This is a genomic window from Modestobacter muralis (assembly GCF_010682105.1).
Taxonomy (GTDB): domain Bacteria; phylum Actinomycetota; class Actinomycetes; order Mycobacteriales; family Geodermatophilaceae; genus Modestobacter; species Modestobacter muralis.
This window is the reverse complement of sequence record NZ_JAAGWH010000055.1, coordinates 56,664-112,733: the sequence shown is the minus strand read 5'-3', so window position 1 is coordinate 112,733 and position 56,070 is coordinate 56,664. Positions and strand designations below refer to the sequence as shown.

Annotated in this window: 57 protein-coding genes (2 of these 57 running past the window's edge); 37 read left to right on the top strand and 20 right to left on the bottom strand. The window is 75.1% G+C overall.

All coding sequences use genetic code 11. From position 1 onward, the window contains the following. The 11 genes from carB to GCU67_RS18625 all read left to right on the top strand — a co-directional run. Positions 1-1,591, top strand: partial view of a carbamoyl-phosphate synthase large subunit gene (carB, locus tag GCU67_RS18675; RefSeq protein WP_163612853.1) — the final stretch only. 1,721 nt of this gene lie to the left of the window's left edge; only the last 1,591 of its 3,312 coding nucleotides appear in the window; the start codon falls outside the window, past its left edge; it ends in the stop codon at positions 1,589-1,591. Next, positions 1,588-2,979, top strand: coding sequence for a beta/alpha barrel domain-containing protein (locus tag GCU67_RS18670; RefSeq protein ID WP_338105149.1), 1,392 nt, complete (start codon positions 1,588-1,590; stop codon positions 2,977-2,979). Before carB ends, GCU67_RS18670 begins: the two co-directional genes overlap by 4 nt. Beyond that, complete coding sequence (pyrF, locus tag GCU67_RS18665; protein ID WP_163612852.1) at positions 2,976-3,851, top strand: orotidine-5'-phosphate decarboxylase; 876 nt, start codon at positions 2,976-2,978, stop codon at positions 3,849-3,851. The genes GCU67_RS18670 and pyrF overlap by 4 nt, the downstream gene beginning before the upstream one ends. Beyond that, on the top strand, positions 3,848-4,459 hold the full coding sequence (locus GCU67_RS18660) for a hypothetical protein (RefSeq protein ID WP_163612851.1): 612 nt from the start codon (positions 3,848-3,850) through the stop codon (positions 4,457-4,459). Before pyrF ends, GCU67_RS18660 begins: the two co-directional genes overlap by 4 nt. Continuing rightward, positions 4,456-4,923: a hypothetical protein gene (locus GCU67_RS18655; protein ID WP_163612850.1), complete on the top strand. Its 468-nt coding sequence runs from the start codon at positions 4,456-4,458 to the stop codon at positions 4,921-4,923. Before GCU67_RS18660 ends, GCU67_RS18655 begins: the two co-directional genes overlap by 4 nt. 228 nt (positions 4,924-5,151) lie before the next feature. Further along, entirely contained in the window at positions 5,152-5,508 is a 357-nt protein-coding gene (mihF, locus tag GCU67_RS18650) for an integration host factor, actinobacterial type (RefSeq protein WP_163612849.1), read from the top strand. 46 nt (positions 5,509-5,554) lie between these two features. After that, complete coding sequence (gene gmk, locus GCU67_RS18645) at positions 5,555-6,133, top strand: guanylate kinase (RefSeq protein ID WP_163612848.1); 579 nt, start codon at positions 5,555-5,557, stop codon at positions 6,131-6,133. A gap of 83 nt (positions 6,134-6,216) precedes the next feature. Further along, positions 6,217-6,480 (top strand): DNA-directed RNA polymerase subunit omega, encoded by a 264-nt coding sequence (gene rpoZ, locus GCU67_RS18640; RefSeq protein ID WP_014741310.1) that lies wholly within the window; start codon positions 6,217-6,219, stop codon positions 6,478-6,480. A 133-nt stretch (positions 6,481-6,613) separates the two neighbouring features. Then, complete coding sequence (gene coaBC / locus GCU67_RS18635) at positions 6,614-7,834, top strand: bifunctional phosphopantothenoylcysteine decarboxylase/phosphopantothenate--cysteine ligase CoaBC (RefSeq protein WP_163612847.1); 1,221 nt, start codon at positions 6,614-6,616, stop codon at positions 7,832-7,834. A 127-nt stretch (positions 7,835-7,961) separates the two neighbouring features. After that, positions 7,962-9,185 carry a methionine adenosyltransferase gene (metK, locus tag GCU67_RS18630; RefSeq protein ID WP_163612846.1) on the top strand — a complete coding sequence of 408 codons (1,224 nt, stop codon included), beginning with the start codon at positions 7,962-7,964 and terminating at the stop codon, positions 9,183-9,185. A 4-nt stretch (positions 9,186-9,189) separates the two neighbouring features. Further along, a complete protein-coding gene (locus tag GCU67_RS18625) occupies positions 9,190-11,184 on the top strand; it encodes a primosomal protein N' (protein WP_163612870.1) in 1,995 nt (664 codons plus the stop codon). An 18-nt stretch (positions 11,185-11,202) separates the two neighbouring features. Here GCU67_RS18625 and GCU67_RS18620 read toward each other — a convergent pair whose 3' ends face one another. Further along, a complete protein-coding gene (locus GCU67_RS18620) occupies positions 11,203-11,700 on the bottom strand; it encodes a hypothetical protein (protein ID WP_163612845.1) in 498 nt (165 codons plus the stop codon). A gap of 62 nt (positions 11,701-11,762) precedes the next feature. On the opposite strand from GCU67_RS18620, the gene def reads away from it, so the two are divergent. The 3 genes from def to GCU67_RS18605 are packed head-to-tail and all read left to right on the top strand — an operon-like array spanning position 11,763 to position 14,670. Further along, positions 11,763-12,320, top strand: a complete 558-nt coding sequence (gene def, locus GCU67_RS18615; RefSeq protein ID WP_163612844.1) for a peptide deformylase — start codon at positions 11,763-11,765, stop codon at positions 12,318-12,320. Then, positions 12,245-13,258 carry a methionyl-tRNA formyltransferase gene (gene fmt / locus GCU67_RS18610; RefSeq protein WP_338105148.1) on the top strand — a complete coding sequence of 338 codons (1,014 nt, stop codon included), beginning with the start codon at positions 12,245-12,247 and terminating at the stop codon, positions 13,256-13,258. The genes def and fmt overlap by 76 nt, the downstream gene beginning before the upstream one ends. Beyond that, positions 13,255-14,670: an RsmB/NOP family class I SAM-dependent RNA methyltransferase gene (locus GCU67_RS18605; protein WP_163612843.1), complete on the top strand. Its 1,416-nt coding sequence runs from the start codon at positions 13,255-13,257 to the stop codon at positions 14,668-14,670. Before fmt ends, GCU67_RS18605 begins: the two co-directional genes overlap by 4 nt. 97 nt (positions 14,671-14,767) lie before the next feature. Here the strand turns inward: GCU67_RS18605 and GCU67_RS18600 are convergent, their stop codons facing one another. Further along, positions 14,768-15,424 (bottom strand): cyclase family protein, encoded by a 657-nt coding sequence (locus GCU67_RS18600; RefSeq protein WP_163612842.1) that lies wholly within the window; start codon positions 15,422-15,424, stop codon positions 14,768-14,770. A 75-nt stretch (positions 15,425-15,499) separates the two neighbouring features. Between GCU67_RS18600 and GCU67_RS18595 the strand changes: the two genes are divergently transcribed. Next, positions 15,500-15,892, top strand: coding sequence for a VOC family protein (locus GCU67_RS18595; RefSeq protein ID WP_163612841.1), 393 nt, complete (start codon positions 15,500-15,502; stop codon positions 15,890-15,892). 63 nt (positions 15,893-15,955) lie between these two features. On the opposite strand, the gene GCU67_RS22560 is transcribed toward GCU67_RS18595, so the two are convergent. Further along, positions 15,956-17,440 (bottom strand): S8 family serine peptidase, encoded by a 1,485-nt coding sequence (locus tag GCU67_RS22560; RefSeq protein ID WP_163612840.1) that lies wholly within the window; start codon positions 17,438-17,440, stop codon positions 15,956-15,958. A gap of 282 nt (positions 17,441-17,722) precedes the next feature. Between GCU67_RS22560 and rpe the strand changes: the two genes are divergently transcribed. From rpe to GCU67_RS18550, 8 genes are all read left to right on the top strand, one after another. Further along, complete coding sequence (gene rpe, locus GCU67_RS18585) at positions 17,723-18,397, top strand: ribulose-phosphate 3-epimerase (protein ID WP_338105147.1); 675 nt, start codon at positions 17,723-17,725, stop codon at positions 18,395-18,397. 10 nt (positions 18,398-18,407) lie between these two features. Beyond that, the gene (gene ribD, locus GCU67_RS18580; RefSeq protein ID WP_163612839.1) at positions 18,408-19,460 is read left to right on the top strand and encodes a bifunctional diaminohydroxyphosphoribosylaminopyrimidine deaminase/5-amino-6-(5-phosphoribosylamino)uracil reductase RibD; all 1,053 of its coding nucleotides are present in this window, start codon (positions 18,408-18,410) and stop codon (positions 19,458-19,460) included. A 1-nt stretch (position 19,461) separates the two neighbouring features. Next, entirely contained in the window at positions 19,462-20,079 is a 618-nt protein-coding gene (locus GCU67_RS18575) for a riboflavin synthase (RefSeq protein WP_163612838.1), read from the top strand. Then, positions 20,076-21,356 (top strand): bifunctional 3,4-dihydroxy-2-butanone-4-phosphate synthase/GTP cyclohydrolase II, encoded by a 1,281-nt coding sequence (locus GCU67_RS18570; protein WP_163612837.1) that lies wholly within the window; start codon positions 20,076-20,078, stop codon positions 21,354-21,356. Before GCU67_RS18575 ends, GCU67_RS18570 begins: the two co-directional genes overlap by 4 nt. A 64-nt stretch (positions 21,357-21,420) precedes the next feature. Next, on the top strand, positions 21,421-21,930 hold the full coding sequence (gene ribH / locus GCU67_RS18565) for a 6,7-dimethyl-8-ribityllumazine synthase (protein ID WP_163612836.1): 510 nt from the start codon (positions 21,421-21,423) through the stop codon (positions 21,928-21,930). Further along, a complete protein-coding gene (locus GCU67_RS18560) occupies positions 21,927-22,190 on the top strand; it encodes a phosphoribosyl-ATP diphosphatase (protein WP_163612835.1) in 264 nt (87 codons plus the stop codon). The genes ribH and GCU67_RS18560 overlap by 4 nt, the downstream gene beginning before the upstream one ends. An 89-nt stretch (positions 22,191-22,279) precedes the next feature. Beyond that, positions 22,280-23,146, top strand: a complete 867-nt coding sequence (gene hisG / locus GCU67_RS18555) for an ATP phosphoribosyltransferase (protein ID WP_163612834.1) — start codon at positions 22,280-22,282, stop codon at positions 23,144-23,146. A 99-nt stretch (positions 23,147-23,245) separates the two neighbouring features. Continuing rightward, positions 23,246-23,692, top strand: coding sequence for an SSI family serine proteinase inhibitor (locus GCU67_RS18550; RefSeq protein ID WP_211661666.1), 447 nt, complete (start codon positions 23,246-23,248; stop codon positions 23,690-23,692). A gap of 21 nt (positions 23,693-23,713) precedes the next feature. Here the strand turns inward: GCU67_RS18550 and GCU67_RS18545 are convergent, their stop codons facing one another. After that, on the bottom strand, positions 23,714-24,769 hold the full coding sequence (locus tag GCU67_RS18545; RefSeq protein WP_163612833.1) for an oxamate carbamoyltransferase subunit AllH family protein: 1,056 nt from the start codon (positions 24,767-24,769) through the stop codon (positions 23,714-23,716). Between the two features lie 351 nt (positions 24,770-25,120). Between GCU67_RS18545 and GCU67_RS18540 the strand changes: the two genes are divergently transcribed. Next, the gene (locus GCU67_RS18540) at positions 25,121-26,995 is read left to right on the top strand and encodes a PucR family transcriptional regulator (RefSeq protein ID WP_338105146.1); all 1,875 of its coding nucleotides are present in this window, start codon (positions 25,121-25,123) and stop codon (positions 26,993-26,995) included. A gap of 27 nt (positions 26,996-27,022) precedes the next feature. Here the strand turns inward: GCU67_RS18540 and GCU67_RS18535 are convergent, their stop codons facing one another. Further along, the gene (locus tag GCU67_RS18535; protein ID WP_211661665.1) at positions 27,023-27,421 is read right to left on the bottom strand and encodes an SRPBCC family protein; all 399 of its coding nucleotides are present in this window, start codon (positions 27,419-27,421) and stop codon (positions 27,023-27,025) included. Positions 27,422-27,458: 37 nt separating this feature from the next. Continuing rightward, the gene (locus tag GCU67_RS18530; protein WP_163612830.1) at positions 27,459-28,184 is read right to left on the bottom strand and encodes a TetR family transcriptional regulator; all 726 of its coding nucleotides are present in this window, start codon (positions 28,182-28,184) and stop codon (positions 27,459-27,461) included. Between the two features lie 87 nt (positions 28,185-28,271). Between GCU67_RS18530 and GCU67_RS18525 the strand changes: the two genes are divergently transcribed. Both GCU67_RS18525 and GCU67_RS18520 read left to right on the top strand, forming a co-directional pair. Further along, on the top strand, positions 28,272-29,126 hold the full coding sequence (locus GCU67_RS18525) for an SDR family oxidoreductase (protein WP_163612829.1): 855 nt from the start codon (positions 28,272-28,274) through the stop codon (positions 29,124-29,126). Between the two features lie 105 nt (positions 29,127-29,231). After that, positions 29,232-30,137: an EamA family transporter gene (locus tag GCU67_RS18520; protein WP_163612828.1), complete on the top strand. Its 906-nt coding sequence runs from the start codon at positions 29,232-29,234 to the stop codon at positions 30,135-30,137. Between the two features lie 4 nt (positions 30,138-30,141). On the opposite strand, the gene GCU67_RS18515 is transcribed toward GCU67_RS18520, so the two are convergent. Next, positions 30,142-30,480, bottom strand: coding sequence for an ArsR/SmtB family transcription factor (locus GCU67_RS18515; RefSeq protein WP_338105145.1), 339 nt, complete (start codon positions 30,478-30,480; stop codon positions 30,142-30,144). 97 nt (positions 30,481-30,577) lie between these two features. Between GCU67_RS18515 and arsM the strand changes: the two genes are divergently transcribed. From arsM to GCU67_RS18495, 4 genes are read left to right on the top strand one after another with little or no spacing between them, the layout of a single operon-like run. Then, the gene (gene arsM, locus GCU67_RS18510; RefSeq protein ID WP_163612826.1) at positions 30,578-31,339 is read left to right on the top strand and encodes an arsenite methyltransferase; all 762 of its coding nucleotides are present in this window, start codon (positions 30,578-30,580) and stop codon (positions 31,337-31,339) included. Beyond that, a complete protein-coding gene (arsB, locus tag GCU67_RS18505) occupies positions 31,336-32,448 on the top strand; it encodes an ACR3 family arsenite efflux transporter (RefSeq protein WP_163612825.1) in 1,113 nt (370 codons plus the stop codon). Before arsM ends, arsB begins: the two co-directional genes overlap by 4 nt. Beyond that, complete coding sequence (locus tag GCU67_RS18500; protein WP_163612824.1) at positions 32,445-32,849, top strand: arsenate reductase/protein-tyrosine-phosphatase family protein; 405 nt, start codon at positions 32,445-32,447, stop codon at positions 32,847-32,849. The genes arsB and GCU67_RS18500 overlap by 4 nt, the downstream gene beginning before the upstream one ends. Continuing rightward, positions 32,846-33,406 carry a GNAT family N-acetyltransferase gene (locus tag GCU67_RS18495; protein WP_163612823.1) on the top strand — a complete coding sequence of 187 codons (561 nt, stop codon included), beginning with the start codon at positions 32,846-32,848 and terminating at the stop codon, positions 33,404-33,406. Before GCU67_RS18500 ends, GCU67_RS18495 begins: the two co-directional genes overlap by 4 nt. A gap of 315 nt (positions 33,407-33,721) precedes the next feature. Here GCU67_RS18495 and GCU67_RS18490 read toward each other — a convergent pair whose 3' ends face one another. Then, positions 33,722-34,486, bottom strand: coding sequence for a DUF998 domain-containing protein (locus tag GCU67_RS18490; protein ID WP_338105144.1), 765 nt, complete (start codon positions 34,484-34,486; stop codon positions 33,722-33,724). Between the two features lie 98 nt (positions 34,487-34,584). On the opposite strand from GCU67_RS18490, the gene GCU67_RS18485 reads away from it, so the two are divergent. Next, positions 34,585-34,917, top strand: coding sequence for a YnfA family protein (locus tag GCU67_RS18485; RefSeq protein ID WP_338105143.1), 333 nt, complete (start codon positions 34,585-34,587; stop codon positions 34,915-34,917). 1 nt (position 34,918) lies between these two features. Here the strand turns inward: GCU67_RS18485 and GCU67_RS18480 are convergent, their stop codons facing one another. Beyond that, the gene (locus tag GCU67_RS18480) at positions 34,919-35,329 is read right to left on the bottom strand and encodes a hypothetical protein (protein ID WP_163612820.1); all 411 of its coding nucleotides are present in this window, start codon (positions 35,327-35,329) and stop codon (positions 34,919-34,921) included. A gap of 370 nt (positions 35,330-35,699) precedes the next feature. Here GCU67_RS18480 and GCU67_RS18475 point away from each other — a divergent pair, with 370 nt between their 5' ends. Together GCU67_RS18475 and GCU67_RS18470 are read left to right on the top strand one after the other, a co-directional pair. After that, positions 35,700-36,941 (top strand): Mur ligase family protein, encoded by a 1,242-nt coding sequence (locus GCU67_RS18475; protein WP_338105142.1) that lies wholly within the window; start codon positions 35,700-35,702, stop codon positions 36,939-36,941. Between the two features lie 59 nt (positions 36,942-37,000). Beyond that, complete coding sequence (locus GCU67_RS18470) at positions 37,001-38,212, top strand: MFS transporter (protein ID WP_163612819.1); 1,212 nt, start codon at positions 37,001-37,003, stop codon at positions 38,210-38,212. Positions 38,213-38,272: 60 nt separating this feature from the next. Here GCU67_RS18470 and GCU67_RS18465 read toward each other — a convergent pair whose 3' ends face one another. The 4 genes from GCU67_RS18465 to GCU67_RS18450 all read right to left on the bottom strand — a co-directional run bounded on the left by GCU67_RS18465 (position 38,273) and on the right by GCU67_RS18450 (position 41,849). Continuing rightward, on the bottom strand, positions 38,273-38,476 hold the full coding sequence (locus tag GCU67_RS18465; RefSeq protein WP_163612818.1) for a hypothetical protein: 204 nt from the start codon (positions 38,474-38,476) through the stop codon (positions 38,273-38,275). 195 nt (positions 38,477-38,671) lie between these two features. Beyond that, positions 38,672-40,279, bottom strand: a complete 1,608-nt coding sequence (locus GCU67_RS18460; protein WP_163612817.1) for a methyl-accepting chemotaxis protein — start codon at positions 40,277-40,279, stop codon at positions 38,672-38,674. A gap of 191 nt (positions 40,280-40,470) precedes the next feature. Continuing rightward, the gene (locus GCU67_RS18455; RefSeq protein ID WP_338105141.1) at positions 40,471-40,818 is read right to left on the bottom strand and encodes a hypothetical protein; all 348 of its coding nucleotides are present in this window, start codon (positions 40,816-40,818) and stop codon (positions 40,471-40,473) included. Between the two features lie 47 nt (positions 40,819-40,865). Then, a complete protein-coding gene (locus GCU67_RS18450; RefSeq protein ID WP_163612816.1) occupies positions 40,866-41,849 on the bottom strand; it encodes a helix-turn-helix domain-containing protein in 984 nt (327 codons plus the stop codon). 250 nt (positions 41,850-42,099) lie between these two features. Here GCU67_RS18450 and GCU67_RS18445 point away from each other — a divergent pair, with 250 nt between their 5' ends. Then, on the top strand, positions 42,100-42,924 hold the full coding sequence (locus GCU67_RS18445) for an alpha/beta fold hydrolase (protein WP_163612815.1): 825 nt from the start codon (positions 42,100-42,102) through the stop codon (positions 42,922-42,924). Between the two features lie 66 nt (positions 42,925-42,990). Here the strand turns inward: GCU67_RS18445 and malQ are convergent, their stop codons facing one another. The 7 genes from malQ to GCU67_RS18410 all read right to left on the bottom strand — a co-directional run bounded on the left by malQ (position 42,991) and on the right by GCU67_RS18410 (position 52,645). After that, positions 42,991-44,904, bottom strand: coding sequence for a 4-alpha-glucanotransferase (malQ, locus tag GCU67_RS18440; protein WP_338105140.1), 1,914 nt, complete (start codon positions 44,902-44,904; stop codon positions 42,991-42,993). Positions 44,905-44,961: 57 nt separating this feature from the next. Next, positions 44,962-46,170 carry an MFS transporter gene (locus tag GCU67_RS22555; RefSeq protein ID WP_163612814.1) on the bottom strand — a complete coding sequence of 403 codons (1,209 nt, stop codon included), beginning with the start codon at positions 46,168-46,170 and terminating at the stop codon, positions 44,962-44,964. Beyond that, entirely contained in the window at positions 46,167-46,751 is a 585-nt protein-coding gene (locus tag GCU67_RS18430; protein ID WP_211661664.1) for a TetR/AcrR family transcriptional regulator, read from the bottom strand. Before GCU67_RS18430 ends, GCU67_RS22555 begins: the two co-directional genes overlap by 4 nt. After that, entirely contained in the window at positions 46,748-47,314 is a 567-nt protein-coding gene (locus tag GCU67_RS18425; protein ID WP_163612813.1) for a sugar O-acetyltransferase, read from the bottom strand. Before GCU67_RS18425 ends, GCU67_RS18430 begins: the two co-directional genes overlap by 4 nt. Positions 47,315-47,442: 128 nt before the next feature. After that, a complete protein-coding gene (gene hrpB, locus GCU67_RS18420) occupies positions 47,443-49,911 on the bottom strand; it encodes an ATP-dependent helicase HrpB (protein ID WP_163612812.1) in 2,469 nt (822 codons plus the stop codon). Positions 49,912-50,085: 174 nt separating this feature from the next. After that, the gene (locus GCU67_RS18415) at positions 50,086-51,771 is read right to left on the bottom strand and encodes a ribonuclease J (protein WP_163612811.1); all 1,686 of its coding nucleotides are present in this window, start codon (positions 51,769-51,771) and stop codon (positions 50,086-50,088) included. Between the two features lie 148 nt (positions 51,772-51,919). Then, positions 51,920-52,645 (bottom strand): ANTAR domain-containing protein, encoded by a 726-nt coding sequence (locus GCU67_RS18410; protein ID WP_163612810.1) that lies wholly within the window; start codon positions 52,643-52,645, stop codon positions 51,920-51,922. A 304-nt stretch (positions 52,646-52,949) separates the two neighbouring features. On the opposite strand from GCU67_RS18410, the gene GCU67_RS18405 reads away from it, so the two are divergent. The 3 genes from GCU67_RS18405 to GCU67_RS18395 form a co-directional block, all read left to right on the top strand. Continuing rightward, on the top strand, positions 52,950-53,999 hold the full coding sequence (locus tag GCU67_RS18405; RefSeq protein WP_163612809.1) for a TIGR03885 family FMN-dependent LLM class oxidoreductase: 1,050 nt from the start codon (positions 52,950-52,952) through the stop codon (positions 53,997-53,999). A gap of 49 nt (positions 54,000-54,048) precedes the next feature. After that, entirely contained in the window at positions 54,049-55,728 is a 1,680-nt protein-coding gene (locus GCU67_RS18400) for an alpha-amylase family protein (protein WP_163612808.1), read from the top strand. Between the two features lie 166 nt (positions 55,729-55,894). Then, positions 55,895-56,070: the start of a hypothetical protein gene (locus GCU67_RS18395; protein ID WP_163612807.1), read on the top strand. It continues 520 nt past the right edge of the window; the window shows 176 of its 696 coding nt (coding positions 1-176); the start codon lies at positions 55,895-55,897; the stop codon falls past the right edge of the window.

Below are 56,070 nucleotides of genomic sequence, written 5' to 3'. Positions count from 1 at the left end.
CGACTACTCCTGCGTGCACGCCGTCATGGCGCTGCAGGACGCCGGCTACGAGGCGGTGATGGTCAACTGCAACCCCGAGACCGTCTCCACCGACTACGACACGGCCGACCGGCTGTACTTCGAGCCGCTGACGTTCGAGGACGTGCTGGAGGTCGTCGAGGCCGAGCGCGCCGCCGGTCCGGTCGCCGGGGTCATCTGCACCCTCGGCGGGCAGACGCCGCTGGCGCTGGCGCAGCGCCTGAAGGACGCCGGCGTCCCGGTGCTGGGCACCTCGCCGGAGGCCATCGACGCCGCCGAGGACCGCGGGGAGTTCTCCCGGGTGCTGTCCGACACCGGGCTGCTCGCGCCCAAGCACGGCATGGCCACCACGTTCGCCCAGGCGCAGGAGATCGCCGCCACCATCGGCTACCCGGTGCTGGTGCGCCCCTCCTACGTGCTCGGCGGGCGCGGCATGGAGATCGTCTACGACGACGCCACGCTGGAGTCCTACATCCGCAAGGCCACCGACGTCAGCACCGACCACCCGGTGCTGGTCGACCGGTTCCTCGAGGACGCCATCGAGATCGACGTCGACGCCCTCTACGACGGCACCGACCTGTACCTGGGCGGGGTCATGGAGCACATCGAGGAGGCCGGCATCCACTCCGGCGACTCCGCGTGCGCGCTGCCCCCGATCACCCTGGGCGGGGCGGACCTGCTGAACATCCGCGCCGCCACCGAGGCCCTCGCCGCCCGGATCGGCGTCCGTGGGCTGATGAACGTGCAGTACGCGCTCAAGGACGACGTCCTCTACGTCCTGGAGGCCAACCCGCGGGCCAGCCGCACGGTGCCGTTCGTGTCCAAGGCGACCGCCGTCCAGCTGGCCAAGGCCGCGGCCCGGATCGCAGTGGGGGAGACGATCGCCTCGCTGCGCACCGCTGGCGTGCTCCCGCTGACCGGCGACGGCACCGACCTGCCCGTCGACGGGCCGATCTCGGTGAAGGAGGCCGTGCTGCCCTTCCACCGCTTCCGCACCGTCGAGGGCCAGGGCGTCGACACGATCCTGGGCCCGGAGATGAAGTCCACCGGTGAGGTGATGGGCATCGACGCGGAGTTCGGCACCGCGTTCGCCAAGTCCCAGGCCGCCGCCTACGGCGACCTGCCGACCTCGGGCACCGTGTTCGTGTCGCTGGCCAACCGGGACAAGCGGTCGGCGATCTTCCCGGTCAAGCGGCTGGCCGACCTGGGCTTCCGGGTGCTGGCCACCGTCGGCACCGCGCAGGTGCTGCGCCGCAACGGCGTGGCCTGCGAGGTCGTCGGCAAGTTCTCCGACGGCCCGGGCAACTGCGTGGAGCGGATCCAGTCCGGCGAGGTCGACCTGGTGGTCAACACCCCGTTCGGGACGCCGGGCAACGGCGGCCCGCGACTGGACGGCTACGAGATCCGCGCGGCCGCCGTCGGCATGGGCATCCCCTGCATCACCACCGTGCAGGGCATGGCGGCCACCGTGCAGGGCGTGGAGGCGCTGCGCCGCGGCGACCTGGGCGTGCGCAGCCTGCAGGAGCTGCACCAGGTGCTGGCCGACGCGCAGGCCGCCAAGGCGCTGGGGTGACCGATCCCTCCCGCGCGGGGGCAGAAGTGGCCACTCCTGCCCCCGGGGGGCCGGACGACGTCGTCGTGGCCGAGCTGCAGCGCGAGCTGGGCTCCGTCGGGCTGACCGGCTCCGTGCTCCGCGGCCTGGCTGCCGCCGCGGTCGCCCGGCTGGACGGCGCGGCCCACGCGGCCGCGCCGTCCTGGGCGACCGACGTGACCACCCGGCTCGACCAGGGCGGGCTGGACGCCGGCGACCTGCCCTCGCTGGTGCGGCTGCTGGCCACCACGGGTCAGCACCGGCTGCTGGCCCGCACCGGCGTGCGCTTCCCGGCCTACGCGCTGACCGACGACGTGGCCGGCGCGCGCGTCGGCCCGCCCGGTCCCCGGCTGCCGGTCCGCCCGCGGGCCGCCGGCAGCTGGGAGGTGCTCGGCCGCCGCCTCGGTTTCCCGATCGGGGTGCCGGCCTGCCCGATGACCGGCACCGCGGCGTGGGTGCAGTACCTGGCCGGCAACGGCTTCGACCTGCTGACCTACAAGACCGTCCGCAGCCGGGAGCACGCCGCCAACCCGTTCCCCAACTGGGCGTTCGTGCCCGGGGTGCGGGAGCCGTTCGGTCCCGGGGCGCCGCCGGTGGTCACCTCCGAGCCCTCGGACTGGGTGACCCCCGGCGACCCGGCGGTCACCAGCACCAACTCCTTCGGCGTCCCCTCGCCCGACCCGGCGGTGTGGACCGAGGACGTCGCCGCCGCCGTCCGCTGCCTGGCCGACGACCAGCTGCTGCTGGTCAGCGTCCTCGGTGAGGACGACGACGACGGGCCGGCGCAGCTGCAGGCCATCGCCGACGACTTCGCCCGCACCGCGCGGCTGGCCGAGGCCGCCGGCGCCCCGGTCGTGGAGCTGAACCTGAGCTGCCCGAACACGCTGGGCTCCGGCGGCGGTGTGCGGCCGCCGATCTGTCTGGACCCCGAGCTGACCACCGCGATCGTCGAGACCACCCGACGGGCGCTGTCGTCCAGCACGGGCCTGGTCGCCAAGCTCTCCTGGCTCGACGGCCCGGCCCTGGCCGGTCTGCTGCCGCGGATCGCGCCGCACCTGGACGGGGTGGCCGCCATCAACACCGTGCAGTGCGCGGTGCAGCGCGCCGACGGCACGCCCACCTTCCCCGGCCGCCCGCTGGCCGGGGTGTCCGGCCGCGCGGTGCGCGACCTGGCGCTGGAGTTCACCGCCCGGCTGCTGGAGCTGCGCGCGGCCGGCGGCCACCGCTTCGACGTCCTGGCGATGGGCGGGGTCACCGACCCGGCCAGTGCTGCGGCGCTGCTGGAGCTGGGCGCCGCCGGGGTGCAGAGCGCCACCGGCGCCTGGGCCGACCCCTACCTCGCCCGGGCCTGCGTCGAGGAGCTGGCATGACCACCCCCTTCGGCACCCGGCTGGCCGACGCCGTCGCCGCCCGTGGCCCGCTGTGCGTGGGCCTCGACCCGCACCGCGAGCTGCTGCTGGAGTGGGGCCTCACCGACGACGTCGACGGGCTGCGCCGGTTCACCGACCTGGTGGTCGAGGCCCTGGCAGGGCACGTCGCGGTCCTCAAGCCCCAGCTGGCCTTCTACGAACGGCACGGGTCGCGGGGCATGGCCGTGCTCGAGGACGCCGTCGCGTGGGCTCGGGCGGCCGGTGCGCTGGTGCTGCTGGACGCCAAGCGCGGTGACATCGGCTCGACCATGGCCGGCTACGCCGACTACCTGCGCCCGGGGCACCCGCTCGCCGTCGACGCGCTCACCGTGAGCCCCTATCTCGGACCGGACTCGCTGGAGCCTGCCCGCCGGACCGCCGAGCAGTGCGGCGGCGGGCTGTTCGTGCTCGCCCGCACCTCCAACCCGGACGCCGCGACCTTCCAGTCCGCGCTGGTGGGGGAGCGCAGCGTGGCCCAGACCGTGGTCGACACCGTCGGCCGGTGGAACGCCCCCGGCCGGCTGGTGGGGGACCCCGCATCCGACCCGGCCTCCTTCGCCGACCAGCAGGGCAGGTGGGGGGCGTTCACCGGCTCGCACGGCGTCGTCGTCGGCGCCACGCTGGCCGAGCTGGACGTCGACCTGTCCGGACTGCGCGGGCCCGTGCTCGCTCCGGGGCTCGGTGCGCAGGGCGGCTCGGTGGCCGACCTGCGCCGGCTGTTCGGCGACCGGGCCGTCGTCCCGTCGGTCTCCCGGGACGTGCTGCGGGCCGGGGCGGACGTCGCCGCCCTGCGCGCGGCCGCCGACCGGTGGACGGCCGAGCTCACCGCATGAGCCGCGCGGCGCGGTGGCCGGCCCCGGTCCTCGGGGCGCTGCTGTGCGCCGTCGGCGTCGGCGTGTTCTGGTGGACCAACGCCTCCTCGCCCGGGGTGGACGGCGGCTGGTTCGCCTACGTCCCGGTCGGGGAGGCCCCGCCGCAGCCCGACGGTGCCTACCAGAGCGAGCTGTCGATCGCCTTCGACGACGCTCCCTGGTCGGTGCTGTGGACCACCGGGCACCTGGTGGGCCTCGGGCTGGCGCTCGCCGGGCTGCTGGTGCTCAGCGGCTGGGGTGGCCGGCTGCTGGGCCGTCGTGCCGCCGGGCCCGCCCGGGTGGCGTGGGCGCTGGGCGCGGCGGGGGCGCTGCTCGTCGTCGGCGTCGTGCTCGCCCTCACCGCGGGCCCGGAGCCGGTGGTGACCTACTCGGGCTCCTACGAGCCGCTGGCGTGTCCTGACGCCACCGGCTGCGCCGCGGGCGGGACGCCGCTGCAGCTCGGCGCCGGCCAGCTCGTCGGGCTGGCGGCGGCGGCCCTCGGGTCGGCCGCGCTGGCCGCGGTGTGCGGCTGGGTGCTCGGGCGGGACCAGCGGACCGCCGTCCCGCCGCGACGTCTCGGCCCCGGGTGACCGGGGTGGTGGCCGGACGGCGGGTGGTGGCCTGGTCGGCCGTGGTGGCCGGTGCGCTGCTGGCCGTGCCGGGCCTCGTGCTGGTCTCGCGCCCACCCGCCGCCGTCCCGGAGCTCGTGTTCCTGTCGACCGAGCAGTACGACCAGCTCGTCACGGCGGGCTGGCTCGCCGACGCCGGCCGGGTCCTCATCGCCCTGGGCGCCCTGCTGGTCGCGGGGGCCGTCCCCTGGTTCCGGGGCCGCCCGCCGCGGGACCGGCGGGTGGGGGGCGCGGCCCTCGGGGCGGGCGCCGGCTTGGCCGTCCTCGGGGCCGCCCTGCTGGGTGCGTCCCGTGCGGCCGGGCGGGCCGTCGAGGGCGTCGTCCCAGCTCCCCTGACCGGGCCGGGGCAGTGGGCCGGGCTGGTCCTCGTGCTGGCCGGTGGCGCCCTGCTGGGCGCCGGTGTCCAGCGGGTGGCCGGGCGGTGACCGGCGCGCTGACCAGGGGTGACGGGACGGTCACCGGACCGATCGGTCCGCCGCGCGTCCGGTGAAGCACACCGTCCTGTCCGGATGCGCACGGGGTCCAGCGTGACCAGCCGGTTCAGGGTGACTAGGTTGGCGCCCAGGCTCAACAGCAGGGCCGCCTGCAGGCTGACCCAGACCTCGAACACCCCGCCGGTCGCAGCGCCGGCACGAACACGATTGGGTTGCTCCGTGCCCCTTCCCGAGTTGTCCCCCGAACAGCGCGCCGCCGCCCTGGAGAAGGCCGCCGCGGCCCGCAAGGCCCGCGCCGAGCTCCGCGAGAAGCTCAAGGCCAAGGGCACCACGGTCGGTGACGTCCTCAAGCAGGGCGAGACCGACGAGGTCATCGGCAAGATGCGCGTCTCCGCCGTCCTGGAGTCCCTCCCGGGCGTCGGCAAGGCGCGCGCCGCCAAGATCATGGAGCGGCTGGAGATCTCCCCGACCCGCCGCGTGCGTGGTCTGGGCGCCAACCAGCGCAAGGCGCTGGAGGCCGAGTTCGCCGGCGAGCAGGTCCAGCCCGACCAGATCCCGGCCGAGGGCGCACTCTGAGCGGACCCCGCGGTGGCCTCCGGCCGCCCCGGACCGAGGACGACGAGTGGCTGACCTGAACCGTGCGCGGCTGACCGTGCTCTCCGGCCCCTCCGGGGTCGGCAAGGGCACGGTCGTCGCAGAGGTCCGGCGCCGGCACCCCGAGGTCTGGGTGTCGGTGTCGGTCACCACCCGGGCCCCGCGCCCCGGCGAGGTCGACGGCGAGCACTACTGGTTCGTCGACCGCGAGTCCTTCGACCACCTGCTCGACAACGACGGGCTGCTGGAGTGGGCGGAGTACGCCGGCAACCGCTACGGCACCCCCCGCGGGCCGGTCGAGGAGCAGCTGCGCGCCGGGCTGCCGGCGCTGCTGGAGATCGAGCTGCAGGGCGCCCGGCAGGTGCGCGAGCGCGCGCCGGAGGCCCAGCTGGTGTTCCTGGCCCCGCCGTCGTGGGCGGCGCTGGTCAGCCGGCTGGCCGGCCGGGGCACCGAGCACCCCGAGGTGCAGGAGCGCCGGCTGGCCCTCGCGCAGGCCGAACTGGACGCCTCCGGCGAGTTCGACGTGGTGGTCGTCAACGACGACGTGGCCAGAGCGGCGGACGAGTTGGTAGGCTTGCTGACTGCGCCTCCGCCCGCTGGTCCCTGACCGCAGCGGGGACGCACCCGAGGCGACCGTGCGGAGCACATCCGCCGCCCGCCCGCACACCGAGTTGAGGAGCACGCCCGCCCGTGTCCGGAGTCGCACCCGCCCCTGAGGGCATCACCAACCCGCCGATCGACGAGCTGCTCGAGCGCACCAGCAGCAAGTACGGCCTGGTCATCTACGCCGCCAAGCGCGCGCGCCAGATCAACGCCTACTACAGCCAGCTCTCCGAGGGCCTGCTGGAGTACGTCGGCCCGCTGGTCGACACCGCTCCCCAGGAGAAGCCGCTGTCGATCGCGCTGCGCGAGATCAACGAGGGCCTGCTCACCCACACCGCCGGCGAGAACTGAAAGGACCCCGTCGCCCCCCACCGCTCGCACGCTCGCGGCGGGCCCCTGCGACGGGGCCGGACACCACTCGTGGTGATGAAGTCCCCGGCACCTGGTGCCGGGGACTTCGTCGTGTCTGGCGCAGGATGAGCGCATGAGCCGGATCGTGCTGGGCGTCGGTGGCGGCGTCGCGGCCTACAAGTCCGCCCTGCTGCTGCGGGCGCTCACCGAGCGCGGCCACGACGTGCGCGTCGTCCCGACCGCCTCGGCGCTGCGCTTCGTCGGTGCGGCGACGTTCGAGGCGCTGTCGGGCAACCCGGTGTCCACCGAGGTGTGGGACGACGTCCCCGAGGTCGCCCACGTGCGGATCGGGCAGACCGCCGACCTCGTGCTGGTCAACCCGGCCACCGCCGACCTGCTGGCCCGAGCCGCCGCCGGCCGGGCCGACGACCTGCTCACCGCCACGCTGCTCACCGCGCACTGCCCGGTCGTCTTCGTGCCGGCCATGCACACCGAGATGTGGCTGCACCCGGCCACCCAGGACAACGTGGCCACGCTGCGCCGGCGCGGGTCGGTCGTGCTGCCCCCGGCCGTCGGCCGGCTCACCGGCCCGGACTCCGGGCCCGGTCGGCTGCCCGAGCCCGCCGACGTCGCGGCGCTCGCCGAGCTGGTGCTCGCCGCCGGCCCGGGCGCGCTGGCCCAGGACCTCACCGGCCGCCGGGTCGTGATCAGCGCCGGGGGCACCCGCGAGGCCCTGGACCCGGTCCGCTTCCTGGGCAACCGCTCCTCGGGCCGCCAGGGCTGGGCGCTGGCCCGGGTCGCCGCCGCCCGGGGCGCCGACGTCGTCCTGGTCGCGGCCAACGTCGACGCCCCGGCGCCCTTCGGCGTCCGCGTCGTCGCGGTGGAGTCGACCGAGCAGCTGCGGACGGCGGTGCACGCGGAGGCCACCGGCGCCGACGTCGTGGTCATGGCCGCCGCGGTCGCCGACTTCCGGCCGGACTCCGTCGCCGGCACCAAGCTGAAGAAGGGCGGCGCCGCAGAGCCGTCGGAATTGCGGTTGGTGCGCAACCCCGACGTCCTGGTCGAGCTGGTCGCGGCCCGGCCGGCCGGTCAGCGGGTGGTGGGCTTCGCCGCGGAGACCGGGGACGCCGAGGGCGACGTGCTGACCCACGCCCGCGCCAAGCTCGCCCGCAAGGGCGTCGACCTGCTGGTGGTCAATGACGTCTCCGCCGGGCGGGTGTTCGGCCGCCCGGACAACGAGGTCACCCTGCTGGACGCCGACGGCACGGCCACCGCCGTCCCGGCCGCGGGCAAGGACGTCGTGGCCGCCGCGATCTGGGACCGGGTGGTGGGCGGACTGCCCGTGCGGGCCTGAGCGGACCGCCGCCGACGACGTGTGTCGGCCCCCGCCGGTACCCTCGCACCGCCAGGGTCCCGACCATCGCCGGAGGCCCTCCCGACCGCGATCAACGCGCCGGGCAGCCGACCGCAGGGAGAACCCAGTGCCACGCCGTCTCTTCACCTCCGAGTCGGTGACCGAGGGCCACCCCGACAAGATCGCCGACCAGATCAGCGACGCGATCCTCGACGCGATGCTCACCCAGGACCCCCGCAGCCGGGTGGCCGTCGAGACGATGATCACCACCGGCCAGGTGCACATCGCCGGTGAGGTGACCACCTCCGGCTACGTCGACATCGCCGACATCGTCCGCGCGACGATCCTGCGCATCGGGTACGACTCCTCGCGCAAGGGCTTCGACGGCGCCTCGTGCGGTGTCAGCGTCTCCATCGGTGCGCAGTCCCCGGACATCGCCCAGGGCGTGGACACCGGCTACGAGGCCCGCCGGGCCGAGATGAGCGGCGCCGAGCACCGAGCCGCCGTGGCCGACGACATGATCGAGCGCCAGGGCGCCGGTGACCAGGGCCTGATGTTCGGCTACGCCAGCGACGAGACCCCCGAGCTGATGCCGCTGCCCATCGCGCTGGCGCACCGGTTGTCCCGCCGGCTGTCCGCGGTGCGCAAGGACGGCTCGGTGCCCTACCTGCGGCCCGACGGCAAGACCCAGGTCACCGTCGTCTACGAGGACGACCGCCCGGTCGCCGTCGACACCGTGGTCGTGTCCTCCCAGCACGCCGAGGACATCTCGATCGACACCCTGTTGGCCCCCGACATCGAGGAGCTGGTGGTCGTCCCCGCGCTCGCCGAGCTCGGGCTGCCCACCACCGGCCACCGGCTGCTGGTCAACCCCACCGGCAAGTTCGTCATCGGCGGCCCGATGGGCGACGCCGGCCTGACCGGCCGCAAGATCATCGTCGACACCTACGGCGGCATGGCCCGGCACGGCGGCGGCGCCTTCTCCGGCAAGGACCCGTCGAAGGTCGACCGCTCGGGTGCCTACGCGATGCGCTGGGTGGCCAAGAACGTCGTCGCCGCGGGCCTGGCGCGGCGCTGCGAGGTCCAGGTGGCCTACGCGATCGGTGCCGCGCACCCGGTCGGGCTGTTCGTGGAGACCTTCGGCACCAACGTCGTCCCGGAGGAGGTGCTGGAGAAGGCGATCAGCTCGGTGTTCGACCTGCGCCCGGGCGCGATCGTCCGCGACCTGGACCTGCTCCGCCCGATCTACGGCCCCACCGCCGCCTACGGGCACTTCGGGCGCACCGACATCGAGCTGCCCTGGGAGCGGCTGGACCGCGTCGACGCCCTCCGCGTGGCCACGGGCGTCTAGACCCCTGAGCGACACGCCTGTCCTCGACGACCCGGGTCCCCGCGCGCAGCGGGTCGCCCGGGTCGTCGTCGATGTGCCGCTGGCCCACCTGGACCGGCCCTTCGACTACGCCGTGCCCGAGGAGCTGGCCGAGCAGGTCGTGGCCGGCTGCCGGGTGCGCGTGCGGTTCGCCGGCAAGCTCGTCGACGGCGTGGTCGTGGAGCTCGCCGGGAGCACCGACCACACCGGCAAGCTGGCGCCGCTGGCCAAGGTCGTCTCGCCCGAGCCGGTCCTCACCCCCGAGGTCGCCGAGCTGGCCCGCTCGGTCGCCGACCGCTACGCCGGGTCGATGACCGACGTCCTCCGGCTGGCGCTCCCGCCCCGCCGCGGAGCACCGGAGAAGCGGCCCCGGCAGGACCCGCCGCCGCCTCCGCCGGCCCCGGACCCGGCCGGGTTCGCCCGCTACCCGACCGGGCCGCTGCTGCTGGAGGCCGTCGCCCAGGGGCACCCGGCCCGCGCGGTGTGGACGGCGCTGCCGGGGGAGGACTGGCCGACTCGGCTGGTCGAGCTGTGCCAGGCGGCGCTGTCCGGCGGGCGGGGCGCGCTCGTCGTGGTCCCCGACGGCAAGGACCTGGACCGGCTGGCCGCCGCGGCCGAGCGGCTGCTGCCCGACGGCGCGGTCGCAGTGCTGCGCGCCGACTCGACTCCCGACACCCGCTACGGCCGGTTCCTCACCGCGTCTCGCGGCACCGCCCAGGTGGTGCTGGGCACCCGCGGGGCGGTGTTCGCCCCGGTGCGCGACCTGGGCCTGGTGGTGATCTGGGACGACGGGGACGACCTGCACGCCGAGCCCCGCGCCCCCTACCCGCACGCCCGCGACGTGCTGGTGCACCGCGCGCACCTGGCCTCCTGTGCCGCGGTGGTCGCCGCCACCTCCCGCACCGCGGAGGCCGCGCTGCTCGTCGAGTCCGGCTGGGCGCACGAGCTGATCGCCGACCGCGCCACCCTGCGCACGGCCGCCCCGAGGGTCGAGGCGCTGGGCAGCGACTTCGAGCTGGCTCGCGACCCCGCGGCCCGCTCCGCCCGGCTGCCCACCCTCGGCTTCGACGTCGCCCGGAAGGCCCTGCAGGCCGGCCGGCCGGTGCTGATCCAGGTGCCCCGCTCGGGCTACGTGCCCTCGCTGGTCTGCGACCGCTGCCGGGCGCCGGCGCGGTGCGCGCACTGCGCCGGGCCGCTGGGCATCGCCCCGGCGCCCGGGCCGAACGGGGTGCGCATCGCCGCCTGCCGCTGGTGCGCGCGACCGGCGGCCACCTTCGACTGCCCGCACTGCCACGGCACCAAGCTGCGTGCCGCCGTCATCGGCGCCTCCCGTACGGCCGAGGAGCTGGGCCGGGCGTTCCCCGGGGCGGCGGTGCGGGTGTCCGGCCGCAGCTCCGGGGTGCTGGCCACCGTGGCCGGCGACCCGGCGATCGTCGTCGCCACCCCGGGTGCCGAGCCGGTCGCCGAGGGCGGCTACGGCGCTGCCCTGCTGCTGGACTCCTGGGCGCTGCTGGGCCGGGCCGACCTGCGGGCGGGGGAGGAGACGCTGCGGCGCTGGATGAACGCCGCGGCGCTGGTGCAGGCCGGCGGTCGGGTCGTGGTGTCCGCCGACGCCGCGCACCCCGTCGTGCAGGCGCTGGTGCGCTGGGACCCGGCGGGGCTGGCCACCCGCGAGCTCGCCGACCGCCGCGAGCTCGGCTTCCCGCCGGTCACTCGGATGGCGTCGCTGTCGGCGTCCCCGGCCGCGCTGGCGGAGTTCCTGGGCGCGCTGCGGCTGCCCGAGGGCGCCGACGTCCTGGGGCCGGTCCCGGAGCCGCCGCGGCCGGGGCAGGAGGGCGAGCGGGAGCGGTACCTGGTGCGGATCCGGCGCAGCGAGGGCGTCGCGCTGGCGCGGGCGCTGCACGACGTGCAGGGGGTCCGCAGCGCCCGGAAGGTGCCCGAGCACGTGCGGGTCCAGCTCGACCCGCTCGAGCTCGCCTGAGCCTCCGAGCCCGCCAGGTCAGCCGGCCGGCTGGTCGAGCAGCTCCGCGAGCTCCTCGTCCAGCCGGGCGGTCGCCTGGTCGACCGCGGCGCCCTCGTCGGCCTGGCGCCACCAGCTGGGCAGCGTGCTGAGCGCCGCGCCCAGGCCGGCGACCGCGCCCAGCAGCAGGTGCGGACGGGCGACCCCGCGATCGCGCAGCGCCCGCGCCAGCGGGCCGTCGACCACCGTCAGCACCACCGCCCAGGCGCCGACGACCAGGCCCTGCTGCAACCGCACCTCCAGCTCCTCCGCCGACATCCGCTCCGGGGGCACGCCGTCGGCCAGCGCCGCCCGCAGGCCCGGCAGCTCGGCGATGCCGACGTCGAGCGCGGCGACCCCGGCCATGGCCAGGTACAGCCGGCGGCGGGCCGCCGAGCGGGCGGGATGGTCCAGGAGTGCTCCGCAGAGGGCGAGGACCAGTCCGTCGGCGGCGCTGCCGACGACGGCGCGGACGTGGTGGGAGGTCACCGGGGTCATCCTCGGAACGGTAGCGAGGTGACCGCGCATCCGGCGTCCTGGACGCCGCCTAGACTCACCCGGTGAGCGTCACCCCGATCCGGATCATGGGCGACCCGGTGCTGCGCACCCCGGCCGCCCCCGTCGTCGAGTTCGACAAGGAACTGCAGCAGCTCGTCGCCGACCTGACCGACACCATGCACGCCGCCGGCGGCGCCGGCCTCGCCGCGCCCCAGATCGGCGTCGGCCTGCGGGTCTTCACCTGGTACGTCGACGGCGAGGTCGGCCACATGGTCAACCCCGACGTCGTCCCGGTGGGCGAGGACGTCGAGCGGGACGCCGAGGGCTGCCTGTCGATCCCCGGCTACCGGTTCGACTGCGACCGCTACCTGACCGTCGCGGCCACCGGCTGGGACATGTTCGGCGAGCCCCTGCGCGTGGAGGGCTCGCACAAGCTCGCCCGCGCCATCCAGCACGAGACCGACCACCTCGACGGCGTGCTGTTCGTCGACCGGCTCGACGCCGAGGCGCGGGCGGCCGCCCTGGACGTCCTGCAGGCCGCCGAGTGGCAGGGGCACCCGTCCTGGCTGCCCGAGGGCTCGCCGCTGCCGGCCCCCGTCGTGAAGGTGAGCCCCCACTGAGGCTCCTGTTCGCCGGCACCCCGGCCCCCGCGGTCGCCTCCCTCGAGGCGCTGCTGGGCTCCGCACACGAGGTCGTCGCCGTCCTCACCCGGCCCAACGCCCCGGCCGGGCGGGGACGGCGCACCAGCCGCTCCCCGGTCGCCGAGCGGGCCGACGCCGCCGGCATCCCGGTGCTGCAGCCCCGCTCGCCCCGTGAGCCGGAGTTCCTGGACACCCTGCGCGAGCTGGCCGTCGACTGCGCACCGGTGGTCGCCTACGGCGCGCTCGTGCCGCCCGCGGCCCTCGACGTCCCGGTGCACGGCTGGGTCAACCTGCACTTCTCCCTGCTGCCCGCCTGGCGCGGTGCCGCACCCGTCCAGCACGCGATCATGGCCGGTGACGAGGTCACCGGTGCGGCCACCTTCCAGCTGGAGGCGGGCCTGGACACCGGCCCGGTCCTCGGCGTGGTGACCGAGCCGATCGGCCCCCGCGACACCGCCGGCGACCTGCTCGGCCGACTGGCCGTCAGCGGCGCCGGGCTGCTCGTCGCGACCCTCGACGGTCTCGCCGACGGCTCGCTGCGCGCCGAGCCGCAGCCGGTCGAGGGCATCAGCCTGGCGCCGCGGATCCAGACCGAGGACGCCCGGGTCGACTGGGCGCTGCCGGCGCACGTGGTCGACCGGCGGGTCCGCGGGGTCACCCCGGCGCCGGGCGCCTGGACCACCTTCCGGGGCAACCGGCTGCGGCTGGCCCCGGTCGAGCCGCTGCCGTCCGCACCGGCCCTGGAGGCCGGCGAGCTGTCGGTCGGTGCCGACGGCGTCCTGGTCGGCACCGCCCGCGGCGCCGTCCGGCTCACCGAGGTGCAGCCGGCGGGCAGGAAGATGCTCCCGGCGGCGGACTGGGCGCGCGGCGCCCGGCTCGAGCCCGGCGAGCGCCTCGGCGAGCAGGGGGGCGCATGACCGGCCCCGACCGGCGCGCCGGGCACAAGCGGCGCAACGACCCCGGCACCGGCAACCAGCGCCCGCAGTCCCGCCGGCACCGGCCGGTCCTGGACGGCGCCCGGCTGACCGCCTACGACGTGCTCGACGGCGTCTCCAGCCGCGACGCCTACGCCAACCTGCTGCTGCCCCAGCTGCTGCGCGAGCGTCAGCTCGAGCCGCGCGACGCCGCGTTCGCCACCCAGCTGGCCTACGGCACGCTGCGCGCGACCGGCACCCTGGACGCCCTCCTGACCACGCTGGTCTCCCGCCCGCTGGCCGAGCTGGACCCCAAGGTGCTCGACCTGCTGCGGCTGGGCACGTACCAGATCGTCGACCTGCGGGTCCCGGCGCACGCCGCCGTCGACACCACCGTCGCGCTCACCCGGGCGATCGTGGGCACCGGCGCCTCCGGGCTGGTCAACGCGGTGCTGCGGAAGGTCGCCGCCGGCGGTGACCGGGCGGCGTGGGTGGCCGCGCTGGCCCCCGCCGAGGACGCCGACCGGCTCGCGCTGAGCACCGACCACCCGCGCTGGATCGTCGACGCCTGGCGCGACGCGCTGGCCGAGGACGGCGAGGTCGAGGCCGCGCTGCTGGCCGACGACCTGGCGCCGGAGGTGCACCTGGTGGCCCGGCACGTCGACCGCGACGAACTCGTCGCCGAGTCCGGGGGCGAGGCCGGCCCCTGGTCGCCCTACGCCGTCCGGCTGGGCGGGGGCGACCCCGGCAAGGTGCGCAGCGTGCGGTCCGGGGCGGCCGCGGTGCAGGACGAGGGCAGCCAGCTGGCCGCGCTCGCCCTCGTCCGTGCCCCGCTCGAGGGCCCGGACGCCGCCTGGCTGGACATGTGCGCCGGCCCCGGTGGCAAGGCCGGGCTGCTGGCCGCGGTCCGCCCGGCCGGGGTGCACCTGACCGCGGCCGACCGCGCCGAGCACCGGGCCGAACTGGTGCGTGGCGCGCTGGCCGGCGAGGACGACGTCGACGTGCGGGTCACCGACGCCACCGCGCCCGACTGGCCGGCCGGCTCCTTCGACCGGGTGCTGCTCGACGCACCGTGCACCGGGCTGGGGGCACTGCGCCGCCGTCCCGAGGTGCGGTGGCGCCGCGTGCCTGCGGACGTCGCCCCGCTGGCCGAGCTGCAGACCCGGCTGCTGGACAGCGCGCTCGCCGCGGTCCGGCCCGGGGGAGTGGTCGCCTACGTGACCTGCTCACCGCACACCGCCGAGACGGTCGCGATCGTCGACGCGGTCGCCGGCCGGGACGACGTCGAGGTGCTCCCGGTCGCACCGCTGTTCCCGGAGGTGCCGGGCATCGCGCGCGGCGACTACGGGCAGCTGTGGCCGCACCGGCACGGCACCGACGCGATGTTCATGGCCCTGCTCCGCCGCACGCGCTGAGCCCGGGGACGGTTCCGCGGAACCGTCCCCGCTCGCGAGATCCGCGTTCTCGTGGCCTCCCGGCCCAGGAGGCCACGACAGATCTCGTGCCGAACGGCTAGCCGACGGAGGCGTAGGCGCGCACGGGGAAGGTGGCCAGGCCGCGGACGGCGACCGGGACGGCGGTGAAGACCGCGCCGGTGTCGGGCAGGCCGCCCAGGCCGGTCAGGTGCTCGACCACCGGGATGCCGGCGGCCAGCAGCAGGCTGTGCGCAGGGCGGGCCGTGCCGATCGTGTCGTCGATGTTGACCGAGTCGATGCCGACCAGCGTGGCGCCGGCGTCCACCAGCGCGCGGGCGCCGTCCTCGGTCAGGTGCGGGTGGTCGCGGTCCAGGTAGGCCTCGGTGCCCCAGGAGGCGTCCCAGCCGGTGTGCACGAGCACCGCGGCGCCCGCGACGTCCAGCCCGGCGAACGCCGCGGCGTCCAGTGCGTGCCCGCGGCCGGCGGCCCGGACGACGACGGCCGGCAGCCCGGCGCAGCGCGCCAGCGGCAGGTCGGCGAGGTCGTGGCCGTCGCGGTACCGGTGCGCGGGGGTGTCGAGGTAGGTGCCGGTGTTGGCGACCATGGAGATCCGGCCGATCTGGAACTCCGTGCCCGCCGCGTAGACGCCGTGCGAGTCCTCGAAGCCGAGGTGGACGCCGATCTCGGGGGCGGGCAGGCCGGGGTAGGTCGTCAGCCCGTGCTCGACGACGTGGCTCAGGTCGATCAGTCGCATGGCGTGGATCCTGGCAGGGCGCACCACGGGTGGATCAGGGTGGACGACGGGGCGGCGCGCGGGGACCCTGCCGTCATGGTCGCCTTCCTCTCCCACGTCAGCGTGGACAGTCGCGACGCCCATGCGCAGTCCCTCTTCTGGGCGGCGGTGCTCGGCTGGTCCGAGGACCCCGGCGACCCGAACGAGCCCGGGGACGAGGAGTGCATGGTGATCTCACCCGACGGGCGGCAGCGGCTGCTGTTCCTCGAGGTGCCCGAGCCGAAGGTGGACAAGAACCGGCTGCACCTGGACCTGCGGCCGGAGACGGGCACCCGCGACGGCGAGCTGCTGCGGCTGCTGGAACTGGGTGCGGTCGTGGTGGAGGACCGGCGCCGGCCCGACGGAAGCGGCTGGTTCGTGCTCGCCGACCCGGAGGGCAACGAGTTCTGCCTGCTGACGAGCGAGGCGGAGCGGGCCGCAGCCCGCTGAACGCAGGACGGGGCGCACCGCCGGTCTGCGGTGCGCCCCGTCCCGTGCAGGTCGTTCAGCCGGTTAGCGCACGGCCTCCAGCGCGTCGACCAGGCCCTCGCCGAAGTAGCCGTTGTCGGCCGCGGGGCCGGTGCAGGTCGTCGTCCCGGTCGGGCAGGGGACGTCGTCGGCCTGGGCGTACAGCAGGTCGGTCAGCGCCGTGCCGGACAGCTTCGGGTGCGCGGACTTCAGCAGGGCGACCACGCCGGCCACGTGCGGGGAGGCCATCGAGGTGCCGTTCTTCCGGCCGTAGCCGCCGCCGGTGACGGTGGACAGGATCGACGAGCCCGGGGCGGCGACGTCGATGACGCCCTCGCCGTAGTTGGAGAAGGACGACCGCGCGCCCGTCGAGGTGGTGGAGGAGACGGTGACGACGCCGTCCAGCTCGGCCGGGATGTCCTCGCAGCCGGCGTCGATCGGCCGGACGACCGGGGTGGTGTCGTCCGGGCTGGTGGCGTCGGTGGTCTTGTGGGCCAGGTCGACGTTGGAGTTGCCGGCCGCGGCCACGTTCACCACGCCGCGGCCCTGCGAGTACTGGACCGCCCGGTCGACGGCGGTCTTCACCGCGCGCTGGTCGGCGTCGTCGTCGCACCAGAACTGCCACGGGTCGATGTAGTAGCTGTTGTTGGTGACGTCGGCGCCGGTGGCCACCGCGTACATGAACCCGCAGATCGCCGACTCGGGGTAGATGAAACCGGCGTCGTCGACGACCTTGACCGAGGACATCCGCACGCCCGGGGCCACCCCGACGATGCCGATCCCGTTGCGCGCCGCGGCGATGGTGCCGGCCACGTGGGTGCCGTGGTCGCTGGTGGTGGGCTGCCAGGAGGCGTAGCTGGAGTCCGGCGAGCCACTGAGGCAGCTTGCCGAGGCGGCGGTGTCGATGTTGGCCGCCAGGTCGGGGTGGTCGCCCTGGATGCCGGAGTCCAGGACGGCGACCAGCACGTCCCGGCTGCCGTCGGTGACCAGGTGCGCCTGGTCGGCGCCGATCGCCTTCATGTCCCACTGCTCGGCCTCGCGCGGGTCGGCCGCGGCGGCCGTGGTGTCCTCGATGCTGGGCGTCCGGGTCACCCGGGCCCCGGGCTTGCCCTTGCCGGACTCGCCCCTGGCCAGCGGGTCGCTGACGCCGTAGGTCGGGTCGGTGACGGCCACGGCGGCGGTGCGGGTCGCGCCGACGGACTCGACGGTCTTCTCCCGGCGCAGCGCCGCGGCGAAGTCCCTGTTGTCGGACTGGGCGATGACCACGCCGATCTCGGCGTAGGACTCCACGACGCTGCCGCCGGCGGCGGCGACGGCCCGCTCGACCTTCAGCGTCTGGCCGCGGTTGGCAGCGTTGATGTTGACCGCGTAGTTCTGCAGCGCGCCCTGGACGTAGCCCGGCGCCGGGCCGGCCGCCGGGGGTGCGGCGAGGGCGGCGGACGGCGTGAGGGCGGCGAGGCCCAGGGCGGTGGCCAGGGCCAGGCCGGTGGCCACGGTGTGCGTGGAGGTCCGGCGGGTGGTGCGGGGCATGGGGCTCCTCGTCCAGCGGGGCAGGGACCGGGGGGCTCTGTGGAGCGGGTCCCGGTGGCGGAGGACGTTAGGTCGCACGACGCAACGTCACAAGTCGGTCACAGGAAGTGGCTGGCCAGCGCCTCGCCACGCGGGAGAGGACCGGTCCGCCACGCCGGACGGGTGACCTGGGCCACAAGACGACCCTCGGCCCCACGAGGGCGACCGGACCGTCGTCACAGGTGGTGGGCCAGAAGGTCCGCGCGTCCTCGGGTGGAGGGAGCGGGCACCTACGATCACCGCGTGGCACAGGACCCGATGATCGCGCCCAGTCTGCTGTCCGCCGACTTCGCCCGCCTCGCCGACGAGGTGCAGCGGATCACCGACGCCGACTGGGTCCACGTCGACGTCATGGACGCCCACTTCGTGCCCAACCTGACCCTGGGGCTGCCGGTCGTGCAGGCCATCCAGGCGGTGAGCCCGGTGCCGCTGGACTGCCACCTGATGATCACCGACCCCGAGCGGTGGGCCCCCGGGTACGCCGAGGCCGGCGCCCGCAACGTCACGGTGCACGCCGAGGCCTGCACCGACCCGCGCGCCGTGGCCCGCGACCTCCGGGCCGCCGGTGCGCTGGCCGGGCTGGCGATCAAGCCGGGGACGCCGCTGGAGGCCTACCTCGACGTGCTGCCCGACTTCGACACCCTGCTGGTGATGACCGTCGAGCCCGGCTTCGGCGGGCAGTCGTTCATGCCGCAGACGATGAGCAAGGTCCGCGAGGCGCGGCGGCTCGTGGACACCGGGCACCTGCAGCTCTTCGTCGAGGTCGACGGCGGGATCAACGCCGACACCATCGAGCAGGCCGCGGCCGCCGGTGCCGACGTCTTCGTCGCCGGCTCCGCCGTCTACGGCGCCGAGGACCCCGCGGCGGCGATCCGCGGACTGCGCGCCCAGGCCGCCGCCGCCCGATCCCGCTCGTGACCACCACTCGATGAACGCCGTCGAGCAGGCGGCGATGGCCCGCGCCCGCGAGCTGGGGGAGCGGGTGCTGGGCACCACCAGCCCGAACCCGCCGGTCGGCGCGGTCGTGCTCGACGCCGACGGTGCCGTGGCCGGCGAGGGCGCCACCTCCCCGGTCGGCGGCCCGCACGCCGAGGTGCACGCCCTCACCCAGGCCGGCGAGCGCGCCCGCGGCGGCACCGCGGTGGTCACCCTGGAGCCCTGCGCGCACACCGGCCGCACCGGCCCGTGTGCCGACGCGCTGCTCGCCGCCGGGGTGCGCCGGGTCGTCGTCGCCGTCCCCGAGCCCACCGCCCTCGCCGTCGGCGGTGCCGCCCGGCTGCGAGCCGCCGGGGTCGACGTCGAGCTCGGCGCCGACCAGCAGGCCGCCGAGGACGGCGCACTGGCCGGCTGGCTGACCGGTGTGCGGGAGCACCGCCCGCAGGTCGTCTGGAAGGTCGCCACCACCCTCGACGGCCGGGTCGCCGCCGCCGACTCCACCAGCCGCTGGATCACCGGACCGCAGGCCCGCGCCGAGGTGCACCGGCTGCGCGCCACCTGCGACGCCGTCCTGGTCGGGTCGGGCACCGTGCTGGCCGACGACCCGCAGCTGACGGTCCGGGACGCCGAGGGGCGCACCGCGCTCCGGCAGCCGCTGCGGGTGGTGCTGGACCGGCGCGGCCGGGTGCCCGCCACCGCCCGGGTGCACGACGACGCGGCCGCCACGCACCTCAGCCGGGCCGCCGACCCCGCCGCACTGCTGACCGAGCTGTTCGACCGCGGGGTGCGCCGGCTGCTCCTCGAGGGCGGCCCGACACTCGCCGCGGCCTTCCTCGCCGCGGGCCTCGTCGACGAGGTCGTGCTGCACCAGGCGCCGCTGCTGCTGGGTGACGGTGCACCCATGGTCGGCGGCCTGGGAATCGACACGATCACCTCGGCGCTGCACCTGACGATCACCGACGTCACCCGCCTGGGCGGGGACGTGCAGATCCGGTTGCGGCCCACCCGGCACACTGGTGGGCCGACGACCGGCGGAGGGAGCTGACGTGTTCACCGGCATCGTGGAAGAGCTCGGCACCCTGGAGGTGCGGGAGGACGGCGCGGACAGCGCCGTGCTGCGCATCCGGGCCTGCAAGACCCTCGACGGCGTCGCCCTCGGCGACTCGATCTCCGTCAACGGCGTCTGCCTGACCGTGACCGGCGTCCAGCCCGGTACCGACGGCAGCTCCGTGTGGAGCACCGACGTCATGGCCGAGACGCTGCGGCGGTCCAGCCTGGGTGCCACCGGCGTCGGCGACGCGGTGAACCTCGAGCGCGCCGTCACCGCCGAGACCCGGCTGGGCGGGCACATCGTGCAGGGCCACGTCGACGGCGTCGGCACGATCGTGTCCCGCACGCCCGGCGACCAGTGGGAGGTCGTGCGCATCGCCGTCCCGGTGGAGCTGGCCCGCTACGTGGTGGAGAAGGGCTCGATCACCGTCGACGGCGTCTCCCTCACCGTCAGCGCACTCGCAGACGAGCCGGAGCCCTGGTTCGAGGTCAGCCTCATCCCGACCACCCTGCGCGAGACCACCCTGGGCGCCCGCACGCCGGGCAGCCCGGTCAACCTGGAGGTGGACGTCATCGCCAAGTACGTCGAGCGGCTGATGGGGGCACGTCGATGAGCGAGTTCCGGCTGGACACCATCGAGGACGCCCTCGCCGCGATCAAGGGCGGCCGCCCCGTCGTCGTCATCGACGACGAGGACCGCGAGAACGAGGGCGACCTCATCTTCGCCGCCGAGCTGGCCACCCCCGAGGTCGTCGCCTTCACCGTGCGCTACACCTCGGGCTACATCTGCGTCGCGGTCAGCGAGGCCGACGCCGACCGGCTCGACCTCCCGCCGATGTTCCGGGTCAACCAGGACCGCCGCGGGACCGCCTACACCGTCACCGTCGACGCCCGCGAGGGCGTGACCACCGGCATCTCCGCCGCCGACCGGGCGCGCACCATCCGCACCCTGGCCTCGGCCGAGGCCACCTCCGGCGACCTGGCCCGCCCCGGGCACGTCGTCCCGCTGCGCGCCCGGGACGGCGGGGTGCTGCGGCGCCCCGGCCACACCGAGGCCGCCGTCGACCTGGCCGTGCTGGCCGGGCTGCGGCCGGCCGGCGCGCTGTGCGAGGTCGTCAGCGAGCAGGACCCCACCGGCATGGCCCGGGGTGCGGAGCTGCGCGAGTTCGCCGATGCCCACGACCTGGTGATGGTCTCCATCGCCGACCTCATCGCCTACCGCAAGCGCTTCGACAAGCTGGTCGAGCGGGTCGCCGAGGCGCGGGTGCCGCTGCGCGCGGGGGAGTTCACCGCCGTCGGCTACCGCAGCTCCTATGACGAGCGCGAGCACGTGGCCTTCGTCTACGGCGACATCGCGGACGGTGAAGACGTGCTGGTGCGCGTGCACTCCGAGTGCCTCACCGGCGACGTCTTCGGGTCGCTGCGCTGCGATTGCGGGCCCCAGCTGGACGCCGCGCTCGCCGCCGTCGCCGTCGAGGGCCGCGGCGTCGTCCTCTACATCCGCGGGCACGAGGGCCGGGGCATCGGACTGCTGCACAAACTGCAGGCCTACCAGCTCCAGGACGCCGGCGCGGACACCATCGACGCCAACCTCGGCCTGGGCCTGCCCGCCGACGCCCGCGACTACGGCACCGGCGCGCAGATCCTGGTCGACCTGGGCATCCGCACCATGCGGCTGCTCACCAACAACCCGACCAAGCGCGCCGGTCTCGAGGGCTACGGCCTGAAGATCACCGGCCGGGTCGGGCTGCCCACCCACGTCACGGCCGACAACATCGGCTACCTGCGCACCAAGCGCGACCGGATGGGCCACCTGCTCGAGATCATCGAACCGGAGTCCGTCGTCGAGCCGGCCGTGCCCGTGCGGCGCGCCGAGGAGCAGCCGCTGTGAGCGGCCCGGCCGCCCGCACCGGGCACACTGCAGCGTCGTCCACCACGAGCACCGAGGAGCAGTCATGAGCGGGTCCGGAGCACCGGGGCAGGAGCCCATCGACGCGGCGGGCCTGACCCTCGGCATCGTCGCAGCCACCTGGCACGGCGAGATCGCCGACTCCCTGCTGGCCCGCGCGCTCGCCTGCGCCGAGGCCTCCGGCGTCGCCTCGCCGACCGTCGTGCGGGTGCCCGGCGCCCTCGAGCTGCCGGTGGTCGCCCAGGCGCTGGCCGCCACCCACGACGCCGTCGTCGCCCTCGGTGTCGTCGTCCGCGGGGGGACGCCGCACTTCGACTACGTCTGCGACTCCTTCACCGCCGGCCTCACCCGGGTGGCGCTGGACTCCGGCAAGCCCGTCGGCAACGGCGTGCTCACCACCGAGGGCGAGCGCCAGGCCCGCGACCGCGCCGGCATGGACGACTCCGGCGAGGACAAGGGCTGGGAGGCCGCCGCCGCCGCGTTGCAGACCGCGCTGGTCCTGCGTGAGCTGCGCACGCGCAAGCAGGGCACCGGCTTCGGGGTGACCCCGGCGTGAAGACGTTCGACGCGCTCTTCGCCGAGCTGAGCGAGAAGGTCGCCGCCGGCGACCCCGCCTCGGGCACCGTCACCGCCGTCACCGACGGCGTGCACGCCGCCGGGAAGAAGGTCGTCGAGGAGGCGGCCGAGTCCTGGATGGCCGCGGAGTTCGAGGACGAGCAGCGCACGGCGGAGGAGATCAGCCAGCTCCTCTACCGGGTGCAGGTGCTGATGCTGGCCCGGGGCCTGTCCCTGGCCGACGTCTACGCTCACCTCTGATCAAGGACCTCGTCCCTCCCCACGACGCGCTTCGCACGCCGCGGGGCCCTGGGACGAGGCCGTTCCATCCCCTCGCTTAGGAGAGCTCTGTGCTGCGCGTCGCCGTCCCGAACAAGGGCGTCCTGAGCGAACCCGCTCAGACGATGCTCGCCGAGAGCGGCTACCGGCAGCGGCGCAGCCTCAAGGACCTCGCGGTCTACGACCCGGAGAACGACACCGAGTTCTTCTACCTGCGGCCGCGGGACATCGCGATCTACGTCGCCGCCGGCACGCTGGACGTCGGCATCACCGGCCGCGACATGCTGCTGGAGACCACCCCGACGGACGGCGCCGGGGCGGTCGCGGCCGAGGTGATGCCGCTGGGCTTCGGGCGGTCCTCCTTCCGGTTCGCCAGCCCCGCGGACTCGGCCATCGACGAGGTGGCCGAGCTCGAGGGCAAGCGGATCGCCACTGCCTACCCGGGGCTGCTGCAGCGTTTCCTGGACTCCACCGGCATGAAGGCCGAGGTCGTGAAGCTCGACGGCGCGGTCGAGACCGCCTGCCGGCTCGGTGTCGCCGACGCCGTCTGCGACGTCGTGGAGACCGGGACGACGCTGCGGGCGGCCGGGCTGCGGATCATCGGCGAGCCGGTGCTGGCCAGCGAGGCGGTGCTGGTGCGCCGTGAGGGTGCCGAGGAGATCCCGGCCGTGGCCCAGCTGCGCCGGCGGCTGCAGGGCGTCCTGGTCGCCCGGCGCTACGTGATGCTCGACTACGACTGCCCCAACGACCTGCTCGCCCGGGCCACCGCGATCACCCCCGGGCTCGAGGGCCCCACGGTCAGCCCGCTGCACACGCCAGGCTGGTCGGCGGTGCGCGCCATGGTCGGCAAGGACGACACCAACCGGGTCATGGACGACCTCTACGAGCTCGGCGCCCGCGCCATCCTCGTCACCAGCATCGCCGCCTCGCGCATCTGAGGTCGGGTCCTCCGCGCCCCCGCCGGCCCGCGGACGTCGCCGTCCCAGAGCGGGCCGTGTCCGCGGCCGGCCGCGTGCCGGACGCGGCATGCTGGGGGGATGCGCCGCATCGCCGTCCCGGTCCTGCTGCTGTCGTCCGCCCTGGTCACTGCCTGCGGCGGGTCGTCGACGGCGGGAGACGCGTCGGCGCAGACGTCGAGCTCGGCGGCGGTCCCGAGCGGTCCGGCCGACGGGGAGCTGGTCGTCGAGCTGGTGCCCGGGCCCGGCGAGGCCGCGCAGACCTACGAGCTCTCCTGCGCCGTCACGCCCGCCGGTGACCTGCCCGACCCGGCCGCCGCCTGCGCCCAGCTCAGCGGCCAGCCGGACCCGTTCGCCGCGCTGTCCGGCGACACGATGTGCACCCAGCTGTTCGGCGGCCCGCAGACCGCACGGGTCAGCGGCCGGTGGGCGGGGGAGCCGGTGGACCTGGAGCTCTCCCGCACCGACGGGTGCCGGATCGCCCAGTGGGACCGGCTCGGCGCGCTGCTGCCCGGTCCGACCGGCTGACGCCGGCCGGACCGGGGACGCTCAGCGCGGCCGGGCGGTCCGCTCGACGAGGTCGATCGCGGTGCTCAGCCCCAGGGCCAGCGCCCGGCCACTGGTCGAGCCGCTGCTCAGCAGCGCCCGGATCGCCGGGACCAGCGGGCCGTCCCCGACCATCGCGCGCAGCACGGCGGCGTACTCGCCGGTGACCCGTCCGGCCGCGGCGTGCCGCAGCAGCGCGCGGGACAGCTCGGTGGTCCGCCCGGCGGCCAGGCCGGTCACCCCGCTGCCGAAGCGCTCGGCGGCCGGGTGACCCAGCAGCACCAGCCCGGCAGTGGTGCCCGCCAACACGTCGTCGCCGACCGGTGTCATGCCGGGGCCCTCGCCGATCAGTCGGGTCGCGGTGCGCAGCGCCGCGTCCAGGTCGGCGCGGCGGACGGCGCCGCGCAGTGCGGCGAGCGGGCCGCTGGGCCCGCCGGCCAGACCGGGCAGCACGAAGGCGCTGTGCGGGACCCCTTCGCCGTAGAGCGCGGCCCGCAGCTCACGGACCCCCTCGGGCAGCAGCGCCGGGCGCGCGGTGGGCAGCTTGGGACGCGGGTCCCACCACGCGGCCGCGCTCACCGTCAGGTCACCGACGACCAGCCGGCCGCCACCGACGGTGGCCGGGGCGCCGCTGGGCGCGGAGACCAGCGGGCGGCCGTTGGACGGGCGGAAGAGGATGCAGCCCAGCGGCAGCCGGGCGGCGTCGGAGGTCAGCACGCCGACCACCTCGGGCCCGGAGGGCGTGGGCACGGTGACGTACAGGGCCGAGGGTGCCGACAGGAGCACCGTGCCCTGGCGCAGCGGGCCGCGGAGCAGTTCGGCCACCCCGGTGCTCGCCTGGGCCGGCACCGACGGACGGGGCACGATGCCCGACGGCGCGCCCCCGGCCAGGTGCAGCGTGGGCATGCCGGCGCGGGCGGCCCGCCCGGGGCGGCCCGACCGCGGCGCCGGAGCCGCGGTCGATCGTGGTGCGGCGGTGCGGCGTGAGCCGGTACCGGTCCTGTCCTCGCTGGTCGCGGCGTCGCCCTGCCCGCCGGTGCTCTCGTCGATCGTGCGCATCTGACCTCCACCCCCGTGCGGTCGCCGGTGTCGGTCGATGTGCCGACTGCCGTCCCGGTCTGGTGCTCCCGGGCGGCGGCACCGACCCCCTGGTGCGTGGGGCCGCCTACCATCCGAGCGGGACACAGGTCGGGGGTCGAACGTAAGTGGCGCGTCCCTCAGACCTGTATGGCGATTCTCGCCAAGCGTGGGTTCGCGCGTCCAGAGACGTCTGACAGAATCTTGCCGAGTTGTTCGTGACACGGCGTCTTGGGGGTACGTAGAGTGACTGAACGTGAGACGTCCGTGACGTATGTAGCACACAGTGACCGTGCCGCCACGTTCAGCAGCGTCCCGCCGTCGGCTGAGCCGGTGCTCTCGCAGCTGCCCCCGGGCGACCGGACCGCCCTGCAGGACAGCATGGGGCTCACCGTCGACCAGGTGCTGGACCTCCCGGGCCTGATCGGCACGATCGTCGTCGGGGGTGCCACCGGCACCCGGCGCATCGTGCGGCACGTCGTCGTCGAGGAGCCCGACGCCCCGCTCGGCAGCGCCGGTCCCGACGTGCTGGTGGTGCTCGCCGGTCGGCTGGCCACCCGGGACCCGGCACAGAGCCGTGCGGTGATCGAGCGGCTGCACCGCGCCGGCAGCGGCGCGCTGGCCTTCCGCTCCGAGGGCGGGCAGGGCAACGCCGCCGGCGAGGTGCCCGCAGAGGTCCTCGCCGAGGCCGACCGGCGCGGGTTCCCGGTCCTCGCGCTGCCGTCGACCACCCGGCTGGACGAGGTCGTCGCCGAGGTGCTCGGCGCGATCATCGACAAGCAGACCCAGGCGCTCAGCCTCGCAAACCGGATGCACAACCAGTTCATCGACGTGGCGCTGTCCGGCGGTGGGCTGGCCGAGGTGACCACCCAGGTGTCGACCTTCCTCGCGGGTGCGGCGGTGCTGGGGCTCGGGCCCGACCGCGAGGTCGCCACCTACGCCGGCCCGCCCGAGGAGGTCACCGAGATCCGCGACTGGCTGTGGCTGCTCGACGCCGCCGCCGACGACGCGTTCGGGGACCTGACCCCGGCCCGCCGGCTGTCGGGCAACCGCGCCGACCAGTCCGTGGTGACCCCCGCCGACGTCCTGGCCGACGCCGACCTGTCCCCGGCCGACGGCATCCTGCTCGTCCCCGGTCACCACGAGCTGCCCGGCGGGGTGGGGGAGTACGCGGTCGCCCCGGTCATGGCCGGTGAGCAGCGGCACGGCTGGCTGGTCGCGGTGAACCGGCACGGGCCGATGCTGCTCGGGGCCGGTGTGGTGCTCGAGCAGGCCGCCGTCATCGCCGCGCTGTCGGAGATCCGGCTGCAGGCCGTCCACTCCGTGGAGCTGCGCTTCCAGGGGGACATGGTGCGCCGGCTGGTGGGGGGCTCCTTCGCCCACACCGAGCGGGCGCTGGCCTACGCGCGGTCCTTCGGCTGGCGCCTGGACGGCCCGGTCGTCGTCCTGGTGACCGCCACCGAGACCGTCGCCGACGCCGGCGCCGACCCGACCCGCGCGCTCGACGTCCTCGACCGGCTCGCCGACGGCTGGCGGTCCGCGGTCGACAGCGAGGTCGCCGGTGCCGCCGTCGCGGGCCTCGCCACCGAGATCGTCACCGTGCTGCCGCTGGACGGGCGCACCCCCGAGGAGCTGTCCGGGCTGGTCGCTGCGGTCACCGCCCGGGTCAACGCGCGGCTGCGCCGGGTCGGGCGGCTGCTGGGCACCGGCATCGGTCGCCCGGCGGAGTCCCTGCAGGTGCTGGGCGACGCCTACCAGCAGGCGCAGCGCGCCCTGGTCGTCGGCCAGGAGATCCACGGCGGGCACGCGGTCACCCACTTCGACCAGCTGGGCGTCTTCCGGCTGCTGTCGCTCATCCCGGACAGCTCCGAGCTGCGCTCCTACGTCGACGAGGTGCTCGGGACGCTGGCCGACTCCACCGACCCGGACTCCGTCGACCTGCGCGACACGCTGCGGGTGCTGCTGGAGACCAACCTCAACGTCGCGGAGTCCGCGCGCCGGCTGCACTTCCACTACAACACGATGCGCTACCGGATCGGCAAGCTGGAGCGGATGCTGGGTTCCTTCACCACCGACCCGACGCTGAGGCTGAACCTGCTGCTCGCGCTGCACGCTGCCCGGATCCGCGGGCTGGACCAGCCGCACCGCCCGCCGGTAGAGAGCGTCGCCGCCGCCGTCCTGGACGACGGGCTCGAGTCCCTGGTCTGAGGCACGACAGCGGGGCCGGTCGGTTCCTCAGTGACCGGCCTCGACCACCCGCTTGAGGGTGGCGAGGTCGGTGGTGACCGCCGCGGCGTCGGTGGCGAACTCCTCGTCGGTCATCGCCGGCGCGCGGCGCAGCGTGAACACGACCTCGCAGCCCGCCCCGTCGGGCAGCACCCGCAGCGGGTTGGTCACCGTCGTCCCGTCGGGCAGCGTCACGTCGTGGTCGAGGACGCCGAACGGGTTGCGCTCGGCGAAGCGGACGACGACCCGCCCCATCGGTGAGTCCGCGACCCACTCGCCGTCGACCTCGGCGATGCCGCCGGCCAGCCCCGCCGCCCACGCGGGCAGGTGGGCGGGGTCGCGGGCGTAGTCGTACACCTCGGCGGCGGCCCGGTCGATCGACACGGTCAGGTGCAGGGACGCGCTCATGTCGGCCATCCTGGCCCAGGGCCCCGACGGCCGGGGTCTACGGCTGTCCGGCGGCCAGGGCGTCGACGGCGCGGTCGAGCAGCTCGCCGAGCAGGTGCTGCTCGCCCGGGGTGAGCACGTCCAGCTGCGGTGCCACCGCCCGGAACGCGACGGTGGCGGCCATCGGCCCGGCGTCGGCAGCCGCCGGTGCGTCGGTGAGGACCTCCCGGAGCACGGCGGCGAACATGCTGTCGGCCAGCCCCGGGTCCCGCTGGTCGGCCGGGGTGGCCAGCAGGACGTGGATGGCACCGATCCCGGCCGCCTGGAAGACGGCGACGGCGCGCGGCTCGCTCACCCGCAGTCGCCCGGCTGCGGCGACCCGCCGGATCCGGGCCTCCAGCACGCGGCGGCCCGACTGGGCGGCAGGGGAGGGGCGCACCCGGTCGGGGTCGCTGAGCAGCCGGAACAGCGTCGGGTTGCCCACGCCGAAGTGGATCTGCCGGTCCCAGCCGGCGCGCAGGTCCGCGATCGGGTCGACGTCCTCGGCGGTCGCGGACTCCACCGAGGCTGCCTTCTCGGCCACGTACTGGGTCATCACGTGCTCGGCCACGGCGTCGAGCAGGCCGTCCTTGTCGCCGAACAGCCGGTAGATCGCCGGCGGCTGCACGCCCGCCGCCTCCGCCACCCCGCGCGTGGTCACCGCTGCCGGGCCGTGCTCACGGAGCAGCTGGGCGGCGCCGTCGACGATCCGCGTGCGCAGGTCGCCCCGGCCGGTCTCGGTCACGTATCAACGATAGCGCACCGCTGGTACCACTGTGCTATCAATGGAAGCACCTCACCGTTTCCAGCGATACGAGTCCAGGAGCCCCCCATGATCACCGTCACCGGAGCGACCGGCGCCCTCAACGGCGCGACCGTCGACCACCTGCTCGAGCACGTGCCCGCCGACCAGCTCGTCGTCGTCGCCCGCGACGTGGCTGCGGCCCAGCGGTTCGCCGACCGGGGGATCGAGGTGCGGCACGGCGACTATGCCGACCCGGCGTCCCTGCCGGCCGCCTTCGCCGGCGCCGACCAGCTGCTGCTCGTCTCCTCCAGCGACCCCGCGGCCGATGCCGTGGCCCTGCACCGCACCGCGATCGAGGCAGCTGTCCGGGCGGGGGTGGGGCGCGTGCTCTACACCAGCCACCAGGGGGCTGCGCCTGGTACGCCGTTCGGCCCGGGCCGCGACCACGCCGCCACCGAGCAGCTGCTGGCCGACTCCGGGCTGCCCTGGACCTCGCTGCGCAACGGCTTCTACGCCCACAGCCTGCTGTTCATGACCGGGCCGTGGCGGGAGACCGGCCGGATCGAGGTCCCGGCCGACGGTCCGGTGTCCTGGACGTCCCGCGCGGACCAGGCCGAGGCCGCCGCCGTCGTCCTGCTCTCCGACGGCGGGTACGACGGGCCGGTGACCCTGACCGCGAGCGCCGCACCGACCTTCGCCGACGTCGCCGCCCTCGCCGGTGAGGTGGCCGGGCGCCCGGTCGAGCGCGTGCTGGTCGACCCCGACGCGTGGGTCGCCGGTCAGGTCGCCGGCGGGACGCCGGAGTTCGTGGCCCGCTTCCTGCTGGGCATGTACTCCGCCGCCGAGCAGGGCTTCTTCGCCGGCGTCGACCCGCTGCTCGGGGAGCTCCTCGGGCGCGAGCCGCGCAGCGTGCGCGACCTGCTGGCCGCGCCGGTGCACTGACCGACCGCGTCGGGACTGCCTGCGGTCGCAACGGGACGGCCAGTCCGGGGTGCGGTGGCCGGATCCCGCCAGGGGACGTCGCCGGCGCCACCTAGGGTCGGCGACGTGCCCTCCACCCCGCGCTCGCCCCTGGTCCTGCTCGCCGTCTCGGTGACGGTGCTGGCCTGGGCCTCGGCGTTCATCGGCATCCGCGCGGTCGGTGAGGACCTCTCGCCCGGCGCGCTGGCGCTGGGCCGGCTGGCGGTCGGCACGCTCGTGCTCGGTCTGCTGCTGGCACCCCGTGGCTGGGTCCGGCCGACCGCGGGGGAGTGGCGGCTGCTGGCTGTCTGCGGGGTCGGCTGGTTCGGCGTCTACAACGTGGCCCTCAACGCCGCCGAGCAGCACCTGGACGCCGGCACCACCGCGATGCTGGTCAACATCGGCCCGGTGCTCATCGCCGTCTTCGCCGGGCTGCTGCTGGGTGAGGGGTTCCCGCGCTGGCTGGTGATCGGGCTGGCGATCGCCTTCTGCGGCGTCCTGCTCATCGGGTTCGCCACCCGCGAGGCCGGGGCGGACCTGCTCGGCGTCGTCCTGTGCCTGGTGGCCGCGCTGACCTATGCCATCGGCGTGGTGTCGCAGAAGCCGCTGCTGCGCCGGCTGCCCGCCCTGCAGGTCACCTTCACCGCCTGCGCCATCGGCGCGCTGTGCTGCCTGCCCTGGGCCGGGGCGCTGGTCACCGACCTGGGTGCCGCGCCGGCGTCGTCGGTGCTCGGCATGGTCTACCTGGGGGCCGTGCCGACGGCGCTGGCGTTCAGCACCTGGGCCTACGCGCTGGGCCGGATGGACGCCGGCCGGCTCGCGGTCACCACCTACCTGGTGCCGCCGATCGTGGTCCTGCTGGGCTGGGCGCTGCTGGACGAGGTCCCGCCGGGCCTGGCCTTCGTCGGCGGCGCGGTGTGTCTGCTCGGGGTGGCGGTGTCCCGGCGGCGGGTGCGCCCGCCGGTGCCGGTGCCCGCCGAGGCGACCGCGTGAGCGGTCAGGGCGTGGACAGCACCCGGGCGAGGTCGGCCAGCGCGCCGGGCACCAGGGCGTAGTAGGCCCACACCCCGCGCTTGTCCCGGGTCATCAGCCCGGCGTCGACGAGCACCTTGAGGTGGTGGGAGACCGTGGGCTGCGACAGGCCCACCGGCTCGGTGAGGTCGCAGACGCAGGCCTCGCCGCCGTGCGCGGCGACCAGCGAGACCAGCCGCAGCCGGGTCGGGTCGGCCAGCGCCTTGACCGTGCGGGCCAGCGTCTGGGCGTCCTCCGCGGACAGCGGCGCGCCCTGCAGGGGGGAGCAGCAGACTGCCTGCGTCGGCTCGGTCGCGGTGGTCACCCGCCCATCCTGCCCCGGACATTGACATCCGTCGATGCCTCGGGTCAGAGTTGCCCCACGACGAGGCATCGACAGGTGTCGATGGACGGAGGACGACATGGGCGAGGTCCACGACCTCGTGCGCGAGCGGTACGCCGCGGCGGCACGGGCGGTCACCGGTGGGGCGGGCACGGACGCCGGTTGCTGCAGCGCCGGCAGTTGTGCGCCGGACGCCCTCCAGGTCGACGAGCGCTTCGGCGCCGGGCTCTACGCCGGCGGCGAGACCGACGGGCTCCCCGCCGAGGCGGTCGCGGCCAGCCTGGGTTGCGGCAACCCGATGGTCGTGGCCGACCTGCGGCCGGGGGAGCGGGTGCTGGACCTGGGTTCCGGCGGCGGCATCGACGTCCTGCTGTCCGCCCGCCGCGTCGGGCCGACCGGCTTCGCCTACGGCGTGGACATGACCGAGGAGATGCTGGCCCTCGCGCGGGCGAACGCGGCGCAGGCGGGAGCCACCAACGTGGAGTTCCACCGCGGGGAGATCGAGGCGCTGCCCTTCCCCGACGGCAGCGTCGACGTCGTGATCAGCAACTGTGTGGTCAACCTGTCCCCGGACAAGGCGGCCGTGCTGGCCGAGGCGTTCCGGGTGCTCGCCCCCGGCGGGCGGTTCGGCATCTCCGACGTCGTCGCCGAGGACCACCTGACACCGGCAGAGCGGGCCGAGCGCGGCAGTCACGTCGGCTGCATCGCCGGCGCCCTGTCGATCGGCGAGTACACCGCCGGGCTGCGGGCCGTCGGTTTCGTGGACCCGGAGATCGTGCTGACGCACCAGGTCGCCGACGGCATGCACGGCGCGATCGTGCGCGCGGGCAAGCCCGCGTGAGCGACGTCGTCGGCGACCTCGCCCGAACCACCCCCGACGCACCGGTCCTGGCCCGGCTGTCCCGGCTCGACCGCTTCCTGCCGGTCTGGATCCTCGCCGCGATGGCGCTCGGCCTGCTGCTGGGCCGCGGGGTGCCCGGCCTGGACGACGCGCTGGACGCCGTCCGCGTGGGCGAGGTCAGCCTGCCGATCGCGCTGGGGCTGCTGCTCATGATGTACCCGGTGCTGGCGAAGGTCCGGTACTCCGAGCTGGACCGGGTCACCGGCGACCGCCGGCTGCTCGGCGCCTCGCTGGTGCTCAACTGGCTCGTCGGGCCGGCGCTGATGTTCGCCCTGGCCTGGCTGCTGCTGCCCGACCTGCCCGAGTACCGCACCGGCCTGGTGATCGTCGGGCTGGCCCGGTGCATCGCCATGGTGCTGATCTGGAACGACCTGTCCTGCGGTGACCGCGAGGCCGCCGCGGTGCTGGTGGCGATCAACTCGGTGTTCCAGATCGTGGCGTTCGCCGCGCTGGGCTGGTTCTACCTGCAGGTGCTGCCCGGCTGGCTGGGCCTGTCGGCCACGTCGGCGGACTTCAGCGTGTGGGCCATCGTGCTCAGCGTGCTGGTGTTCCTGGGCATCCCGCTGGTCGCCGGCTTCCTCACCCGGACGATCGGGGAGCGCACCCGGGGCCGCGACTGGTACGAGAGCCGCTTCCTGCCGCGGATCGGCCCGGTCGCGCTCTACGGCCTGCTGTTCACGATCGTGATGCTCTTCGCGCTGCAGGGGGAGGCCATCACCTCAGCTCCCTGGGACGTCGTCCGGATCGCGCTGCCGCTGCTGGCCTACTTCGCGTTGATGTTCGGTGGCTCCTTCCTCCTGGGCCTGCGGCTGCGACTGGGCTACGCCAGGACGGCGACCTTGGCCTTCACCGCCACCGGCAACAACTTCGAGTTGGCCATCGCGGTGGCCATCGGCACCTTCGGGGTGACCTCCGGCCAGGCCCTGGCCGGCGTGGTCGGCCCGCTGATCGAGGTGCCGGTGCTCGTCGCGCTCGTGTACGTCTCGCTGTGGGCCGGCCGCCGCTGGCTGCCCGACGACCCCGCTGTCCCGATGAGGAGCACCTCGTGAGCACCCCCAGCGTCCTGTTCGTCTGCGTGCACAACGCCGGCCGTTCCCAGATGGCCGCCGGCTGGCTGCGGCACCTGGCCGGGGACGCCGTCGAGGTCCGCTCCGCCGGCTCGGTGCCCGGTGACCAGGTCAACCCGGCCGCGGTCGCGGCGATGGCCGAGGTCGGCATCGACATCTCCGACCAGCGCCCGAAGGTGCTCACCACCGACGCCGTCGAGGCCTCCGACGTGGTGATCACCATGGGCTGCGGCGACGCCTGCCCGGTCTTCCCCGGCAAGCGGTACCTGGACTGGGCGCTCACCGACCCGGCCGGCAAGGGCGTCGAGGCGGTGCGCCCGATCCGCGACGAGATCGAGGCCCGCATCCGCGGCCTGCTCACCGAGCTGGACGTCGCCCGGTGACCCAGGCCGTCCTCCGCACCGGCCGGCTGCTGCTCGAGCCGCTGTCCGACGCCCACCGGGAGTTCGAGGTCGCACTGGACGGCGACCCGCAGGTGATGCGGTACCTGGAGCCCCGCCCGCGCACCCGCACCGAGGTGCTCGCCCGGCACGTGGAACGGCTCGCGGTCGCCGCGCGGGCGCCCGGGCTGGGCTTCTGGGTGGGCTCGGTGGACGGCGACCCGGTCGGCTGGTGGCTGCTCGACGTCCCCGGACGCCCGGACCAGGGGCCCGGCGAGGGGCAGGCCGAGCTCGGCTACCGGCTGCTCCCACCGTGGTGGCGGCAGGGCCTGGCGACGGAGGGCGCGCTCGAGCTGGTGCGACACGCCTTCGCCGACCTGGGGCTGCGCCGGGTCCTCGCCGAGACGATGGCGGTCAACGCCGGGTCGCGGGCGGTGCTGGCCGCGGTGGGCATGCGGCACGTGCGCACCTTCCACCTGGAGTGGCAGACGCCGCTCGCCGGGGCCGAGCACGGCGAGGTCGAGTACGAGCTCACCCGCGAGGAGTGGCTCGCCGGCTGACGCCCGCTGAGGCGGACGTCGACTGTGCGCTCAGCGAGCTCGAGGCGGCCTCCAGCGCCCGTTGAGCGCACTCTCCGCGCGGCCAGCAGTGTGCGGACGGTCGACAGCCGCCGTCGTCCTGGCTGGCCGTCGTCCTGACTGGGGCGTCGTCCTGGCTCACCGCACGTGCTCCTGGCTCAGCGCACACCGTGAGCCAGGAGCACGCACGATCAGGTCGCCTGATCCCGGCGGCAGCGCACTCTCGGCGCTCCGCAACGCCCGGATCAGCGGGGGCCCGCTCCGCGCACGCTCGGCGTGGGCAGCGGGCCGCGCTGCTCAGCGGCGGCGGGGGGCCCAGGGGTCGTCGGGGTCGAAGTCGTCGTCGTCGGCGGCGGCCTGCTGGACGGGCGCGGCCGGCCGGGGCTCGGGCCGGCGGGTGGCGGCGGCCTCCAGCGCGGCGTCGCGGGCGGCGGCCTGCTGGGCGCGCTGCAGCCGGGCGTCCTCGCGCAGCTGGCGGCGGCTCGGCGTCCCGTCGGGGTTGGTCAGCGCCAGCCAGTCGTCCTTCTGCCGCCACAGCGCGATGCCGGCGGCGACCAGCCCGATCGGCAGCACGTAGGCGGCGACCCGCTCGGTGCCGCCCTCGCCGAGGAAGAGGAAGACGGCCGCGCCGAAGAAGATCGTCGCGATGATGCCCAGCAGGCCGAGGACGGCCAGCGTGGTGCCCAGCCCCTCCGAGCGCGGCCGGACGCCGTAGGCCAGCGCGGTCAGCCCGATCGCCCCGCCCAGCAGGTGCGCGCCGGCAGCGACCGCGTGCACGGTGGCGTTCCCGTCGGAGGGGAAGACGCCGACCAGCAGCACGCCGATGCCGGAGACGGTCAGCAGCACCCGGGACAGCCGCCCGCCGGTACCGGCCAGCCCCGGCCCCAGCAGCAGCGCGCCGGCGATGATGAGCACGCCCTGGACGATGAAGGAGCCGTTCATCAGCACCCGGGCCGAGGACTCCGCCGTCCCCAGGTCGCTGATCGTGTCGCGGGTGTAGGCGTAGCCCCCGAACCGGGAGGCCGCGATCGCCTCCACGACGAAGAACTGCAGAGTCAGCACCCATGTGAGTCCGCCCAGGCGGTACCGGCTGTCCGTCACGAGGTCTGATGGTCCCAGCCCGGAGGGGGCCGCGGGGCCGGGGGCGGCAGAGTGGGGGTGTGACCATCCGCTCCATCGCCCTGTTCGTGCTCGCCGCGCTCCTGGAGATCGGCGGCGCCTGGCTGGTGTGGCAGGGCCTGCGCGAGCACCGCGGCTGGCTGTGGGTGGGTGTGGGGATGGTGTCGCTGGCGCTGTACGGGATGGTCGCCACCCTCCAGCCCGAGGCTGCCTTCGGACGGGTGCTGGCCGCCTACGGCGGGGTCTTCGTCGTCGGGTCGCTGCTGTGGGCGGTGGTCGCCGACGGCTTCCGCCCCGACCGGTGGGACCTCCTCGGCGCGGCCGTCTGCCTGGCCGGGGTGTCGCTGATCATGTACGCCCCGCGCGCCGGCTGACTCAGGCCAGCGCGAGGACGGCGGCGTACTGCCCCGCCGACAGCCACGACGGGTTGCTGCCCGCCGGCATCCGCAGCACCTCGGCGTCCCGCGCGACCGGGTCGGCCAGCAGCTCGGCCCGGTCCACCGGCTCGGCCAGCCGGGTCAGCCGCACCGGGACCGCGGGGCCGCCGTCGGTCGCGGTGACCGGGCCGGTCACCACCCCGAGGGCGTGGACGCCGGGACGGTCCCGTCCGCTGACCCACAGCAGCACCGGCTGCCCGGCGCCCATCAGCTCCAGCCGGTAGGACGGGCGCACGCAGCGGTCGAGCTCGGCGGTGCCCCCGGGCAGCCAGCCGGGCAGGACGGCGTCGGGCGGGCGGGCGCTCTTGATCACCCAGCAGGCGACGTCCGCGGTGGTCAGTCGGGCCATGTCCGCAGCCAACCAGCACCGGACCGGTCGTGCACCGTCCGGTCTCGTGCTGCCGGACCTGCCGGACCTGCCGGACCCTCTCTGGCATCGGAGCGGTGTCGTTCCCCCGGGTGGTCTGGTCAACGGTCGAGCAGCGGGCACGCAGCGCTGCGACCGGCCCGGTCGTGGTCTCCGGCGCGACGGACGGGCTGGTGCTGCACGGCCTGGTCACCGACTCCCGGGCGGTGACCCCGGGCTGCCTGTTCGCCTGCGTGCGGGCGGGCGCAGCGACGGTCACCGGTTCGCCGCCACCGCGGTCGCCGCCGGTGCCGCCGCCCTCCTCGTCGACCGGCCGGTCGACCTCGACGTCCCGCAGCTGCTGGTGCCCTCGGTGCGCGCCCAGCTCGGGCCGCTGGGCGCCGTGCTGGCCGGCGACCCGGCCGACCGGCTCCGGCTGGTCGGGGTCACCGGCAGCAACGGCAAGACGACGACGAGCACCCTGGTGCGCGGCGTCCTGCAGGCCGCGGGGGAGTGCGCCGGGGTGCTCACCACGCTGGGGGCCCGGGTGGGCGACCAGACGCCCAGCACCCGGCTGACCACCCCCGAGGCCCCCGAGCTGCACGGCCTGCTGGCCTGGATGCTCGACGCCGGCGCCACCAGCGCGGTGGTGGAGGCCCCCTCGATCGCCCTGGACGTCGGCCGGGTCGACGGCGTGCACGTGTCGGTGGCGGTCTTCACCGGCTTCGAGGAGGACCACCTCGACAACCACGGCACCATCGAGCAGTACTGGGCCAGCAAGGCGCGGCTGCTCACCCCCGAGCGCACCGACAGCGCGGTGATCGTGGTCGACGACCCCACGGCCGACGTGCGGGTGGTGAGCTGGCAGATCGGCGCGGCGGGCACGAACCTGGTGGTCGAGGACGCCGACGGCCGGCACTGGCTGTCCTCGCCGCTGGTCGGCCGGGTGCACATGGGCAACCTCGCCGCCGCCTGGGCCACCGGCCGCGCGATGGGCGTCCCGCCGCAGACCGTGGCCGCGGGGCTGGCCACCACCGCACCGCCGGCCGGGCGCAACACCCTGCTACGCGCGGACGCCGGCCCGCTGGTGGTCGTCGACTACGCGCACACCCCGCGCGCCCTGGCCGCGGCGCTGCAGACCGCCCACGAGCTGACCGGGCCCGGCGGCCGGGTGCACCTGGTGCTCGGCGGCCCGCGGCCCGCGGCCCGCGGCCGGCGCGACCGCTACAAGCGGCAGGGCCGGGGCGTCTCCGCCCGTGCCGCCGACACCGTCTGGCTCACCGACGAGGGCAGCCACGGCGAGCGGCCGGAGTCGATCGTCGAGGAGCTGCGGGTCGGGCTGCTCGGCGGCACCGCCGAGGTGCACACCGTGCTCGACCGCCGGGCGGCGATCACCGCTGCGGTGCAGGCCGGCGGCGACGCCGACGTGGTCATCGTCGTGGGCCGCGGCCACGAGACGACGATGACCGACGACGGCGCCCCGGTCGACTTCCACGACACGACCGTGGCCCGGCAGGCGCTGGCCGCCAGGTCCGCGCGGACGCCGCAGGCGAACGTCGTGGCCGGTCTGAACGAGGTGGCGGCCGTCGAGCTGCTGGCCGACCGCGCCTCCTGACCCCCGCGCCGCCCGGCCCCCGGGTGGGTGACCCGGCGCACCCGGGCAAGCTGGCGTCGATGACGACGGGGGAGTGGGCCGGGCACCGCACCGGGGAGCCCGGTTTCCGGCGCGCCTCGATCGCGGTGTTCCTCGCCGGCGTGGCCGTGTTCTCCAGCCTGTACGCGCCGCAGGCGCTGCTGCCCGAGCTCACCCGCTCGTTCGCCGTCACCCCGGCCGGCTCGACGCTGGCCATCTCGGTGAGCACCGCCGCACTGGCCGTGGGCCTGCTGGTGCTCGGCCCGCTGTCGGACCGGCGCGGTCGCACCGGCATCCTGCACGCCAGCCTGGCCGCCAACGCGGTGCTCGGTGTGCTGATCGCGCTGGCCCCGGCCTGGCCGGTGCTGCTGGTGCTGCGCGGGCTGCAGGGCTTCGCGCTGGCCGGTCTGCCCGCGGTGGCGGTGGCCTACCTGCGGGAGGAGCTGCACCCGGGGGTGAGCTCGCGGGCGATCGGGCTCTACGTCAGCGGGACGGCGATCGGCGGGCTCTCCGGGCGGCTGATCACCGGGTTCCTCACCGAGCTCGGCGGCTGGCGGACCGCGCTGGGCGGGACGGCGGTCCTCGCGGTGGCCTGCGCGGTCGCCGTCCGGCTGCTGCTGCCCGGCTCCCGGCTGTTCGCCCCGGTGGTGCGCCAGGGGCGGCTGCTGCGCCAGCTGGCCCGGGCCTTCACCGACCCGGCGCTGCTGGCGCTGTACGGGATCGCCGCGCTGCTGATGGGCGGGTCGGTCGCGGTCTACAACGCGGTCACCTTCCGGCTGGAGGACGCGCCGTACCTGCTCACCCCGGCGCTGGCCGGGCTGGTGTTCCTGGCCTACCTGCCCGGCTCCGCGAGCTCCCCGGTCGCCGGGGCGCTCGCCGACCGGTTCGGCCGCCGGCTGGTGGTGCCGGCGACCGTGGTGGTCATGGGCGGCGGGATCGCGCTGACCCTGCTCGACCCGCTGTGGTGCGTGGTGCTGGGCCTCTGCGTGCTGTCCACGGGGTTCTTCGCCGCGCACGGGGTGGCCAGCAGCTGGGTGGCGGTGCGGGCGCAGCTGGGCGGGCGGGCCGTCGGGCAGGCCGCGTCGCTGTACTCGTTCTGGTACTACGTCGGCTCGTCGGTGGCCGGCACGCTGGCCGGCCGGGCCTGGCAGGGCGCGGGGTGGACCGGCGTCGTGCTGCTGGCCGGTGGGTGCACCGCCGCGGCTGGAGTGCTCAGCGTCGTCCTGGGGCGGACCCGCGCACTGACCCCCTGACGTGCCAGGGGCGGCGCCCCGGTGGTGCCGGGACGCCGCCCCTGGAGGCGACCGGTGCGGTCAGGCCTCGGTCGCGTCGTGCTCGTAGGCCCCGGCCGGCTTCGCGTCGTCGGAGCCGACGGCCTGGCGCTCCAGCTCGGTGCGGTGCTCGAGGACCTCGTCGGAGGGGTGCGGGTCCTTGGCGTGCTGCGTGCGGTCCTGGGTCACGGGCTCCTCGGGGAGGATCACGTCGTCGAGCGTCGGTTCGTCGTGCGGGCTGGTCATCTCTCGCCTCCGCTCACGGTGCCCGGGGATCTCCCGGACGGCGTCCCCTCCTCCGTATCCCGCGACGGTGCCTGCGCAAACGGACGGCGGCGCTGTCGGCCCTCTCGACGTCCGGCCGACGGGTGTCCCCGGTGCGGTGCCCTCCCGCCCTGGCCCCTGCGAACGGGACGCCGACCACGGCGGTCCGGGTCCAGGTCAGCACCGGAAGGCGGCGACCACCGTCTGCAGTTCTCCTGCCATCCGGGCCAGCTCGTCGGCCGCTTCGGCGGTCTGCCCCGCACCCGCGGTGGTCTCCTGGACCGTGATGGCCACCGAGCCGATGCTGCGGGCGATCTCCCGGGCACCACCGGCGGCCTCCGTGACGTTGCGGGCCATCTCGTTGGTCGTGGCGGTCTGCTCCTCGACCGCCGCGGCGATGGTCGACTGTGCGTCGTTGATCCGCGTCACGATCTCCGAGATCTCGCCGATGGCGGACACCGCTGCTCCGGTGCCCTCCCGGATGGCCTGCACGCGCCGGGTGATGTCCCCGGTCGCCCTCGACGTCTCGTCGGCGAGCTCCTTGACCTCGTTGGCCACCACGGCGAAGCCCTTGCCGGACTCCCCGGCCCGCGCCGCCTCGATCGTCGCGTTCAGCGCCAGCAGGTTGGTCTGCTCGGCGATCGCGGTGATGACCCGGACGACGTCCTCGATCTCCACCGACGACCGGCCCAGGTCCGCGACCGTCCGGGTCGTCTGCTCGGCCAGCACGACCGCCTGTCCGGCCACCTGCGTGGCCGCGCTGGCGTTCTGGGCGATCTCCCGGATCGACGCGCCCATCTCCTCGGTGCCGGTGGCCACGGTCTGCACGCCCGAGGAGACCTCGTCGGCGGCCGCCACGACGATCCCGGCCTGGGCGGCGGACTGCTCGGCCGATGCCGTCATCCGACCAGAGGTCGCCGACAGCGCCTCTGCGGCCGAGGACAGCGTGGCGGCGTCGTCCCCGATCCGGCGCACCACCGACGCCAGCGCGTCCATGGCGGTGTTCAGCGCGCGGGCCATGGCGCCGATCTCGTCCGAGCGGTCCTCCTCGGCACGCTGCCGCAGGTCCCCGCCGGCCATCGACTCGAGCACCGCTCCCATCGCCTTGACCGGCCGGGTGACCGAGCGGGTGATCAGCCAGGCCAGTGCGACGGCCAGCAGGGCCGCGACCGCGGCCACGGTCAGGAGCATCCTCCGGGCCGAGTCCGCGGCCGCGGTCGCCTGGGCGGCGGCAGCGTCGCTGTCCGCCCGCACGGAGTCCACCAGTGCGGACACGTTCTCGGCCATCACCGCGAACTGGTCCAGCGCCGCTCCGGAGGCGAGGTCCCCGGCGGCGGTGACGGACGCGGGCGTACCAGTACGGAGGCCGGCGATGATCTGGTCGTCCACGGCCATGTACGCGGTGAAGGCGTCGCGGGTCGTGGCGACGTGCTCGCGCTCCGCCGCGGTCAGCGGCAGCTCGCTCAACCGGTCGAGGTCGGCGCCGAAGGCCGCGGTGGAGGTGAGGAACTCCTTGCGCTGGCCGACGTCGTCGGACGTCGCGCCGGGCACGCCGCGCAGCGTGTCGAACCCGTAGCCGGTCTGCCAGCCCGCGAAGTCCGCGGTGCGGAACTTCGCCTGCCCGGCCGCCTCGGTCGTCAGCCGGGCCTCGGCCAGCTGTCCCGCGGCCGCGTGCAGCCGGCCGACGCTCTGGAGGCCGGTCAAGGTGATGCCGGCGGCCAGCAGGCTGATGAGCCCGAAGCCGATCCCCAGGCGCCAGCCCAGTCGGAGGTTCTTCCAGTGCATGACGTCCTCGTGTTCTCGGTGTCCGGATGAGCCGCCACCCTTATCGGCACTCTTCCGGCCGGATCGGCCGGATCGGCTGACGAGGACACGGGGCGACGGAGCACCACGGGTGGAGGAGGTCGCCGTCCGGTCCGCCCTGGGCTCGCGCCACCGCCGGCTGTTCCCGCGTCCTGCGGCGCCACGAAGGGCGCTCAGCCCTGCTTCAGCTGGTCGGCGGGGAGCCAGGCCTCGACCAGCACCGGCCCGTGCGCGCCGGGCACCGCGTAGGCGACCCGGCCGTGCCAGCCGTCTTCCTGCTGCCGCCACTCGACCAGCAGACCCGGCCAGGTGCCGGGGGCGTCGGGCGGGTCGTGCACCCAGCAGTGCCGGCCGGACCCGTCACCGGCCGGTCGGCGCGTCGCCGCTGGGGGAGCAGGCTGGGACGGCGGGGCGGGCTGGGACGGCGGGGCGGGCTGGGACGGTGAGGCGGGGACGCCGGAGCGGGCGGCGCGGTCGGCCAGCGAGATGCCGTGGTGCCCACGGTTCATCCCTCCGGCCACGTGCAGATGCTCTCACGGTGATCGAACACCTGTTCGACGAGGAGGGGTCAGCGCCCGCGGCGTGGGACCGTCGGTGCTGCCTGCCCGGCCTGTCGCGACTCACGGGGGGTGACCCCGTACGCCGCGCGGAACCGGCGGCTGAAGTAGGACGCATCGGTGAAGCCCCACCGCCGGGCCACCACCGCGATCGGCCGGCCGCGGCTCCCGGGGTCGGCCAGCTCGGCGCGGGCACCCTCCAGCCGCTGCTCGATGACCCACTGCTCGAGGCTGAACCCGGCCGCGGAGCACACCCGGTAGAGCTGACGGACGGAGACGGCCAGGGCGGCGGCGACCCGTGCGGCGTCCAGGTCGGGGTCGGTGAGGTGCTGGCGCACGTGGGCGCGCACCTGGCTGAGCATCGTCTCGGCCGCCGCGTCCTGCGCCGCCCGGCCGGTGTCGACGGCCGAGGCGATCAGCGCCCGGGTCAGGTCGACCGTCGCCGACGCCAGCGCCTGCACCATCGGCTCGTCCAGCAGTTCCTCGGCGTGCAGGGTCACCTGCTGCAGGTGGGCGCTCACCAGACCGTGCAGCGGGCTCTGCCGGGCCAGGGGCAGTGCCCGGCGGACGACGTCGACCGGCACGCCGAGCCGCGCCACCGGGATCTGCAACGACCGGCACACGCCGCGACCTGACCACCGGTACTCGTAGGGCGAGGTGACGTCGGTGAACGTCAGCCCGCCGACCGGCACGACCCGGCGGCCGCCGAGGTGGTCCTGCAGCGCCTCACCCACCTCCTGGACGGCGAAGGACACCAGCGGCTCGACGTCCTGCCGGGCCTGACGGGCCGACTGCGTGAGCTCCAGCTCGCCGGTGAGGTCGGCGCGGGTCACCGTCAGGCCGCCGAGGTCCCAGACGTCCATCCGGGCGTGCGTGGGCGGGCGGCGGCCCGGGAAGCGGACGCGAGAGCCGATCGCCGCCTCCAACCGGGCGCCGACCTGGGCGGGACGGCGTTCGGACGGTGGGAGCAGGTCGGTGTCGACCAGCGTGACCATGGATCCCTCCGGGGTGGGTCCTCGGCGACGCTGCCCTGACCCGGACGATCGTGAGCGGTCGGGCACCGTGTGGCAAGGACCCGGTGCGGGGACCGGGTCGGCAGGCAGGGTCCGGGGTCGGGCACGCAGGGCACACCCGGGGTGGGCGCCGTCGTCCTACGGTCCAGGCGGTCCGGCCCCGGGCAGCGGGCCGGACGACGCCCAGCGCGACGGACCCCGTCGCACCCGCACCGAGCACAGGAGCCCAGCCATGCCCTTCGTCACCACACCCGACGGCGTCGAGATCTTCTACAAGGACTGGGGCACCGGTCAGCCGATCGTCTTCAGCCACGGCTGGCCGCTGTCCAGCGACGACTGGGACGCCCAGCTGATGTTCTTCCTGGCCCACGGCTACCGGGTGATCGCCCACGACCGCCGTGGCCACGGCCGGTCGACCCAGGTCTCCGACGGCCACGACATGGACCACTACGCCGACGACCTGGCCGCGCTGGTCACCCACCTGGACCTGCACGACGCCGTGCACGTCGGCCACTCCACCGGTGGCGGCGAGGTCGCCCACCACATCGCCCGCCACGGTGAGGACCGCGTCGCCAAGGCGGTGCTGATCAGCGCGGTGCCGCCGATCATGGTGCAGACGCCGGCCAACCCCGGCGGGCTTCCCAAGAGCGTGTTCGACGGCATCCAGGAGCAGGTCGCGACCAACCGGTCGAACTTCTACCGTGAGCTGCCCGCGACGGCGTTCTACGGCTTCAACCGGCCCGGCCGTGAACCCCAGGAGGCCGTGATCCAGAACTGGTGGCGCCAGGGGATGGCGGGTGGCGCCAAGGCCCACCACGACGGTGTCGTCGCCTTCTCCCAGACCGACTTCACCGACGACCTGAAGAAGATCACCGTGCCGGTGCTGGTGATGCACGGTGACGACGACCAGGTCGTGCCCTACGCCGACTCCGCCCCTCTGTCGGCCGAGCTGCTCCCGAACGGGACGCTGAAGACCTACGCCGGCTTCCCGCACGGCATGCCGACCACCGAGGCGGCCACGATCAACGCCGACCTGCTGGCCTTCCTGCAGAGCTGACCCACCGACGCCGTCCCCTCAGCTCGAGGGGACGGCGTCACCGCAGCGCGGGACCCCGCACCGACGTCACTTCTTCTTGCTCTTCCCCGCCTTCTTGGCCTTGTGCTTGCTCGCGGGCACCGCCGGGTGCAGCCCCTCGGCGAGCACCCGGGCCACGGCCTGGACGCCGGGGTGGGCGGCGAGGTCCTCGGTGGGCACCGGCAGCGGCAGGCACCAGTTGGGCCGGGAGTTCGCGCCCGGGATGTTGGGCCGGCGCTCCTCGCCCAGGGCGTCGTCCAGCGTCGCCGACAGCAGGGTCGAGGGCGCGGCGGCCAGCCGGCGGTAGGCCGCCAGCACGGCCTCGTCCGGGGTGGCGCCGTCCGGGACGCCGGGCAGGTGCTCCAGCAGGGACGTGCGGCCGGTCTCCAGCTCCTCGGCGGTGCCGGTCCCGTTCTCCAGCTGCTCGGCCATGTCCGACCCGGTCCACAGCCCCGGGATCGTGGGCAGGTCGTGGGTGGTCACCGCGGCCATCGACTCCGCCGGCCACTGCGTCGGCTCGTCGTCCTCGAACCACAGCAGCTTGTAGGACAGGATCCCGTGCTCGGCCATGGCCTCGCGCACGCCGTCCTCGACGACGCCGAGATCCTCACCGACCACGATCGCCTGCGCGCGGTGGCTCTCCAGCGCGACGATGTCGAGCATGTCCTCGTAGGGGTAGCGGACGTAGGCGCCCGCCTCGGGCCCGCCGTCCGACGGCACCCACCACAGCCGGAACAGGCCCATGACGTGGTCGACCCGCAGCCCGCCGGCGCCGGCCATGGTGGCCCGGATCGACTGGATGAACGGCTCGTAGTCGGCGGCCTGCAGCCGCCAGGGGACCAGCGGCGGGGAGCCCCAGTCCTGGCCGCGGGCGTTGAAGGCGTCCGGCGGGGCGCCGACGCTCACCCCCTGGGCGAGCACGTCCTGCCAGGCCCATGCGTCGGCGCCGCCGCCGGCGACGCCGATGGGCAGGTCCTGGATCACGGTGATGCCCTCGGTGGCCGCACGCAGCTGGCGGTCCAGCTGCCACTGCAGCCAGGCGTGGAAGGCGATCTCCCGCTCGTGGGCGGCGGCGAAGTCGGCCACGCCGGCACCACGGGGGTCGACCAGCTCCGCGGGCCAGGTGTGCCAGTCGGGGCCGTGCGCGTCGGCGACCGCGCACCAGGTGGCCCAGTCCATCAGCGGCTGGCCCTGGTGCCACCACCAGTCGCGCAGGGCGGTCTCGTCGATGCCGGCGTCGAAGACCCGCTGCAGCACCCGGCGCTTGAGCGCCCAGATCGCGTCACGGTCGATGAGCTCGCCGTCGTTCAGGGCCGGCCCGGCGTCGCCCTCGACGTCGACGGCGTCAGCCCCCGGGACGTCAGCGATGCGCAGGTAGACCGGGTTGCGGAAGCGGCGGGTGGCCGGCAGGTACGGGCTGGCCTCCTGCTCCGGCGTGGGGGCGACCGCGTGCAGCGGGTTGACCAGCACGAACCCGGCACCCTGGTCCTTGGCGAACTGCGTCACGGTGCGCAGGTCACCGAGGTCGCCGATGCCCCAGCTGCCCCGGCCGCGGGTGGCGTAGAGCTGCACGGCCCAGCCCCAGCCGCGCCAGCCCTCGGGCAGCCAGCACCGGCCGGGGGAGACGATCAGCCGGCGCTCGCGGCCGTCGGCGGTGCGCAGCCGGTGGTAGCCCAGCGGGAAGTCCTCGGGCAGCACTCCGTCGACGGTGCGCATCGTCCCGTCCTCGCACTCGACGTCGGCGGCCTCGACCTCCAGGGCGTCCCCGGGGCGGGCGACGATCGGTGCCCGGTCCAGCAGGTCCGCCGGCGGGTCGCCGATGACCTCCCGCAGCTGCGCGATCGTCGACTCGGCGATCAGGTGCTCGGTGTCGGAGACGTCGAGCCAGCGGGCGTCGATGCCCCATGCGTCGGTGGTCGAGGCGTCGATGGTGGGCGTCGGCTGATCGGCAGTGCTCGTCACGTCCCGATCCTCACCGGTCGGGGCGTGTTCTGCGCGGTGGAGCGGCTGCGCGGGCCGTCACACCGGCGTGCCGGTGGCCTCCGCCGGCGGCCTGAGCGCGCCGGCGACGAGGGCGGCGATGCCCAGCAGGACGGCGACCACGGTGAGCGCGCGCAGCACGGTCACCTGCTGGCCGAGCAGGCCGATCAGCGGCGGGCCGGCCAGGAAGGCGCAGTAGCCGATCGAGGCCACGACGCTGACCCGGGCGGCGGCCGCGGCGGGCTCGTCGGCGGCGGCGCTCATCCCGGTCGGGAAGCCGAGGGAGGCCCCGGCACCCCACAGCAGGGCGCCGACGAAGGCCAGCACGGGGGAGCCGAACACGAACAGCAGCAGCCCGACCACGGCGAGCCCGGCGAGCAGTCGGATGACCTGCACCCGGCCGTACCGGTCCAGCACGGGTCCGCCGAACCAGCGCGCCACGGTCATCGCGGTCAGGAACAGCGCGAAGCCGAGCGTGCCCGTGGTCTCCGACGTGCCGTGGTCGTCGATGAGCGCGACGCCCAGCCAGTCGTTGGCGGTGCCCTCGGCGAAGGAGAAGGCGAGCACGACGACGCCGATGAGCCAGGTGCGCGGCTCGCGCCAGGCGGTCAGCGCGCTGCCCGTCGCGGCCGGCTCGCCGTCGGCGTCGACGTGGACGTCGCTGACGAAGCCGCGCACGGAGACCGGCACGACGAGGACGATCAGCACGGCGACGCCGGCCAGGTGCACGGGCACCCCCACGCCGAGGTGCACCATCGCCGCGCCCAGCAGCGCACCGGCGACCGTGCCGAAGCTGAAGCCGGCGTGGAAGCGGGACATCGTGGCCCGGCCCAGGTGGCGCTCGACCACGGCGCCCTGCACGTTCATCGCGACGTCCCAGGCGCCGTTGGCCAGGCCCATCACGAACAGGCCCACCACCAGGACGGCGACTCCTGTGACCGAGCCGACGGCGACCACGCCCAGGGCCGCGGCCAGCACCAGCGACATGACGACGACGGTGCGGCGCGAGCCGAGGCGGGCGATCACGGTGCCGGCCAGTGGCAGGCCGATCACCGACCCGGCGGCGATGGCCAGCAGCACCAGGCCCAGCGCGGCCGGGTCGAGGTCGAGCCGGTCGCGCACCGCGGGGATGCGGGAGGCCCAGCTGGCGAAGGCGAAACCGGCGCCGACGAAGGCGGTGTAGACCCCGCGCTTGGCCGCCTCGACCTGCGCCGGGCCGGGTGCCCGGCGGGCGTCGGTGCTGGTCACTGCGCTGCTCCCTCGGTGGTGGGCCGGACGGCCCGGGCGATGATCTCGTGGGTCTCGGCCCGGGACACCGGGCCGGTGGAGAGGACCTTGTGCATGACCAGGCCCTCGATGAGCCCGTCGACGCCGCGGGCGGTGGTGGCATCGACGAACTGCTCCAGCACGCTGCGGCTGCGGCGCATCCAGGTCTCGGTGACCGTGCGCAGCGCCGGGTCGCGCAGCGCGGCCAGGTACAGCTCGTAGGACACCGCCCAGTCGCGGTCGTCGGCACCGGCGTGGCCGTGCACCAGGTCGGTGACGGCCTCGACGACGTCGTCCCGGCTGCGGACGTCGGCGAAGTGCGCCTCGTACGTCACGGCCATCCGCTCGGCGTGCACGGCGAAGGCTTGGGCCAGCAGGTCGTCCAGGCCGGTGAAGTGGTAGGTCATCGAGCCCAGCGGGACGTCGGCGGCGGCGGCGACCAGGCGGTGCGTGGTGCCAGCGACGCCGTGCTCGGCGATCACCCCGATGGCGGCCTCGACGATCCGCTGCCGTCGCTCGGGGTCGTGCCGGCGGGCCGGGCGGTCCAGTGGCTCGGCGGTCACCCGATCGACCGGACGACGCGGGCCGGGCTGCCGACCGCCACGACGTCCGCGGGCAGGTCACGGGTCACGACCGAGCCGGCGCCGACCACCGTGTTGGGACCGATCGTCACCCCGGGGCAGACGATGACACCGCCGCCGAGCCAGACGTTGTCGGAGATGGTGATCGGCTCGGCGGACTCCCACTTGTCCCGGCGGGGGCCGGGCTCGACCGGGTGGGTGGCGGTGAGCAGCTGGACGCCGGGGCCCATCTGCACGTCGTCGCCGATCGTCACCCGGGCGACGTCGAGGCAGACCAGCCCGAAGTTGGCGAACGTCCGCGCGCCGATCGTGGTCTGGTAGCCGTAGTCGCAGTGGAACGGGGCGCGGATCTCGCTGCCCGGGCCGAAGGCGCCGAGCAGCTCCTCGAGCACGGCCCGCCGCTGCGCGCCGTCCGTGGGGTCCATCGTGTTGTAGCGGTGGGCGAGGGCCTGGGCGCGGGTGCTGTCCCGGGCGATGTCCGGGTCGTCGGCGATGTAGGCGTCGCCGGCCAGCATGCGGTCGCGCATCGAGCGCTCGTCGGGCATGTGTACGACCGTACACAGCGATGCGTACGGCCGTACACGCGGCTGGCCGACATCGCCCATCTCCCGTTATCCCCAACTCGGCGCCGTCGACGGCGGGGGAACACCCGCACCTGCCGGAGAGTGGCCGCTCAGGTGCCGCGGGGCTTGGCGCGCCGGGTCGGGCTGGCGGCGGCCGGGTCCTCGGGCCAGGGGTGGCGCGGGTAGCGGCCGCGCAGCTCGCTGCGCACCGCCGGGTAGCCGGTGACCCAGAAGCCGGCCAGGTCCGCGGTGGTCGCGACGACCCGCGAGGCGGGGGAGAGCAGCTGCAGACGCAGCGGTCGGCCGGCGACCACCGGTGCCACGGCCCAGCCGAACAGCTCCTGCACGCGCGCGGACAGGGTCGGGACGTCCGGGTCGCCGTAGTCGACCCTGATCGCCGAGCCGGTGGGCACCTGGACGCGCTCGGGCACCAGCTCGTCGAGCCGGCCGGCCAGCTCCCAGGGCAGCAGCGAGCGCAGCGCGGCGACCACGTCGACCCGCGTCAGGTCGCGGCGGCTGCGCGCACCGGACAGCGCCGGGCTGCCGCCCAGGGCGGCCAGCAGCGACTCGTCGTCCACGGCCGGCCACGGGTCGCCGAGCCCGGCGCGCGCGGCGGCCAGGCGTTCGCGCAGCGCGGTGGCCGCCGGCGTCCAGCGCAGCAGCGCCAGGCCCTCCCGGCGCAGCCCCTCGGCGAGTGCGGCGGTGACGGCGGCCGGGTCGGGGTCGGGCAGTGGCCGCTCGGCCAGCACGATCGCGCCCAGCCGCTCGACCCGCGCGGCGGACACGTCGCCGTCGCGCCAGGTGACCTCCGGGCCGTCGGCGTGCGCGGCCGCCCCGGCCTCCAGCGCGGTGGCCTCGTCGACGGCGACCGCGGTGCGGACCCGCGCGTCGCGGCGTCCCGGCGCACGGTCGGCCGCGGCGACAGCCAGCCACGGTGCACCGGCCAGCGCGGTCCCCGGGGCGAGCTCGGCGCCGGTGCCGGCGGCCAGCAGGTAGGTGCGCTCGGTGCCCGGACGGCGGCGGGCCAGCCACTCGGGGTGGGCGAGCCCCACCACGAGCCCGGCGGCGACGTCGTCGGGCAGCCGGGTCTCGGGGGAGTCCGGGGCGGCACGGGTCAGCCGGGCCACCTCGTCCCGCCAGCGCCCGTCCCGGGACCGCCGGACCTCCCGCCAGTCGGCGACCAGGTCGTCGGAGCGGGACGGGACGTCGGCCGACAGCAGGGCGACCACCTCCGCCGCGCGGCGCCGGCCGACCAGCGGCGTGCCGTCCAGCAGTGCCCGGGCCAGCCGGGGGTGCGCGCCGACCGCGGTCAGCGACCGGCCGCGCGGGGTCACCCGGCCTGCGTCGTCCACCGCGCCGAGCTGCCGCAGCGTGTCGCGGGCGACGGTGAACGCGGCGTCCGGCGGGGCGTCGGGCAGGGCGAGGCCGGTGCCGTCGGGCTCGCCCCAGCAGGCCAGCTCCAGTGCCAGGCCGGTGAGGTCGGCGACGGCGATCTCCGGCTCGGGGGCGGCGGGCAGCCGGTCGTGCTCGGCGGCCGACCACAGCCGGTAGACCCGGCCCGGCGCCTCGCGCCCGGCGCGGCCGGCCCGCTGGGTGGCCGCGGCCCGGGACACCCGGACGGTGACCAGCGAGCCGAGCCCGCGGGCGACGTCGTAGCGGGGGACCCGGGCCAGTCCGGCGTCGACCACGGTGCGCACGCCGGGGACGGTCAGGCTGGTCTCGGCGACGTCGGTGGACAGCACCACCCGACGCCGCGGGCCCGCGGTCAGCGCGGCGTCCTGCTCGGCGCTGGGCAGCCGCCCGTGCAGCGGCCGGACGTCGGCGTCGACACCGGACAGCAGACCGGCGACCCGGCCGATCTCGGCGGCGCCGGGCAGGAAGACCAGCACGTCGCCGGTGGTCTCGGCCAGCGCCCGCCGCACGGTGTCGGCGACGGCGGCCAGCAGCCGTGGGTCGACGTGCAGGCCGTGCGCCGGCGCGACCGGGGGAGAGGGCGGGCACCACACCGGCTCGACGTCGTGCAGCGAGCCGGTCGCCTCGACGACCGGGGCGCGCCCCATCAGCTCGGCGAGGCGGCCGGCCTGCGCGGTGGCCGACATGGCCAGCAGTTCGAGCTCCGGCCGCAGTGACCCGCGGACGTCGAGGGTGAACGCCAGCGCGAGGTCGGTGTCCAGGGCGCGCTCGTGGCACTCGTCGAGCACGACGGCGTCGACGCCGGGCAGCTCCGGGTCGGCCTGCAGCCGGCGCACCAGCAGCCCGGTGGTGACCACCTCGACGCGGGTGGCGGCGCTGTGCTGGGAGTCCCCGCGCACGCTGTAGCCGACCGAGCGGCCCACCGGCTCACCGAGCAGGGCGGCCATCCGGCGGGCGGCGGCGCGGGCAGCGACCCGGCGCGGCTCGGCGACCAGGATGCGGCCGGGCAGCCGGTCGGCCAGGGCGAGAGGGACCAGCGTGGTCTTGCCGGTGCCCGGCGGGGCGACCAGGACGGCGGCGCCACCGCGGTCGAGGGCGGCGTCCAGGGCGGGGAGGACCGAGCGGACGGGGAGGTCGGTCCCCGGGGTCCCGGTCGGTGGCAGCACCTGGTCAGTCTGTCCGACGCGGTGCTCCGTCCTCCTCGCCGCAGGGGCGAGGCAGCGATCGGTGCGACAGGCCGCGTCTCACCTGCGGGTCGGGACCGGACGTCGCCCGGTCCCGACCCGCAGGGCTGCTGCTGCGCATCGACTGCGGTGCACCAGCGGACGCGGTGGCCCCGGTCAGGCGTCGATGACCACCGGGATGACCATCGGCGAGCGGCGGTGTGCCCGGTTCGCCCAGCCGGCCACGGCGCGTCCGATCAGCTCCTCCAGCCGGGCGGCGTCGGTGACCCCGTCTGCGGCCGCCCGGGCCAGCTCGCGCTCGATCAGCGGGACCGCAGCGTCGAAGGACTCCGCCTCGTGCACGAAACCGCGAGCCAGGAAGTCAGGGGCCTCGGCGAGCTGCCCGGTCTTGGCGTCGACGATGGCCACGACGGTGATCACGCCCTCCTCGGCCAGGGTCCGCCGGTCCTTGAGGGAGGCCTCGGTCGCGCCGCCCACGGTGTTGCCGTCGACGTAGACGTTGGCGGCGGGCACCGTGCCGGTGACCGAGACGCGGCCGCCGACCAGGTCGATGACGTCGCCGTCCTCGGCGATGACGACCCCCCTGGGGTCGACGCCCGTGCGGATGGCCAGTTCGGCGTTGGCCCGCAGGTGACGGGGCTCGCCGTGGACCGGCAGGACGTTGCGCGGCTTGACGATGTTGTAGCAGTAGACGAGCTCGCCGGCGCTGGCGTGTCCGGAGACGTGCACCTTGGCGTTGCCCTTGTGCACCACGTTGGCGCCGATCCGGGTGAACTCGTTGATGATCCGGTAGATGGCGTTCTCGTTGCCCGGGATCAGCGAGCTGGCCAGCAGCACGGTGTCGCCCTCGGAGATCCGGATGACGTGGTCCCCGTTGGCCATCCGGGACAGCGCCGCCATCGGCTCGCCCTGGGAACCGGTGCAGATCAGGCACACCTTGTCCGCGGGCAGCTTCTCCAGCACCTTCATGTCCACGACCAGGCCCTTGGGCACCCGCAGGTAGCCCAGGTCGCGGGCGATGCCCATGTTGCGCACCATCGACCGGCCGACGAAGGCGACCTTGCGGCCGTGCTGGTGCGCGGCGTCGAGCACCTGCTGGATGCGGTGCACGTGGCTGGCGAAGCTGGAGACGATGACCCGCTTGGGTGCGGTGCGGAAGACCGTGTCGATCGCCGGGGTGAGCTCACCCTCGGAGGTGGTGAAACCGGGCACGTCGGCGTTGGTGGAGTCGGTGAGGAAGAGGTCGACGCCCTCCTCACCGAGCCGGGCGAAGCCGCGCAGGTCGGTGATCCGCTGGTCCAGCGGGAACTGGTCCATCTTGAAGTCGCCGGTGTGCAGCACCAGCCCGGCCGGGGTGCGGATCGCCACGGCCAGCGCGTCGGGGATGGAGTGGTTGACGGCCAGGAACTCCAGGTCGAAGGGGCCCATCCGCAGCTCGTCGCCCTCGGCGACCCGCTCGGTCACCGGGGTGATCCGGTGCTCCTTGAGCTTGGCCTCGAGGAACGCCAACGTCAGCTTCGACCCGACCACGGGGATGTCCGGCCGCTCCCGCAGCAGGTACGGGACACCGCCGATGTGGTCCTCGTGCCCGTGCGTCAGCACCACGGCCACCACGTCGTCCATCCGGTCCCGGATCGACGTGAAGTCGGGGAGGATCACGTCGATCCCGGGCTGGTGCTCCTCGGGGAACAGCACGCCGCAGTCGACGATCAGCAGCTTGCCGGCGTGCTCGAAGACCGTCATGTTCCGGCCGATCTCACCCAGCCCGCCCAACGGGGTGACACGGAGCGCGCCACGGGGCAGCGCAGGGGGTCGCTTGTTCTCACGACGCGGGCGGCTCATGGCGCTCACGCTACGTGAGACTGGTTCGGCGTCGTGCGGCTGTCAGGAACGACGATCTCAGGCTCGTCGAGGAGCTGCCCGTGTCGTCGCAGCCACGTGGTCGTCCGGCCCCGGGCCGTGCACCTCCACCGGCTGCTGCGTCGTCCGGTCAGCGCGGTGTGTCGGCGAGCAGCTCGTCCACGGACAGGTGGTCGGTGACGAGGTCGTGGGCGACCTCGTCGACCAGTCGGCTCGTGCTGTAGGCGCGGGCGCGGAGCAGGGCCAGTGCGTCGGCGCCGGACAGGGACAGGCCCTCGGTGACCATGCCGACCGCCTGCCAGACCGTGGTGCGGACCCGGGCAGCCGGGACGTCGATCCAGTGCTGCAGTCCCGGCTGGTGGGGTCCCGCCCAGGCGGTGGAGGCGCCCAGCTCCTCGGAGACCAGGCTGACGAGGGACTGGGCGTCGAGGGCGTCGAACTCCAGCGGGCCGGCCGGGCTGGTCAGGTAGATGACCATCGCGCCCACCCGGCTGAGGCCACCGTTCATCGGGAAGGCGACGACGCTGCGGAAGGGGGTCTGCCCGTGCAGGAGGTCGTGGTAGAACGGCCACCGGCGCTGCAGGTGGGACTCGACGGCGAAGACCGGCGTCTGGCTGTCCACCGTCGCCAGGCACGGGCCGCTGCCCACGGTGAACTGCAGCTGCTCGGCGAGTTGGGCCGTCTCGCCGCTGGCCCCGATCGAGGTCGGCCGCTGGGCGGCCAGGGTGAGGCCGACCGCATCGACGCCGAGGGCCCGCGCGGTGGCCGTGGCGAGCCGGTCGGGCAGGAGTCGGGGATCGGTCGCACCGGTGCTCACCCGTGCGAGCTCGACCATGAAGCGCCCTGCGATGTCCACGGTCGTCCTCTGCAGGCGCGACCGCTGAGCGGTCGCGCCGGTGGTGCGGAGGCCGCGCTGTGGGACCTGGCCCGTCGTCGACGGGCTGCGACCGCCAGTGTGGACGACGGCCCGGCGCCGGGCGACCGGGGCCAGGTGGTCTGGTCCTCCACCGCCTGGTCCGCCGCTGTCTGGTCGGTGGTGACGCGAACGGGCTGGTGCTGGCCACCATCGGCCCGGGGTGAGCACGCCCAACGCCCCGGGCGGCTCGTTGCGCGGCGCACCAGAGCCTGCGGATGATCACCCCGCCCGGTAGGCATGCCCCATGACGGTGATCGGCTTCCACAACTCCCATGAGCAGGTGCACCCCGCCGACCTGCTGCGCGCGGTCCAGCACGCCGAGCAGGTGGGCTTCACCGCCGCCATGTGCTCCGACCACCTCGAGCCGTGGAACGAGCGGCAGGGCCACTCCGGGTTCGCCTGGTCCTGGCTGGGTGCGGCGCTGGCCACCACGAACCTGCCCTTCGGCGCGGTCAACGCCCCCGGCCAGCGGTACCACCCGGTGATCATCGCCCAGGCGATCGCGACGCTGGGGTCGATGTTCCCCGGCCGCTTCTGGGTCGCGCTGGGCTCCGGCGAGGCGATGAACGAGCACGTCACCGGGCACGTCTGGCCCAACAAGGAGCTCCGCGACGCCCGGCTGCGCGAGTGCGTCGACGTCATCCGCGCGCTGCTGGCCGGCGAGGAGGTCAGCCACGAGGGGCTGGTCACCGTCGACCGCGCCCGGATCTGGACCCTGCCCGAGCAGCAGCCGGCCCTCATCGCCCCGGCGGTCAGCGCGAAGACCGCGGCCCGGCACGCCGAGTGGGCCGACGGCCTGGTCACGATCAACCAGCCGCACGAGAAGCTGCGCGAGGTGATCGACGCCTACCGCGGCGCCGGCGGTCAGGGCACGCTGACCATCCAGGTGCACGTCTCCTACGACCCCGACGCCGACCGGGCGCTCGCCCTGGCCCACGACCAGTGGCGCAGCAACGTCTTCCCGCCACCGCTGTGCTGGGACCTCGACACCACCCACGCCTTCGACCAGGCCAGCACCTTCGTGCGGCCCGAGGACATGCACGACGCCGTCCGCATCTCCAGCGACCTGGCCCAGCACGCGGCCTGGATCGCCGAGTACGTCGACCTCGGCTTCGACCAGGAGTACCTGCACCACGTGCCCAAGGAGCAGATCTTGTTCCTGGACGCCTTCGGCGAGCACGTGCTGCCCCAGCTCGACGTCACCGCACCCGCACCGGCGGTCGCCATCGACCCGCCCGGCTCGGCCGACCCGCTGCGCCCGCACCAGACGCCGCAGCCCGCCGTCCTGCCCTGACCCGCGCCACCCCGACCTCGCTCCACCCCGCCCCGAGAAGAGGAGCGACATGCGCATCACCGACACCGCGGACCTGTGGTGGAAGAACGCCGTCGTCTACTGCCTGGACGTCGAGACCTACATGGACTGGAACGGCGACGGGATCGGCGACCTCGCCGGCCTGGCCCAGCGCATCGAGCACCTGGCCGACCTGGGCGTCACCTGCCTGTGGCTGATGCCCTTCTACCCGACCGCCGAGCGGGACGACGGCTACGACATCACCGACTTCTACGGTGTCGACCCGCGGCTGGGCAGCCACGGTGACCTGGTCGAGGTGATCCGCACGGCGAAGGACCGCGGCATGCGGGTCATCGCCGACCTGGTGGTCAACCACACCAGCGAGAAGCACCCCTGGTTCCAGGCCGCGCGGAGGTCCAAGGACTCGCCCTTCCGCGACTGGTACGTCTGGCGGTCCGACCCGCCGCCGGACACCTCCGCGCAGGTCGTCTTCCCCGACCAGGAGGACAGCATCTGGGAGCTGGAGGAGAAGACGGGGGAGTGGTACCTGCACAAGTTCTACAAGTCCCAGCCCGACCTCAACGTCGCCAACCCGCTGGTCCGCGACGAGATCGCCAAGGTCATCGGCTTCTGGCTGCAGCTGGGCCTGGACGGCTTCCGGGTGGACGCCGTCCCGTTCCTGCTGGAGACCGAGGGGATCGACCCGGCCGAGGCCGAGCGGTTCCCCGACCCGCACGAGTACCTGCGGGCGCTGCGCGCGCTGGTCGACCGCCGGTCCGGCGACGGCGTGCTGCTCGGTGAGGTGAACCTGCCGCACGACCAGCAGGCGCAGTTCTTCGGCGGCACCGACGGGGACGAGCTGACCATGCAGTTCGACTTCATCGCCATGCAGGCCATGTACCTGTCGCTGGCCCGGTCCGACGTCGCCCCGCTGGTCGACGCCCTGATGGCCCGTCCGGCGACGTCGCCGGACAACCAGTGGGGCATGTTCGTGCGCAACCACGACGAGCTCACCCTGGACAAGCTCTCCGACGACGAGCGCGCCGAGGTGTTCGCCGCCTTCGGTCCCGACCCCGAGATGCAGGTCTACGACCGCGGCCTCACCCGCCGGCTGCCGCCGATGCTGGCCGGCGACCCGCGGCGGGTGCGGATGGTCTACAGCCTGATGTTCTCACTGCCCGGCACGCCGGTGCTGTTCTACGGCGAGGAGGTCGGCATGGGGGAGAACCTCGCCGCCGACGGCCGGATGGCGGTGCGCACGCCGATGCAGTGGACCGCCGGCCGCAACGGCGGGTTCTCCACCGCCGCACCGGGGAAGCTCCCCGGGCCGGTGGTGGAGGGCGGCTTCGCCCCGGAGTTCGTCAACGTCGCCGACCAGCGCCGCGACCCGGACTCGCTGCTGTCGTTCATGAAGCTGCTGGTCCGCCGCTACCGGGAGTGCCCGGAGCTGGGCTGGGGCACCTTCGAGGTGCTCGGGCAGCCGCACCCGGAGGTGCTGGCGCACCTGACCACCTGGGACGACGGCACCCTGGTCGCGCTGCACAACCTCGGGCCCGAGCCGCGCACCGTGCCGCTGGTGCTGGCCGACTGCGGCGCCACCCACCGCCTGGAGGACCTGCTCACCGTGGGCAGCACCCCGCTGGCCGACGACGGCTCGGTCGAGCTGACGCTGGAGGGCTACGGGTACCGCTGGCTGCGGGTGGTCGCCGAGGACAGCCGCCGGCTGCTCTGACCGTGCGCTCGGGTCGATGGCGCGCCCCGGCTCTGACGGTGCGACCCCGGCGGACCACGGAGGGTGACTCCGCGCCGGGGTCACACCCGCCCCGCACGCCACACCCGCCCACCTCCCGGTGGTGTCGGAGGGCCCACCTAGCGTCTGACCCGAGGTGATCACAGACATGAGTGACGAGCAGGACGTGGTGGCGGCCGGACGGGTCGACCAAGGACGACCGGAGACCGGGGCGACCGCCGTGGTCCCCGGCCAGCGGACCGAGGCCCAGACGGTGGTGCAACCGGTGGCCCAGCCGGTGCCGCAGCCGGTGGCGGCCGAGCCGGGGACGGAGCACCTGACCCA

Excerpts from the sequence above, each read along its gene's own strand:
- pyrF (WP_163612852.1), top strand. The coding sequence starts at position 2,976 with ATGACCACCCCCTTCGGCACCCGGCTGGCCGACGCCGTCGCCGCCCGT.
- GCU67_RS18660 (WP_163612851.1), top strand. The coding sequence starts at position 3,848 with ATGAGCCGCGCGGCGCGGTGGCCGGCCCCGGTCCTCGGGGCGCTGCTG.
- coaBC (WP_163612847.1), top strand. The coding sequence starts at position 6,614 with ATGAGCCGGATCGTGCTGGGCGTCGGTGGCGGCGTCGCGGCCTACAAG.
- GCU67_RS18620 (WP_163612845.1), bottom strand. The coding sequence starts at position 11,700 with ATGACCCCGGTGACCTCCCACCACGTCCGCGCCGTCGTCGGCAGCGCC.
- GCU67_RS18605 (WP_163612843.1), top strand. The coding sequence starts at position 13,255 with ATGACCGGCCCCGACCGGCGCGCCGGGCACAAGCGGCGCAACGACCCC.
- GCU67_RS18600 (WP_163612842.1), bottom strand. The coding sequence starts at position 15,424 with ATGCGACTGATCGACCTGAGCCACGTCGTCGAGCACGGGCTGACGACC.
- GCU67_RS18595 (WP_163612841.1), top strand. The coding sequence starts at position 15,500 with ATGGTCGCCTTCCTCTCCCACGTCAGCGTGGACAGTCGCGACGCCCAT.
- GCU67_RS22560 (WP_163612840.1), bottom strand. The coding sequence starts at position 17,440 with ATGCCCCGCACCACCCGCCGGACCTCCACGCACACCGTGGCCACCGGC.
- ribD (WP_163612839.1), top strand. The coding sequence starts at position 18,408 with ATGAACGCCGTCGAGCAGGCGGCGATGGCCCGCGCCCGCGAGCTGGGG.
- GCU67_RS18570 (WP_163612837.1), top strand. The coding sequence starts at position 20,076 with ATGAGCGAGTTCCGGCTGGACACCATCGAGGACGCCCTCGCCGCGATC.
- ribH (WP_163612836.1), top strand. The coding sequence starts at position 21,421 with ATGAGCGGGTCCGGAGCACCGGGGCAGGAGCCCATCGACGCGGCGGGC.
- GCU67_RS18550 (WP_211661666.1), top strand. The coding sequence starts at position 23,246 with ATGCGCCGCATCGCCGTCCCGGTCCTGCTGCTGTCGTCCGCCCTGGTC.
- GCU67_RS18545 (WP_163612833.1), bottom strand. The coding sequence starts at position 24,769 with ATGCGCACGATCGACGAGAGCACCGGCGGGCAGGGCGACGCCGCGACC.
- GCU67_RS18535 (WP_211661665.1), bottom strand. The coding sequence starts at position 27,421 with ATGAGCGCGTCCCTGCACCTGACCGTGTCGATCGACCGGGCCGCCGCC.
- GCU67_RS18525 (WP_163612829.1), top strand. The coding sequence starts at position 28,272 with ATGATCACCGTCACCGGAGCGACCGGCGCCCTCAACGGCGCGACCGTC.
- arsM (WP_163612826.1), top strand. The coding sequence starts at position 30,578 with ATGGGCGAGGTCCACGACCTCGTGCGCGAGCGGTACGCCGCGGCGGCA.
- GCU67_RS18480 (WP_163612820.1), bottom strand. The coding sequence starts at position 35,329 with ATGGCCCGACTGACCACCGCGGACGTCGCCTGCTGGGTGATCAAGAGC.
- GCU67_RS18470 (WP_163612819.1), top strand. The coding sequence starts at position 37,001 with ATGACGACGGGGGAGTGGGCCGGGCACCGCACCGGGGAGCCCGGTTTC.
- GCU67_RS18465 (WP_163612818.1), bottom strand. The coding sequence starts at position 38,476 with ATGACCAGCCCGCACGACGAACCGACGCTCGACGACGTGATCCTCCCC.
- GCU67_RS18460 (WP_163612817.1), bottom strand. The coding sequence starts at position 40,279 with ATGCACTGGAAGAACCTCCGACTGGGCTGGCGCCTGGGGATCGGCTTC.
- GCU67_RS18450 (WP_163612816.1), bottom strand. The coding sequence starts at position 41,849 with ATGGTCACGCTGGTCGACACCGACCTGCTCCCACCGTCCGAACGCCGT.
- GCU67_RS18445 (WP_163612815.1), top strand. The coding sequence starts at position 42,100 with ATGCCCTTCGTCACCACACCCGACGGCGTCGAGATCTTCTACAAGGAC.
- GCU67_RS18425 (WP_163612813.1), bottom strand. The coding sequence starts at position 47,314 with ATGCCCGACGAGCGCTCGATGCGCGACCGCATGCTGGCCGGCGACGCC.
- GCU67_RS18415 (WP_163612811.1), bottom strand. The coding sequence starts at position 51,771 with ATGAGCCGCCCGCGTCGTGAGAACAAGCGACCCCCTGCGCTGCCCCGT.
- GCU67_RS18405 (WP_163612809.1), top strand. The coding sequence starts at position 52,950 with ATGACGGTGATCGGCTTCCACAACTCCCATGAGCAGGTGCACCCCGCC.
- GCU67_RS18400 (WP_163612808.1), top strand. The coding sequence starts at position 54,049 with ATGCGCATCACCGACACCGCGGACCTGTGGTGGAAGAACGCCGTCGTC.